The sequence below is a fragment of the Streptococcus downii genome, assembly GCF_004353325.1.
In the GTDB taxonomy this organism is placed as follows: domain Bacteria; phylum Bacillota; class Bacilli; order Lactobacillales; family Streptococcaceae; genus Streptococcus; species Streptococcus downii.
In genome coordinates, this window is the sequence record NZ_MZNX01000006.1 from 88495 (window position 1) to 145123 (window position 56629).

The 56629-nt window shown below is 41.3% G+C and carries 62 protein-coding genes, 1 tRNA gene and 1 riboswitch (1 of these 64 cut by a window edge); of the genes, 14 read left to right on the top strand and 49 right to left on the bottom strand.

All coding sequences use genetic code 11. The annotated features are described in order from the left end of the window. A partial coding sequence (locus E2R31_RS09945) for an LPXTG cell wall anchor domain-containing protein (protein WP_243701283.1) occupies positions 1 to 393 on the top strand: 393 nt, incomplete at its 5' end. 144 nt (positions 394 to 537) lie between these two features. On the opposite strand, the gene E2R31_RS02220 is transcribed toward E2R31_RS09945, so the two are convergent. The 9 genes from E2R31_RS02220 to E2R31_RS02260 form a co-directional block, all read right to left on the bottom strand. Then, complete coding sequence (locus E2R31_RS02220) at positions 538 to 693, bottom strand: hypothetical protein (RefSeq protein WP_042902011.1); 156 nt, start codon at positions 691 to 693, stop codon at positions 538 to 540. Positions 694 to 754: 61 nt separating this feature from the next. Continuing rightward, positions 755 to 1048: a DUF5960 family protein gene (locus E2R31_RS02225; RefSeq protein WP_000196987.1), complete on the bottom strand. Its 294-nt coding sequence runs from the start codon at positions 1046 to 1048 to the stop codon at positions 755 to 757. Continuing rightward, positions 1041 to 1403: a hypothetical protein gene (locus E2R31_RS02230; protein ID WP_000567207.1), complete on the bottom strand. Its 363-nt coding sequence runs from the start codon at positions 1401 to 1403 to the stop codon at positions 1041 to 1043. Before E2R31_RS02230 ends, E2R31_RS02225 begins: the two co-directional genes overlap by 8 nt. Further along, the gene (locus tag E2R31_RS02235; RefSeq protein WP_132972625.1) at positions 1400 to 2815 is read right to left on the bottom strand and encodes a Y-family DNA polymerase; all 1416 of its coding nucleotides are present in this window, start codon (positions 2813 to 2815) and stop codon (positions 1400 to 1402) included. The genes E2R31_RS02230 and E2R31_RS02235 overlap by 4 nt, the downstream gene beginning before the upstream one ends. A gap of 3 nt (positions 2816 to 2818) precedes the next feature. Next, positions 2819 to 3505: a LexA family transcriptional regulator gene (locus E2R31_RS02240; RefSeq protein WP_084944884.1), complete on the bottom strand. Its 687-nt coding sequence runs from the start codon at positions 3503 to 3505 to the stop codon at positions 2819 to 2821. Between the two features lie 261 nt (positions 3506 to 3766). Beyond that, on the bottom strand, positions 3767 to 4279 hold the full coding sequence (locus E2R31_RS02245) for a GNAT family N-acetyltransferase (RefSeq protein ID WP_084944053.1): 513 nt from the start codon (positions 4277 to 4279) through the stop codon (positions 3767 to 3769). A gap of 62 nt (positions 4280 to 4341) precedes the next feature. After that, on the bottom strand, positions 4342 to 5307 hold the full coding sequence (locus E2R31_RS02250) for a hypothetical protein (protein ID WP_042902005.1): 966 nt from the start codon (positions 5305 to 5307) through the stop codon (positions 4342 to 4344). Positions 5308 to 5812: 505 nt separating this feature from the next. Then, a complete protein-coding gene (locus E2R31_RS02255) occupies positions 5813 to 5971 on the bottom strand; it encodes an LPXTG cell wall anchor domain-containing protein (RefSeq protein ID WP_243701284.1) in 159 nt (52 codons plus the stop codon). A 2-nt stretch (positions 5972 to 5973) separates the two neighbouring features. Further along, positions 5974 to 6540 (bottom strand): hypothetical protein, encoded by a 567-nt coding sequence (locus E2R31_RS02260; protein WP_132972627.1) that lies wholly within the window; start codon positions 6538 to 6540, stop codon positions 5974 to 5976. A 248-nt stretch (positions 6541 to 6788) separates the two neighbouring features. Here E2R31_RS02260 and E2R31_RS02265 point away from each other — a divergent pair, with 248 nt between their 5' ends. The 7 genes from E2R31_RS02265 (at position 6789) to E2R31_RS09820 (ending at position 11356) form a co-directional block, all read left to right on the top strand. Continuing rightward, complete coding sequence (locus tag E2R31_RS02265; RefSeq protein ID WP_132972629.1) at positions 6789 to 7124, top strand: hypothetical protein; 336 nt, start codon at positions 6789 to 6791, stop codon at positions 7122 to 7124. Positions 7125 to 7137: 13 nt separating this feature from the next. After that, the gene (locus E2R31_RS02270) at positions 7138 to 7455 is read left to right on the top strand and encodes a hypothetical protein (protein WP_132972631.1); all 318 of its coding nucleotides are present in this window, start codon (positions 7138 to 7140) and stop codon (positions 7453 to 7455) included. Positions 7456 to 7508: 53 nt separating this feature from the next. Next, complete coding sequence (locus E2R31_RS02275; protein ID WP_132972633.1) at positions 7509 to 8081, top strand: hypothetical protein; 573 nt, start codon at positions 7509 to 7511, stop codon at positions 8079 to 8081. 1 nt (position 8082) lies between these two features. Next, positions 8083 to 8805: a P-loop NTPase family protein gene (locus E2R31_RS02280; protein WP_132972635.1), complete on the top strand. Its 723-nt coding sequence runs from the start codon at positions 8083 to 8085 to the stop codon at positions 8803 to 8805. A 330-nt stretch (positions 8806 to 9135) separates the two neighbouring features. Next, positions 9136 to 9798 (top strand): replication protein, encoded by a 663-nt coding sequence (locus E2R31_RS02285; RefSeq protein ID WP_132972637.1) that lies wholly within the window; start codon positions 9136 to 9138, stop codon positions 9796 to 9798. 10 nt (positions 9799 to 9808) lie between these two features. Next, positions 9809 to 10072, top strand: a complete 264-nt coding sequence (locus tag E2R31_RS02290; protein ID WP_132972639.1) for a helix-turn-helix domain-containing protein — start codon at positions 9809 to 9811, stop codon at positions 10070 to 10072. 69 nt (positions 10073 to 10141) lie between these two features. Next, on the top strand, positions 10142 to 11356 hold the full coding sequence (locus tag E2R31_RS09820) for a site-specific integrase (RefSeq protein WP_165941779.1): 1215 nt from the start codon (positions 10142 to 10144) through the stop codon (positions 11354 to 11356). A gap of 109 nt (positions 11357 to 11465) precedes the next feature. Here E2R31_RS09820 and rpsI read toward each other — a convergent pair whose 3' ends face one another. From rpsI to E2R31_RS02350, 10 genes are all read right to left on the bottom strand, one after another. After that, positions 11466 to 11858 (bottom strand): 30S ribosomal protein S9, encoded by a 393-nt coding sequence (gene rpsI, locus E2R31_RS02305; RefSeq protein ID WP_000075969.1) that lies wholly within the window; start codon positions 11856 to 11858, stop codon positions 11466 to 11468. Positions 11859 to 11876: 18 nt separating this feature from the next. Further along, positions 11877 to 12323, bottom strand: coding sequence for a 50S ribosomal protein L13 (rplM, locus tag E2R31_RS02310; RefSeq protein WP_050234169.1), 447 nt, complete (start codon positions 12321 to 12323; stop codon positions 11877 to 11879). A gap of 210 nt (positions 12324 to 12533) precedes the next feature. Then, on the bottom strand, positions 12534 to 13733 hold the full coding sequence (locus E2R31_RS02315) for an ABC transporter permease (RefSeq protein WP_132972641.1): 1200 nt from the start codon (positions 13731 to 13733) through the stop codon (positions 12534 to 12536). Beyond that, a complete protein-coding gene (locus E2R31_RS02320) occupies positions 13730 to 14623 on the bottom strand; it encodes an ABC transporter ATP-binding protein (protein WP_132972643.1) in 894 nt (297 codons plus the stop codon). Before E2R31_RS02320 ends, E2R31_RS02315 begins: the two co-directional genes overlap by 4 nt. A gap of 249 nt (positions 14624 to 14872) precedes the next feature. Beyond that, on the bottom strand, positions 14873 to 17278 hold the full coding sequence (gene pheT / locus E2R31_RS02325) for a phenylalanine--tRNA ligase subunit beta (RefSeq protein ID WP_132972645.1): 2406 nt from the start codon (positions 17276 to 17278) through the stop codon (positions 14873 to 14875). 231 nt (positions 17279 to 17509) lie between these two features. Further along, the gene (locus tag E2R31_RS02330) at positions 17510 to 18190 is read right to left on the bottom strand and encodes a hypothetical protein (RefSeq protein WP_000622617.1); all 681 of its coding nucleotides are present in this window, start codon (positions 18188 to 18190) and stop codon (positions 17510 to 17512) included. Between the two features lie 22 nt (positions 18191 to 18212). Next, a complete protein-coding gene (pheS, locus tag E2R31_RS02335; protein ID WP_000103735.1) occupies positions 18213 to 19259 on the bottom strand; it encodes a phenylalanine--tRNA ligase subunit alpha in 1047 nt (348 codons plus the stop codon). Positions 19260 to 19532: 273 nt separating this feature from the next. Beyond that, positions 19533 to 20183, bottom strand: a complete 651-nt coding sequence (locus E2R31_RS02340) for a phosphatase PAP2 family protein (protein WP_132972647.1) — start codon at positions 20181 to 20183, stop codon at positions 19533 to 19535. Further along, positions 20173 to 20736: an ECF transporter S component gene (locus E2R31_RS02345; protein WP_132972649.1), complete on the bottom strand. Its 564-nt coding sequence runs from the start codon at positions 20734 to 20736 to the stop codon at positions 20173 to 20175. The genes E2R31_RS02340 and E2R31_RS02345 overlap by 11 nt, the downstream gene beginning before the upstream one ends. A 153-nt stretch (positions 20737 to 20889) precedes the next feature. Then, positions 20890 to 21108: riboswitch (FMN riboswitch) on the bottom strand. A 40-nt stretch (positions 21109 to 21148) separates the two neighbouring features. After that, positions 21149 to 21652, bottom strand: a complete 504-nt coding sequence (locus tag E2R31_RS02350) for a tRNA (cytidine(34)-2'-O)-methyltransferase (RefSeq protein WP_132972651.1) — start codon at positions 21650 to 21652, stop codon at positions 21149 to 21151. A 401-nt stretch (positions 21653 to 22053) separates the two neighbouring features. On the opposite strand from E2R31_RS02350, the gene trkA reads away from it, so the two are divergent. Further along, positions 22054 to 23403 carry a Trk system potassium transporter TrkA gene (gene trkA / locus E2R31_RS02360; protein ID WP_132972653.1) on the top strand — a complete coding sequence of 450 codons (1350 nt, stop codon included), beginning with the start codon at positions 22054 to 22056 and terminating at the stop codon, positions 23401 to 23403. A 3-nt stretch (positions 23404 to 23406) separates the two neighbouring features. Beyond that, positions 23407 to 24846 (top strand): TrkH family potassium uptake protein, encoded by a 1440-nt coding sequence (locus E2R31_RS02365; protein WP_132972655.1) that lies wholly within the window; start codon positions 23407 to 23409, stop codon positions 24844 to 24846. A gap of 89 nt (positions 24847 to 24935) precedes the next feature. On the opposite strand, the gene E2R31_RS02370 is transcribed toward E2R31_RS02365, so the two are convergent. The 5 genes from E2R31_RS02370 to E2R31_RS02390 form a co-directional block, all read right to left on the bottom strand. Continuing rightward, positions 24936 to 25865: an ATP-binding cassette domain-containing protein gene (locus E2R31_RS02370; RefSeq protein ID WP_001291315.1), complete on the bottom strand. Its 930-nt coding sequence runs from the start codon at positions 25863 to 25865 to the stop codon at positions 24936 to 24938. Between the two features lie 10 nt (positions 25866 to 25875). Continuing rightward, the gene (locus E2R31_RS02375; RefSeq protein ID WP_132972657.1) at positions 25876 to 26943 is read right to left on the bottom strand and encodes an ABC transporter ATP-binding protein; all 1068 of its coding nucleotides are present in this window, start codon (positions 26941 to 26943) and stop codon (positions 25876 to 25878) included. A gap of 8 nt (positions 26944 to 26951) precedes the next feature. After that, a complete protein-coding gene (gene oppC, locus E2R31_RS02380; protein ID WP_045593584.1) occupies positions 26952 to 27878 on the bottom strand; it encodes an oligopeptide ABC transporter permease OppC in 927 nt (308 codons plus the stop codon). Continuing rightward, positions 27878 to 29374, bottom strand: coding sequence for an ABC transporter permease (locus E2R31_RS02385; protein WP_132972659.1), 1497 nt, complete (start codon positions 29372 to 29374; stop codon positions 27878 to 27880). Before E2R31_RS02385 ends, oppC begins: the two co-directional genes overlap by 1 nt. A 66-nt stretch (positions 29375 to 29440) precedes the next feature. Then, entirely contained in the window at positions 29441 to 31420 is a 1980-nt protein-coding gene (locus E2R31_RS02390) for a peptide ABC transporter substrate-binding protein (protein WP_132972662.1), read from the bottom strand. A gap of 308 nt (positions 31421 to 31728) precedes the next feature. Between E2R31_RS02390 and E2R31_RS02395 the strand changes: the two genes are divergently transcribed. Beyond that, a tRNA-Cys gene (locus E2R31_RS02395) sits at positions 31729 to 31799 on the top strand. 79 nt (positions 31800 to 31878) lie between these two features. Here the strand turns inward: E2R31_RS02395 and E2R31_RS02400 are convergent. The 11 genes from E2R31_RS02400 to E2R31_RS02450 all read right to left on the bottom strand — a co-directional run bounded on the left by E2R31_RS02400 (position 31879) and on the right by E2R31_RS02450 (position 40672). Next, on the bottom strand, positions 31879 to 33210 hold the full coding sequence (locus tag E2R31_RS02400; RefSeq protein ID WP_129326393.1) for a hemolysin family protein: 1332 nt from the start codon (positions 33208 to 33210) through the stop codon (positions 31879 to 31881). A gap of 141 nt (positions 33211 to 33351) precedes the next feature. Continuing rightward, positions 33352 to 34176 (bottom strand): DNA/RNA non-specific endonuclease, encoded by an 825-nt coding sequence (locus E2R31_RS02405; RefSeq protein WP_129326392.1) that lies wholly within the window; start codon positions 34174 to 34176, stop codon positions 33352 to 33354. A 40-nt stretch (positions 34177 to 34216) separates the two neighbouring features. Beyond that, on the bottom strand, positions 34217 to 34411 hold the full coding sequence (locus tag E2R31_RS02410; protein ID WP_000977280.1) for a DNA-directed RNA polymerase subunit beta: 195 nt from the start codon (positions 34409 to 34411) through the stop codon (positions 34217 to 34219). Next, on the bottom strand, positions 34398 to 35678 hold the full coding sequence (gene murA, locus E2R31_RS02415) for a UDP-N-acetylglucosamine 1-carboxyvinyltransferase (RefSeq protein ID WP_132972664.1): 1281 nt from the start codon (positions 35676 to 35678) through the stop codon (positions 34398 to 34400). Before murA ends, E2R31_RS02410 begins: the two co-directional genes overlap by 14 nt. 23 nt (positions 35679 to 35701) lie before the next feature. After that, on the bottom strand, positions 35702 to 35932 hold the full coding sequence (locus tag E2R31_RS02420) for a DUF1146 family protein (RefSeq protein ID WP_125827896.1): 231 nt from the start codon (positions 35930 to 35932) through the stop codon (positions 35702 to 35704). A gap of 55 nt (positions 35933 to 35987) precedes the next feature. Further along, a complete protein-coding gene (locus E2R31_RS02425; protein ID WP_125827897.1) occupies positions 35988 to 37025 on the bottom strand; it encodes a SepM family pheromone-processing serine protease in 1038 nt (345 codons plus the stop codon). After that, on the bottom strand, positions 37009 to 37497 hold the full coding sequence (gene coaD, locus E2R31_RS02430) for a pantetheine-phosphate adenylyltransferase (protein WP_129326390.1): 489 nt from the start codon (positions 37495 to 37497) through the stop codon (positions 37009 to 37011). The genes E2R31_RS02425 and coaD overlap by 17 nt, the downstream gene beginning before the upstream one ends. Beyond that, the gene (gene rsmD, locus E2R31_RS02435) at positions 37487 to 38026 is read right to left on the bottom strand and encodes a 16S rRNA (guanine(966)-N(2))-methyltransferase RsmD (protein ID WP_125827898.1); all 540 of its coding nucleotides are present in this window, start codon (positions 38024 to 38026) and stop codon (positions 37487 to 37489) included. The genes coaD and rsmD overlap by 11 nt, the downstream gene beginning before the upstream one ends. A 64-nt stretch (positions 38027 to 38090) precedes the next feature. Next, entirely contained in the window at positions 38091 to 39083 is a 993-nt protein-coding gene (asnA, locus tag E2R31_RS02440; RefSeq protein ID WP_129326389.1) for an aspartate--ammonia ligase, read from the bottom strand. A gap of 110 nt (positions 39084 to 39193) precedes the next feature. Continuing rightward, positions 39194 to 39877, bottom strand: coding sequence for a Bax inhibitor-1/YccA family protein (locus tag E2R31_RS02445; RefSeq protein ID WP_129326388.1), 684 nt, complete (start codon positions 39875 to 39877; stop codon positions 39194 to 39196). Positions 39878 to 39931: 54 nt separating this feature from the next. Then, entirely contained in the window at positions 39932 to 40672 is a 741-nt protein-coding gene (locus tag E2R31_RS02450) for a TrmH family RNA methyltransferase (protein WP_132972666.1), read from the bottom strand. 33 nt (positions 40673 to 40705) lie between these two features. On the opposite strand from E2R31_RS02450, the gene E2R31_RS02455 reads away from it, so the two are divergent. Together E2R31_RS02455 and yidC are read left to right on the top strand one after the other, a co-directional pair. Beyond that, complete coding sequence (locus E2R31_RS02455) at positions 40706 to 40984, top strand: acylphosphatase (protein ID WP_001174610.1); 279 nt, start codon at positions 40706 to 40708, stop codon at positions 40982 to 40984. Positions 40985 to 41061: 77 nt separating this feature from the next. Further along, positions 41062 to 41985 (top strand): membrane protein insertase YidC, encoded by a 924-nt coding sequence (gene yidC, locus E2R31_RS02460; RefSeq protein WP_129326420.1) that lies wholly within the window; start codon positions 41062 to 41064, stop codon positions 41983 to 41985. A gap of 71 nt (positions 41986 to 42056) precedes the next feature. Here yidC and pflA read toward each other — a convergent pair whose 3' ends face one another. The 13 genes from pflA to E2R31_RS02525 form a co-directional block, all read right to left on the bottom strand. After that, entirely contained in the window at positions 42057 to 42851 is a 795-nt protein-coding gene (gene pflA / locus E2R31_RS02465; RefSeq protein WP_132972668.1) for a pyruvate formate-lyase-activating protein, read from the bottom strand. A gap of 117 nt (positions 42852 to 42968) precedes the next feature. Beyond that, positions 42969 to 44225, bottom strand: coding sequence for a diaminopimelate decarboxylase (locus E2R31_RS02470; RefSeq protein ID WP_132972670.1), 1257 nt, complete (start codon positions 44223 to 44225; stop codon positions 42969 to 42971). 66 nt (positions 44226 to 44291) lie between these two features. Further along, complete coding sequence (gene purR / locus E2R31_RS02475; RefSeq protein WP_002874197.1) at positions 44292 to 45119, bottom strand: pur operon repressor; 828 nt, start codon at positions 45117 to 45119, stop codon at positions 44292 to 44294. A gap of 104 nt (positions 45120 to 45223) precedes the next feature. Next, complete coding sequence (locus E2R31_RS02480) at positions 45224 to 46165, bottom strand: 3'-5' exoribonuclease YhaM family protein (RefSeq protein ID WP_132972672.1); 942 nt, start codon at positions 46163 to 46165, stop codon at positions 45224 to 45226. Beyond that, a complete protein-coding gene (locus E2R31_RS02485; RefSeq protein WP_000450915.1) occupies positions 46155 to 47411 on the bottom strand; it encodes a DNA recombination protein RmuC in 1257 nt (418 codons plus the stop codon). Before E2R31_RS02485 ends, E2R31_RS02480 begins: the two co-directional genes overlap by 11 nt. Position 47412: 1 nt before the next feature. After that, complete coding sequence (locus E2R31_RS02490) at positions 47413 to 48075, bottom strand: thiamine diphosphokinase (protein WP_001001248.1); 663 nt, start codon at positions 48073 to 48075, stop codon at positions 47413 to 47415. Next, on the bottom strand, positions 48038 to 48694 hold the full coding sequence (rpe, locus tag E2R31_RS02495) for a ribulose-phosphate 3-epimerase (RefSeq protein ID WP_000084982.1): 657 nt from the start codon (positions 48692 to 48694) through the stop codon (positions 48038 to 48040). The genes E2R31_RS02490 and rpe overlap by 38 nt, the downstream gene beginning before the upstream one ends. Positions 48695 to 48704: 10 nt before the next feature. Beyond that, the gene (gene rsgA / locus E2R31_RS02500; RefSeq protein ID WP_001161970.1) at positions 48705 to 49583 is read right to left on the bottom strand and encodes a ribosome small subunit-dependent GTPase A; all 879 of its coding nucleotides are present in this window, start codon (positions 49581 to 49583) and stop codon (positions 48705 to 48707) included. A gap of 1 nt (position 49584) precedes the next feature. Continuing rightward, on the bottom strand, positions 49585 to 50457 hold the full coding sequence (gene rsmA / locus E2R31_RS02505; RefSeq protein WP_001216862.1) for a 16S rRNA (adenine(1518)-N(6)/adenine(1519)-N(6))-dimethyltransferase RsmA: 873 nt from the start codon (positions 50455 to 50457) through the stop codon (positions 49585 to 49587). 19 nt (positions 50458 to 50476) lie between these two features. Further along, positions 50477 to 51190 (bottom strand): dimethyladenosine transferase, encoded by a 714-nt coding sequence (locus E2R31_RS02510; RefSeq protein ID WP_132972674.1) that lies wholly within the window; start codon positions 51188 to 51190, stop codon positions 50477 to 50479. A 191-nt stretch (positions 51191 to 51381) separates the two neighbouring features. Continuing rightward, positions 51382 to 51717: a hypothetical protein gene (locus E2R31_RS02515; protein WP_084948415.1), complete on the bottom strand. Its 336-nt coding sequence runs from the start codon at positions 51715 to 51717 to the stop codon at positions 51382 to 51384. Positions 51718 to 51809: 92 nt separating this feature from the next. Next, positions 51810 to 52376, bottom strand: coding sequence for a ribonuclease M5 (gene rnmV, locus E2R31_RS02520; protein WP_132972676.1), 567 nt, complete (start codon positions 52374 to 52376; stop codon positions 51810 to 51812). Then, on the bottom strand, positions 52373 to 53149 hold the full coding sequence (locus E2R31_RS02525; RefSeq protein ID WP_132972952.1) for a TatD family hydrolase: 777 nt from the start codon (positions 53147 to 53149) through the stop codon (positions 52373 to 52375). Before E2R31_RS02525 ends, rnmV begins: the two co-directional genes overlap by 4 nt. Before the next feature lie 149 nt (positions 53150 to 53298). On the opposite strand from E2R31_RS02525, the gene E2R31_RS02530 reads away from it, so the two are divergent. Next, the gene (locus E2R31_RS02530) at positions 53299 to 55143 is read left to right on the top strand and encodes an APC family permease (protein WP_132972678.1); all 1845 of its coding nucleotides are present in this window, start codon (positions 53299 to 53301) and stop codon (positions 55141 to 55143) included. A 91-nt stretch (positions 55144 to 55234) separates the two neighbouring features. On the opposite strand, the gene E2R31_RS02535 is transcribed toward E2R31_RS02530, so the two are convergent. Next, positions 55235 to 56629, bottom strand: partial view of a peptide ABC transporter substrate-binding protein gene (locus E2R31_RS02535; RefSeq protein ID WP_132972680.1) — the 3' portion only. Its footprint extends 567 nt past the window's final position; 1395 of the gene's 1962 nt are visible here — the last part of the coding sequence; its start codon lies beyond the right edge, outside the window; its stop codon occupies positions 55235 to 55237.

Below are 56629 nucleotides of genomic sequence, written 5' to 3' on the forward strand. Positions count from 1 at the left end.
GAGCAAGTTCTATCAGAAGGTAAGGACGGTCTGCTAGTCGAGTATGTTGAAGTGGACGGTGACAATCGCAAGGTTCTCCAAACAGAAGCAACACCAGCTCAAGATCGAGTGATTGAGGTAGGTAGCAAACAAAGCTCAGTTGGAACAGAGGCGCCACCAGTTGTGACTCTTCCTGAGTATGTTCTACCAAGAGAGACTGAAAAACCTGCGCCAGTCGTAACAGATAATTCATCATCAAAAGATGAAAAAGCTCCTGTTACAGCTACAGTCAAAGAAGACAAGGAAAGACTACTCCCTGCAACTGGGGAACAAGAAGCAAGTGCCTTCCTCTTCTTGGCAGCCATTACTTCTATCTTGTCTCTCCTCATCTTCCAAAAGAATTTCAAAGACTAATAACCCTCTTTGATTGATTCTTTTCCATTATTTCAGTTCCCCCGTTGAGAAGACCATTTGGTCTTCTCTTTTTCTATCTGTAAAATTAAAAAACATCCACAAATATACATGGATATTTTGGTATGACTCTGTAAAGTAAGATGATCATTGAAGATAGCTGTTCTCAAATCCAACCACGTTTTCAAATAAACGCTCATCTAAAAAAGAGAGTGCCCCTTGCCTTATCTCATCAGAACATCCATCATAAGTTTCTGCAAGAACTCCACAGACAAAAGATGGTGTTTCGAATTCCAATACCATGAAATCTTCTGACGTTCACAAGCTATCTCCCCTAGATCAGACTTCCCTCTCCCACACCTAGTCACTGACTACTATTTTTGAGTCCAGCATATGCATAGGTTCGATTTCTGGGACACTCTTTTTCCGTCACCACCCTAAAATAAAAGCGATGCTCCCGCCCATCCTTGGCGTTTTCCTTGTTTAAAACAAAGTAGTTTTTCTGATTCATCGCCATAGTGCGTAGGATGTCATCGATCAAAAAAGTCAGTGGTACATTCATAGCAGAGTATTTTTGAAAATCCTCTTCAAAGCGGATATAACTATCTGAAAAATAATCCATCTGCAGTTTGTTTTCATACAAGTCTTTTCTAGTCATACACTCCCCCCTCCCACAGTCGAATTTCTAGGACATCTACTACCTCTACCAGCCTATAGCCCTCATTGGTCCTAATAGATAGAGTTTGAGGTGATAATTCGCTTACCTCACCAATGATCGTGGTTTTCTGCTTCTTTTCCTTGACCACAAAGCATCCCTTCAGTTGCCCGACATAAAGTTGCGAAAGCAAGAGTAACTTCTCAACGGGATTCAGACTCGTCGAGAAAGCTACCCGATTTTTCTCTTCACCGAGTGAACTAGTATGCTCTGAGAGGAAAAAGCCCATCCACTTCTGCATCCCTGGATCTTGATAGTCACGCGCAGATTGAAAGGGTAAATAAGAACGATCAATCATTTTAAACCATCTAATCCTCCAGCAGAATGCCCCCCAATCAGCTTGCTTCTGGCAAGACTCCTAGAGGCTTCTTCCAGTGCATTGGCCTTTAAGAGGGAGGTAAAACCAAATTGTTCCCGAATGGCATCAATAGCCGTCTGGAGCCTTTCTTCTTTTTCTAACTTGTCAACATCATCAAAGAGGGAGATCAAGCCAAAGGACTCGTCCACAAATCCTGAATAGTTGACTCCGACACTTCTGACCGCTCCAGAAGTGTATTTGTTATGAAATAGCTTCAAAACGTGGTCTGTTAAAATAGCTGTATTATTGGTCGGTTCGACCTTCATTTGTGTGTGAATAGACGGCCTGACCTCCTGCTTAGAGAAACCAACATAGATAGAGACAAGGGTTGTTTTCTTGCCCGCCCTTCTCAGCCTAATAGCCACCTGCTCCGCCATTTCTCGGAGAATAATTTCAATATCCCGTAGCTTCACGTAGTCTCTCGGCAAGATTTGAGAATTTCCTAACCCTTGGGACTTGGCTTTATAGGGCCTGTGAACATTGCTCTCATCAATCCCGTTAGCATGAAACCACAAACGCAGGCCAGCCTGACCAAGTGTTTTCTGTAGCTGGTCTGGATTACTGGTGGCCAATTCTCTGATGGAAAAAATCCCCAGAGCATGCAAGCGTTTCTCCATCCGCCTGCCAATCCCCCAAAAGTCCGTCATCTTGGGAATAGCCCAGACCTTCTCTTCCACATCCTTGTAAGACCAGTTGGCCCTCATGGTCGGAGTGTGCTTGGCCTCATTATCCAGAGCCAACTTGGCCAGTAAGGGATTGGCATTGGACATACCCACCGTAGAGTAGATCCCTGTCTGCCTCCAAATATCCCTCTGGATACGAGCAGAAAGCAGATCCAGCTTGTCTTTGCGAGAGAGACTCTTGTCTGGGATAAAATAGTTGAGCGAACTAGTCAGATCGATAAAGCCCTCATCGATAGAGTAGGGATAAATATCATCTGGACTACCATAGTTTTGAAAGATTCGCTGGATTTCCATATTGACCGCTATGTACTCATCCATCCTAGGTGGCACAATCAAAGTCACTTGAGCCCAATCTTCGATGTAGCGAACATAGTCTGAGTCAGTAGGCAAGCCTTGCTTTCGAGCATTGTAATAGGAAAATTTGCGCGTTTTGATATCAAAAGACAGATCATAGGCCCGGCCAACATTAGACTTACCAAAAATCTTCTTAAACATGGGAGAGGAAGCTAAGATAAGACCAGTAGAATTATCCGCGCGACTCATGACACAAAGCGAGGTCTTCAGCGGATGCAAGCCCCGTTTCACACACTCAACGCTGGCATAAAAGGATTTCATATCGACAAAGGCAATGTCACTTTTGGGCTCTCTGGAATAATCAAAGTAGCCCATAGGCTAACCCTCCATCGGCACAAAGTTCCCAACGATAATCCCCACAATCCGAGGATCTTCCTCATAGGAGATGAAAATGTCCTTGTATTTAGGATTGATAGAAACCAGACGCAAACCATCTTCCTCCCGATAGACCCGTTTGATATAGGTCTGGTTGTTACAGACCACTGCATAAACTGCCCCATCATAGTCAAATCCTGTCTCCCGAATCAGAGCCACCGAACCATTTTGATATTTAGGTTCCATAGAGTCCCCAGCCACCCAAGATGCAAAATCATGGGCCAACTCCTCGTTAAAGTAGATCGTATCAAAATTCTGATCATCATAGACCGAAGCCCCGATCCCTGCTGACATGCGTTCATAGACACGGTACTCGTAGAGGCGCTCTGGCATGGTCGTCACCTTCTGTGTTTGTTCCTCTTGAGCTAGGTTGCGAGCATAGAGCACAACCTTGTCCTTCCCTTGCTTGGAGAGGCTATTGTAGAGACGAACAATCTCGATCTGAGTGAAATATCCCTTTGCCACCTTTAAAATATTTTCTAGCTGAGCAACCTTCTCCTTGGATGGTTCCTTAATTCCCCGTTCCCAAGCCGAGTAAGCCTGAAAACTAATCCCTAATTCCTCTGCAATTTCCTTCTGTGTCAATTTTAACTCTTTTCTCCGAGCCTTGAGTTTTTCTGGTTGGTACATGATTCACCCCCTAGTGTGATGTTTTATTGAGAATATCTCTCTTAGAAAAACAAATCGACGGTTGAGCTTACATCTCTAAAATTCAACCAATTCGGTTTAGTTTTATTATATAAAAAAAGTGGACGATTGTCCACTGGGAAAATCAAATTTTAACAGGCACAACTGGAAATTATGAACAAAAAAACATCCAAGAAAACATTCTTGAATGTCTGGACAGATTATAACTCCATTAACCTTGTCAGTAGACTGGAAATGATGATATTATGACCTCCTTATCTCAAATATTGCTGTATGAACCCACTCATTATGAATGTATAAGTCATTTTCTATCATTCTACTAAAGGTGAAACCATTTTTTAAAAGCACCCTCTGAGAGGCTAGATTACCCGTTGCCGTTCCTGCAATGATTCTATTGAAACCATAAGTATGAAACGCCTTGTCTAAAACAAGTCTAACCGCTTCGCTAGCATAGCCTAAGTTGCTAACATTTTCCCCAATCCTATACCCAAGCTCTGCTGTTGTTCGATCATTCTCTAAAACACTTAAATTGATTCTTCCGATCATAACACCTTGTGAATCTCTGATAAGATGCATGTAGATATCCCGATTCGTTTGTTCCGTTAACAATTCCCTCGTGATTTCTTTGAAACCTTCTAAATCAAAATAGTTAGCTGGTCTAGGAGGTAGATTTCGTTCAAAATACTCCCGATTTTCTTTTTCAAAAGAATAAACGTCTAGACTATTTTCCTCAGACAACAGCTCTAAACTAATCATTACAAAACTTCCCTTCTCTTCTTAGTAAAAATATTGTGAGACTTACCTAGCCCTAACAACTCCTACTCTAATTTTTGCAACAGCTTTACAACTTGACGATTTTCAATCCTCACATAGTATACACCACTATCACTGACAAGTTTATCCTCTTTATATTTAGCAATTTTGACAGCATAAAGACCGCGTGGTAGGGGTTGGTTGGCAAAAAATTCCTTCATGAGCGCTTCAAGCTCTTTTAGATAGTCATCATACAAGAGATCTCTTTTTTCTTTTGGAACGAAATACTGAAATTCAAATGTTGGTATAAAAATCTCTTTTTGGAACAGATATTGAGCATCCATTGGATACATTCCTTGCAGAGCTTGGCCCTTGCTTTGATTTTCCTCTAATATTTCATTATAAAGATAGATATTATCAGATTGGTTATTAAATTCAAAATCAATACCTTGATACTTCAAATCAGGAAGTTTAGGATCTTTGATTGAACTGTCCAGTGTTTTTAAAAACTCGCTGGTGCCTGGACTAACCTCAATCCCTAAATAGGCTAATTCTGGGAAAACATCATAAATTTTTTTACCATTTTTGTAATCAACCTCTGCATCTGTCTTTCCATATGTTTCACTTTTTGAAAAGCGAGTATAGTATTTAAATCGAGTTTTAACCTGATAGGTTTTTCCAGCTATATTTTCACTATAGGTACCATGGATTATAAATCCTCCCACACTTGTATAGTTTTTCTCGTATTTTTCTAACTCAAACTGTCCTGTAAGACCGTAATCTTGATAAGAACGATGCACAGCTTGCTCAATCTCAGTTCGACTTGCATGGGCAAACAGCCCCCACATATCCATTAGAGAAAAAATCGGACTGAACACTGTGAAGATTACCATTGGGATCACTATGGATAAGCAACCTATTAATAGCCAATTTCTTTTCTTGGCATTTCCTTCAGATTTTTTAGCAGTTTTCTGTTTCCTTTTTAAGATTAGAATGAGCAAAACCAAAATCCCTAATACTAATAAAACCAATCTACAATCTCCTTTTATCGTGGATAGCTGTTAACAGGTGTATAGGAGGCTGACAGAAATACTCTTCTCACCTGCTAACTTATCCTGAAATCCATAAACTCGTCTGAAACGAGGAACAATCCTTATCCCATTATACCACATGGGCAATGCCGTGAGAAGATGAGAAAAGAAAAAAACACCCCATGGTGTGAACCATGAAGTGCTTTGAAACGTTGATGTAATCGTATTGATTAACGTTTTGAGAATTGTGATGCTTTACGAGCTTTTTTCAAGCCTGGTTGGGGCACCACTTATTTCATCTAATTTCAAAGTTCTTTAAAATCAACGTTTTCATAAGTTTTTAAAAAATAAAATTTCAACTAATTTCAATCAGTTTGATTAAAATAAGGTAAACTTTCATTAAAAATAAGATAAAATCGAACCAGAATATCAAAAGTTTACCCTGTACAAAATTTATATATACCAGAACAACAACATAGAAAAGAGAGCTAGGCACTCTCTTTTTTTATCTATATTTTCGTTTTCCTGCCAATGCAAGGAGGCCAGTGCTTGCTCCAATTAGAGCTAGGAGGCCTGATTCTTTCTCTCCTGTATTTTGATAGTTATTTCTTAGATTCAGCTTTTGCGTTGGTAACTTTTGCAGGCACTTGATATACTTTATCAATTTTAATCATTATAAATATCATGTCGTGTTAGTCTATCTTCATAAATTACTTCTGCCATTAATTCACCAGATAAGTTCTTTTTTGCGTTAGAAACTAGCCAATCAAGAAGATATTCTTTGGTATAATTTCTACCAAACGCTTTGTTATACATATACATTGCATGTAAATTGTCTGAAGATTTTTCAATACAATCAAGCAATCCAAGTTCATTTAGATTTTGTGCTAAAATAATTGAATCTTTTTTTAGTAAATCCATGTAGACTTTTTTTCTATATATCTCATTGGTAATTGATTCCATTTTTTCTAAAACAATATCCAATACTATACTATTTTTCTTAGGTATTGTATTTATTTGATTATTTTTGAATTCTTTTTCATATCGTTTTAATTGTGATAATGATAACGAACCTGTCTTCTTTGTGTAAATATTATAATCGAAATATCTTTTCAAAAATTCTTCCATGCTAATTTTATCTTTTTTTCTCTGTTCATATAGAATTTCTGCCAAATTTTTTGAAATAAACTCTCGTTGCTTTTCTTCCTTTAAATCTCGAAAATAAAAATACATTAGCTTATCCTCTTATTCTTTTATATATTTCTAGTATAAAACATTTTTAAAAAAGTGTCAAAAGTTTCTAATTAAATGAACCTGGATTATGAATAAATGCCGTTTACAAAAGTATTCACTTATGGAATAATAGGCTCATAAGTTGGCCGACTTATAAATTAGTAGTTGCTGTCACTATTGCACTATCAACAGACAGTTTAGGCTTATCTGCCTATGTTGATGCTTATAGAAGCCATGGAGGTAATAATATGGCAATTCCAAGTTGGAAAAGAACTCTTGAAGAAGTTCTAAAACATAAAACACAAGCTACAATAATGAGTAGCGAGAAAACTGGAAACAAATATACAGTTGATGTAATTCCAGTTCTACAAGTAGTTTCAACTGGCTCCGTTGCAAACGTTGATGGAAAATTTAAATATTCAATCGTTGATACCAAAAACAATCTAGAATATACTATTAAAACAACAAATGCAGTTGATGTTAAATTTGGTACCATTCTTCATTTTAGAAATGTTCGAGGCGGTACTACATCAGGCGAACATGGTTGGTATGCTGCTGATTCCGTCACAATTGTTGAAAAATAAAGGGGAAATTAATATGGAAATTCACGAACTTATGAGAGCATTATTGCTACATAATCTTCATGCAAATGGTGTCTTACCCACCCTGGATATTTCACACAGAGAATACGACTTAAATTCTAATTCGTTTTTGCATATATTTACTGGGGAAGTTCTTGTTAGCGGAAGTAACCTACTTGAAATTTTGTCATCTAGCTGGTTTGATACCCACAAATTAACGGAAGCAATTTTACGGGATTTCGAAAAATATGAACCAGCTAAAAACCTACAAGTAAGTGCTGAACTCAATGATTCTCAGGTAGTTATCAGTTACTACATTACTGTGAGCATTTAATTTTTTGAGCAGCTGGTGTATATTTCAGCTGCTCTTCACTTTGAGGAGGAAAAATGTTTTACTTTTTATTCAATATTTTATTAGTATTTTTTCTTTGGTATGCTCTGATTTATTCATTTATTTTCTTAAAAAGACGAGCTGATTTTTTTACTGGTAAAGTAGTAAAAACAAAAAATTTAAAGGTAGTTTCTTTACAAATCTTACTATACCAGGTTGAAACGATTTTTCACTTGGCTAAATCTATATTTAATAAATTCCAAATCTACTTCGAAGAAAAAAATACTCATAAGAGAAAAATAATAGTTCTCCAAAATGTAGTGTACCATTTAAACCAGAATTTAAACAGAGATCTTGAAATCAAGACTGTTTCTCCTTCAACTAGTAACGGAGTCGGTGTTTGGATTTATCTAGTGAACAATTTAAATGATGATGAAAAATTCTCACTAGAAAACTACTTCATAGGAGTTATTTCTAAATACACTAGTGAGTTTGCATTGGATGTATTAACTGTTGAACAGGTCATAGGCGCTGGTTGGGTTGCTATATTCGATGTCAAAACAATCGAAGAGGCAACATACAATCGTATGGCAAGACAGACTGAAATCAATCAAGAAGAAGACTTCTAAGATGATTAAAAACGTTTTTGAAGTCAACAACAGAGGTCAACCCACTCCTGTTTCTATTGATATAGACAGACACTATGCCTGGGTCGTTGCTGGACCATCAGGAGTAGGCAAGTCTACGTTTTTACGCAGGCTCATAGGATTGATTTCCTTTTATGACGAAACTGCTGAAGCATATTTCATGGATTTTAAAGCTGATGAAGATATGTTTTCAATGACTGGAAATCATGTTGCTAGAAGTTTTGAATGCCTCGACTTGTTTGAGACTGTTTATAATCGTTTTAAAGCCAGACTTAATAAGCAAGAAGAAAACTCTCATAATCTTTACCTGATTTTCGATGAGTGGCAAGCTTTCCTAGCTTATCTAGAACAGACTGATAAGAAGAAACATAAAGATATTTTATCAAAAATGTTGATGATGAATAGCATGGGTAGAAGTCTAGGTTTACGAATTATTCTGTCTAGTCAGCGGTTCTTAATGGTAGATTTACCAGGTCGGTATAACTTCAACTGTATAATTTCATTATCTACTAGTTTTCTCATGTCTACGAATAACAGGCAACTCCTTTTTCCTGATATGGAAAAAGATGAAGTTGTAGTAAAACCTAGAGGATATGGCTATTTTCAGCTAGAAGGGGAACCTGTTAAGATGTTTCGCACTATTCAAGTAAGAGACGAAGAACGGTTAAACCAGCGGATACAAGAGCTATTTTCAAGATATAGCTAGCGATTTTTCTGCTACACTTGTTTGATGCGACACTGCCCTTGCAAATGGTTTCATCGGTATAGGTGTCGGCACGACCTCATTAGCAGAAAAATGCCTATTTGCAAGGGCTTGAGGGGTGGAGATTTTTTAAGCGCAACGATGCCAAAGGCAGGGAGTGAAGCGCCAAAAAATACTACCCCGTCCCTTGTTGAATTGGCAAGCGTTCTCGGTTCGATGGGGTTTCATCGGGCAGGAGAGGCTGGGGGTTGGGCAAAGCCCCTAGATAAGATTTATTGGGGTTACTACGACCCCCAATAAATCAATATTCAATAATCATAGAAAGAAGAAAAAATGGCAAAAAAACAACGTTCTAATAAATGGGCTTTTCTCATCTATAAAGAAAGTGCTCCAGAAAATTATTTAGATATTTTCGAAGAGTTACACATTCCATTTATTCTTAGTCCTTGGCACGACAAGGATATAAACAAAGAAACGGGAGAATTTAAGAAAGCACATAAGCATGGAGCATTCTACTTTGATTCTCTCAAAAGCTACTCTCAGGTGTCAGAGTTTATCCAAGATAAACTAAACGGTCCTAGCCATGTGGAACCTGTCATGTCACCAAAAGGTATGTACGATTATTTCATACATGCAGAGAACCCTGAAAAAACTTTATACAGCATAGAGGATATTGAATCAGGTTGTGGATTCGAACTTGATAAGTTCTTGATAGAGCAAAATTCAAATTTATTTTTGGAAACTGTTATCGATGTAATTACCGATAACAATTTTACCGAGTTCGAAGACTTAGTTCACTACGCTAGGAACAAAGATATTTCACTACTGGGATTAATAATTGAACGAACCTACTTTTTTACAAAATTTTTAGATTCTAGACGTTATAATCCCCAAAACAATAAAAAAACCTCATCAGAAGATACTTTGGCGAGCAATTCTGATGAAGTAGGTACAGAAGATTATAAATCTCCTGATACTTCAATTGTAGCACAATAGGGAGGATATTATGCAAGTTATTTTACCAGATGAGCAAATTAATCAGATTCAGCACCTAATTTCTGAACTAATCAAGAAAGAAATTGAAATTAGGTTAAACAATAATAATCTTAACAGTCCGTTTTTAAATAAACAACAGGCTTGCCAATATTTGGGTATCTCAAACAATACTCTTGATAGTTGGATTAAACAAGGACTGCCTACAATAAAAATAGGCAAGACTATACGATTTAATAAAGAGGCCATTAATTCATGGCTTTACTCACAAAACTAGAAATATCTATATTTTTGTTTTATAATAGTCATGATATTTTCTGGTTCGATACACAACAAGGAGAATATCATGACTATCAGTAAGACAAAAAACGGAACTTATCGCTTAAAAGTCTATATCCCAATTGAAGCACGAATGCCACTTGGAATTGTCAATAGCAATTATTACGATAAGAGATTCAAAACGAGAAAGGAGGCAAGGCAAGCTGAGATAGACTTGCTTACCAAGTTAAATCAAATAGAGGATAATGAGTTTTCAGGACTAGCAAAAGGAGATATTCTTTTCTCAAACTTCTATAACAATATCTGGTGGGACTCTTATAAAGCAGGACAAACTACATCCACTTCTAAGCCACCAAGCAAGTCAACAATTGCTAATACCAAAACATGTTTTGAAAAGCATATACTACCACTTCTTGGCAACTATACGATTCAATTTTTAAACCAAAATAAACAGGTTATTCTAAATTTGATGACGGCAAAAGCTAACGAATATGCAAACTTCAAAACTTTACGAAGTTACGTTATTTCTATTTTTGATTGGGCGGAAGAACTTGAGTATATTGAATCAAATAGAGTTGCAAAAACTTTAAGACGAATTAAGGCTGTAAAAAAAATTCAACTTGCAGAATCAAAACGTGATGAAGATTTATATTTAACTCATGAGCAACTCCAAGAGTGGTTTTCAGCCTTTAAAGAGGATTTAGAGAATGATAAAATATCACTCAAAGATTACGTCCTTTTCTATCTCACTTTTTTCCTCGGAGATAGAAAATCAGAAACATATGCTCTCCAGTGGAAACATATCGACTTTTCAAAATCTCAGATTCAGTTAATTCAGGCTTTAGATAGATACGGACAAGTAAAATCTACCAAAGGAAATAAAAAAACAATCTTTTCTATTTCTAGTGACTTACTTCAACTTCTGACTTCATGGAAAAAACAACAAAAATATGAACTGGCAAAGTTTGGTATCATCAGTAATCCAGAACAATTCATCTTTACTTACATAGATACCAAAGGTAATATCAATAAACCTTTACATTCTGACTATCTCAATAATAAGATGAAAACTATCAGAAAGCGACACCCAGAGCTTACACACGCTACGCCACACAAACTACGTCATACGGGAGCAACGCTCGCTAAACAAGCAGGAATGAGCTTAGAAGCCATTTCTGAAGCTCTAACTCATAGCGACACAGGTACAACACAGATTTATGTCAATACTTCTAATGTAGTCCCTATGGCCGTCGGTGAATTTGCCTTACAGTCTCTAAAATAATAAGGTGAAAATAAGGTAAACTTTGAGGTGAACTTTTTCAAAAAACATAAAAAAAGCACCCATGAGGTAAACTCTTGAGTGCTTTGAAACGTTGATATAATCGTATTGATTAACGTTTTGAGAATTGTGATGCTTTACGAGCTTTCTTAAGACCTGGTTTCTTACGTTCAACTTTACGTGAGTCACGTGTAAGAAGTCCTGCGCGTTTCAATGAATCGCGGAAGTCTGGGTCTACTTGAAGAAGGGCACGAGCGATACCGTGACGGATAGCTCCTGCTTGACCAGCGTATCCACCACCTACAACGTTAACGAAAACGTCGTATGAACCTACAGTTGAAGTAACTGCGAATGGTTGGTTGATAACAAGACGAAGGTCAGCGTGTGGGATGTACTCTTCAACATCTTTTTTATTAACAGTGATTTTACCAGTTCCTGGAACAAGGCGAACGCGTGCAACAGCGTTTTTACGACGTCCAGTACCTGCATATTGTGCTTGTGACATACTTTATTGTTCCTTTCCTTAGATAAGTCCTGAAATATCAAGAACTTCTGGTTGTTGTGCAGTGTGAGTGTGCTCAGCTCCAACAAATACTTTCAACTTCATACCTTGAGCGCGGCCAAGAGTATTGTGTGGAAGCATACCTTTAACTGATTTCTCGATCAAACGTACTGCATTTTTAGAACGAAGTTCACCAGCAGAGATTTGTTTCAATCCACCTGGGTGGTTTGAGTGAGTGTAATAGATCTTATCAGTTGCTTTTTTACCAGTCAATTTAACTTTTTCAGCATTGATAACGATTACGAAGTCACCTGTATCAGTGTGTGGTGTGAATGTTGGTTTGTTTTTTCCGCGAAGTACGCTAGCAACAACTGCTGAAAGGCGTCCAAGAGGTACATCAGTTGCGTCAACAACGTACCATTTGCGTTCTACTTGGCCTGGTTTAGCCATGAATGTAGTTTTGTTCATGATTTCTCCTATATGAATATCGTTTTTGTTTACAGGGCGGATGTTCCGGTCCGCAGGGTATTTGAAAGGTTCCGGGGCCTTACAAATGGGGTAAACAATACCGTCTACTATCATACCAAATTTTACTACTAAAAGTCAATAGATATGAAAAATATTTTTACCGATTTCGGTGTTTAACATCTAGAAAAACCTCGCTTTTGCGAGGCTCTCCTATTTGTAAGCTAAGGCACGTTTAAAGGTTTTCCAGATTCCCAAATCATCTGTCTGAAGGACTAGGCTGGCATACATACGTCCGATAAAGGCTGTTGCAGTTACTGCAAAAACAACCGTTATGGCAAGTGAAATCCAAGCTTCTAGACCACTTGCATACCCATTAATAGCTCTAAATGGCATAAAGAAGGTCGAGATGAAAGGAATATAGGAACCAATTTTCAGAACTAAATTGTCTCCTGCAGCACCTAGAGCGGTCACTCCAACGAATCCTGCGATAATCAAGATCATCAGTGGCGACAAGGCCTTTCCTGAATCCTCAGGGCGAGAAACCATAGAACCTAGGAAGGCTGCCAAAACAACGTACATAAAGAGACTAACCAATACAAACAATAAGGTATTGAGCGAGAAGGCATCTCCTAGATGATTTAAAATACCAGATTGAGCCAAGATTGGTAGGTCTTTAAAGAGAAGAATGGCAGCCAGCCCACCCACGACGTAAATGCCAATATGGGTCAAAATCACAAGAAGCAGAGCTAGCATGCGAGCATAGAAATAATGACTAGCTCGGATACTAGAGAAGACCACCTCCATAATTTTGGTTCCTTTCTCGCTAGCCACTTCCTGAGCAGTGACACTAGCATAGGTAATCAAAATCATATAAAGGAAGAAACCGAGACCTGCAGCCGCAATGGTTTGAACAATTTTTTTGTTTTCCTTAGATTCATCAATCTTCTCAGTAAAGTCAACAGTCTGAGCCAGGAGTTTTTCCTGCTCTTGGGACAAATTAGCCGCCGAGCGATTGAGTTGGTATTGAAGTTCATTTAACTTGTTGGTCACCGCTAACTTGATACCTGTTTCAAGCGAAGTTTCACCATGATAGACGGCCTTGATGACGCTGTCCTCTTGAACAATAGTTAGATAACCCTTGATTTTTTCATCCTTGATGGCGGCTTGGGCACTGGCTTCATCCTGATAGTCAAAGTTAATCCCATTGGTACCCTTGAGCCCTCCTGTTACAGATGGTACAGTTGTCACCACTGCTACCTTGCTATTTTTAGCCATCGAAGAATTTTGGAGATATCCGATTCCTACAGACAAACCTAAAAAGAGGAACGGCGAAATCACCATAAAGAAGAAACTCCAGGACTTGACATGTCGCAGATAAGTTTCTTTAATAACTACCCACATATTTCTCATACTTCCACCCCTGATTCTAGTTTAAAGATTTCATCGATTGTTGGAGCTTGTTGGTCAAAGGTCGCGATGTATTGACCTTGAGTGAGGATTGGGAAGAGTTCCCTTCCAGCGCTCTCATCATCGAGGATCAATTTCCAACTGCCTTGCTTGGTCAAGCTCACCTGTTTGACATGAGGAAGACTTTCCAGTTCTTCCTTGCTTCGTTCACTTGAAACAAAGAGACGCGTTTTACCGTATTGATTGCGAACTTCTTGGACTGGTCCATGCAAGACCACACGCCCATCTCGAATCATGAGAATATCATCGCAAAGCTCCTCGACATTGGTCATGACATGGTCAGAAAAGATAATGGTCGCCCCACGCTCTTTTTCTTTTAAGATAACCTGCTTGAGCAACTCGGTATTGACTGGATCCAGACCACTAAAGGGCTCATCCAGGATAATCAAGTCTGGCTCATGGATGAGGGTGATAATCAACTGGATTTTCTGCTGATTTCCTTTTGAGAGGCTCTTGATTTTGTCAGTCAATTTCCCCTTCACTTCCAGTTTTTCCATCCATTGAGGGAGTTTTTCCTTGACTTCCTTAGCATCCATACCTTTTAGAGTCGCCAAGTAGCGAACTTGTTCAAGGACTGTCAACTTGGGCATAAGACTGCGTTCCTCAGGCAGATAACCAATCCGTGCATAGGTTTCCTGACGAATCTCCTGCCCATCCAGACTGATCTCTCCTTGATATTCTAAAAATTTCAACATACTGTGGAAAATCGTTGTTTTCCCAGCACCATTCTTCCCGACCAAGCCCAGAATCCTTCCTGGACTTGCCTGAAAATCGACACCAAACAAGACTTGCTTGGGACCGAAACTTTTCTCTAGATTTCTTACTTCTAACATTTTCCACCTCCGAGATATGTTGCACTTATTATACTCCTTTTTGATAGCCTTTACAAGGATTTATGTCCATTTTATCGGATTATAAGTAGCAAAAGTATCCTATCTCTAATAAATTTTAAGTGCTTCAGTGATAGCTTTAGTATAACTCATTAAAGACTTTCTGAGATGGCTTCCTCCTCAACTATCGCTTTTCTCTTCTGAACTGTCCTTTTGAAACTAAAAATCCACCCCGAAGGATGGATTGATGAGTTAACGTACTTCTGCATTCACTTTTTCTTCGAGTGATGCTTGGATTTTTTCCATATAGCGTGCGACTTCTTCGTCTGTCAAGCTATCTTCTGGATTTTGGAAGGTCAAGCTATAGGCCATTGACTTCATGCCAACTCCCAGTTTTTCGCCTGAGAAGACGTCAAAGAGTTTGATATCTGTCAAACGTTTCACGCCGGCAGCTCGGATAGCATCTACAACTTCTTGGTGAGTGACTTCTGCCTTGAGGAGTAGAGCCACGTCACGACTGACTGCTGGGAATTTGGTGATTTCCACAAATGGAGCAGCTGGTTGAAGGGCAGCTTCGATAGCTGAAAGATTGAGCTCCGCTACATACGTTTCTGGAATATCATAAGCCTTGGCAGTGACTGGATGCACTTGGCCAAGGAAACCAAGAACTTGGTCGCCAAGTGAAATCACGGCCGTACGTCCTGGATGTAGACTTGCAATCTCAGCTGTTGCTGTATAAGTCACTTCTAGTCCCAAGCGAGTAAAGAGCGCTTCAAGGATTCCCTTAGCATAGAAGAAATCAACTGGAACCGCTGCCGTTTGGAAATCTTTTTCTGCAACCAAGCCTGTCAAGGCAAAGGCAAAACTGTTGATTTCATTTGGTAAATCTTCTTTTGGATTGCCTGTTTGTTCAAAGACTTTTCCAATCTCGTAAAGAGCCAAGTTTTTGTTCTTACGAGCCACGTTATAGGCTACCGTATCAAGGATACCAGAAATCATATTTTGACGAAGGACAGAACGGTCCACTGTCATTGGCCACATGAGTTCAGTAAGGTTACTTGGTTGAGCTGTGAACTCAACTGCTTTTTCAGGCGTTGTCAGAGCGTAGGTAATGATTTCTGTCAAACCTGCTCCTTCAGCGATGGTACGAACTTGACGGCGCAATTTTTGTGTCGCAGTCAATTCACCAGCTGTACCGTCATCTTTTGGAAGACTAGTTGGCAAGCGATCATAACCATAGATACGGGCGATTTCTTCAAAGAGGTCAGCTTCAATAGTGATATCCCAACGACGACGGGGTACGCTGACTGTAAAGCTTTCTGCATTGCCAGAAAGGCCAAAGCCAAGACGACGGAAGACATCTTCCACATCAGCATAGGAAAGTTCTGTACCAAGGACGCGGTTGACGTCAGCCAGAGTCGAAGAAACTTCCACATCAGAAGTATCAAGCTCTCCTGCTGAAACGATGCCCTTACGCACTGTCGCACCTGCAAGATCAGCAATCATGCTAGCCGCCGCATCAAGGGCTTCATTGACTGTTGCCATATTAATGCCTTTTTCAAAGCGAGAAGACGACTCAGAACGAAGGTTGAGGCGTCCACTAGTCTTGCGGATGGATTTACCATTGAAAACAGCCGCTTCAAGGACAACACGACTAGAATTTTCAGAGATTTCTGTTGCTTGACCACCCATAACACCTGCAAGGGCTACTGGCTTGTCTGCGACAGTGATGACTAGGTCATTTGTTTCCAAGTCACGTTCTTCACCATCTAAGGTCACCAATTTTTCACCAGCACGCGCTTCACGCACACGGATGTCAGTCCCTTCAAAGGTATCCAAGTCAAAGGCATGCATAGGTTGACCAAAGTAAAGCAAGATATAGTTGGTTACGTCCACTACGTTGTTGATTGGACGGATACCTTCGTTCATAAGAAGGTTTTGCAACCATTGTGGACTTGGTGCGATAGTCACATTGTCCAAGATACGAGCTGCATAGTAGGGTGCCTTGTCTGTCTCAATACCTACAGAAATAGCATCTGCTGCACTTTCATTTGTTTCTGTTAAACTGAATTCCTTAAAGCTAACTGCCTTGTCATAGATGGCTGCCACTTCGTGCGCTACTCCACGCATAGATAGAGCATCTGCACGGTTTGGTGTGATAGAAAGTTCGATGATTTCATCATCCAAGTCTAGGTAAGAAAAGACTTCGTCCCCAGGAACAGCATCTTGAGGCAAGATTTGAATGCCATCTGCAAATTCCTTTGGCACAACGGAGTCAGAAATCCCTAATTCACCAAGTGAACAGATCATTCCAAGTGACTCAAGTCCACGAATTTTTCCTTTTTTAATCTTGTAGTTGTCAGCGATACGAGCTCCTGGAAGTGCCACCATGACCTTGATACCAGCACGCACATTTGGAGCGCCACAGACGATTTGACGGGCTTCTTCTTCACCGACGTTAACCTGACAAACATGGAGGTGAGTTTCTGGCACATCTTCGCAAGACAAGACCTCACCGACGACAATTTTTGAGAGACCAGCAGCAGGTGATTCGACACCTTCTACCTCGATCCCTGTGGTTGACATTTTTTCAGTCAACTCTTGTGATGGCACATCAATGTCCACCAATTCTTTTAACCATTTATAACTAACTAACATATGTAAGATACCAAGGGCTATGCTGAAATCTAGATGACTTTCCTAGATTTCTTTTGGCCCTCGTTTAGATCCTTTCATTTTGTGTTTTCCAGCCCGAGGCTGTCTTAGGAAGAGCTCTTATCTCTTACCATCTCTATAGAATAAAAGTTTTTAGCCACAACTCTGTGAACAAACTCTTTCTATAAAGTTACATTTAAATAGTAAAACTTAACTTCCCAATTAAGAACTATTTCATTCAACCTTCATAGAATGCTTAACTATTTTTTCACAACCACCTTGAATTAATTTTTTTAAATTTTGATAACCAGGATGATAAACAGCATAAAAACTAAGTTCAATATTTAAATCTGAGTTTTCTGAAATTTCTTCTATTAATTCTTCTATAAAAAAAATAAAATCTTTACGCTTACTCTTCGACAAAGCACCACAAACATATATATTTAACTTTTCTTCTTTTGAATCCTGGGACAATATTTCTAATTGTTCGATTAATTTTTTATACGATTGTTTTCTGTAGTCCTTTTTATTATCATCCTTTACTGCCGAAATTAAATTATCCATTACAGATTCGACAACATCAGAAAATAGATCAGTTACATATGATCCGTATAGATTCCTCCAAAATGTACTTGTTTTCATAGTTAAGAATCTTAAATGACGATCATTAATATTTGAATGATGAAATGAAGAAAAATTACTATCAGGGGATTGTTCTCTTTTAGCAGAGGGGTTTACCATAAGTATTATATTAGAAGGATTTATGTAGTCTTTTTGATGATTTTCAATAGCTTCTTCATAGGATATATTTTCAGATGTTGCTTTATCATTATTTTTAGATTCTTTATAAATCGCAAATGAAGATATATCACCAAACTTCTCTAAAAGTTTGTTATAGTTTTGTTCCGAAATCATAAAATATCCTCGCGTTTCAATCTTATTTAAACTGTTCTGAGAAGCGGATATCTCCTTGGTAGAATCCACGGATATCGTTGATTCCGTAACGGAGCATAGCTACACGCTCTTGACCAAGACCAAAGGCAAAGCCAGAGTAAACAGTCGCATCGATTCCGCTCATTTCAAGGACACGTGGGTGAACCATACCGGCACCCATAATCTCGATCCAACCTGTTTTCTTACATACGTTACAGCCTTCTCCACCACACTTGAAGCAGGAAACATCCACTTCAACAGATGGCTCTGTGAATGGGAAATAAGATGGACGCAGACGGATCTGGCGCTCTTCCCCGAACATTTTTTGCACAATCAACTGAAGGGTTCCTTGAAGGTCTGCCATAGAGATGTTTTTCCCAACAACCAAGCCTTCGATTTGGTGGAATTGGTGACTGTGGGTTGCATCGTCCGTATCACGACGGAACACACGTCCTGGTGAGATCATTTTCAAAGGACCTTTAGAAAAGTCATGAGCATCCATGGCACGCGCTTGAACAGGAGACGTGTGAGTACGAAGCAAGATTTCTTCTGTGATGTAGAAAGTGTCCTGCATATCACGGGCTGGGTGATCTTTTGGAAGATTCATACGCTCGAAGTTATAGTAGTCTTGCTCCACTTCAAAACCATCCACAACTTGGTACCCCATACCGATGAAAATATCTTCGATTTCTTCACTTGTTTGTGTGAGAACATGACGGTGACCAGTCGCAACTGGACGACCTGGAAGTGTCACATCGATGCTCTCGCTAGCAAGTTGAGCCGCGACTTTCTTTTCTTCCAAAAGCTTAGCTGTTTCTTCAAATGCTGCAGTCAAGACATCACGAGCTTCATTGACATGTTTCCCAATGATTGGACGCATCTCAGCAGAGACATCTTTCATCCCTTTGAGGATTTCAGTAAGCGAACCTTTTTTACCAAGGACAGAAACACGCAAATCTTGCATCTCTTTTTCATTTTCAGCAGAAATCTGCTTCAAGCTAGCCAGCGTTTCTTCGCGAAGCGCTTTTAATTGTTCTTCAATAGTTGACATAATTCCTCCATCAGTCACTTATCAGATAAAAAGAAAACCACATGCCAAAAACTCCACTCGGAGCGTTGACACGCGGTACCATCCGTTTTCATCTGACAAGTCAGACCTTCATTTCTAAATCCATACGCAAGTGAATTCACCCAGCTTTCATATAGAGAGCTTGCAGTCACGGCTCTCCTCCCTGATATACTTCCCTTGGGCTACTAGTCTTGCGGATTCCTATTCAATTACTACTTAGTTTATCAGATTTTTACCATTCTTGCAAGACCTATCTCACTTCTGCTTGCCTTTAAATCGCCATTGGAAGCGGAGTTTGTCATAGAAGGGAAATTCGATAAATAGGGCTCCCAAGCCTACACTGAGACTAGCAAGGACGTCTGATGGGTAGTGAACTCCCAGATAGACTCTTGACACTAGGACACTGACTAGGTAGAAACCAAGGACAATTTGTACGATTTTTCTCCAGACTGGATCTTTCATCCGTTGACTGAGAATGACAATCAGAGTGCCGACCATCAAGGTTACAGCCAGAGAATGCCCGCTTGGGAAGGAAAATCCCTTCTCCTCGACTAGGTGTAAGATAGCCGGTCGTGGGCGCTGGTAAATATGTTTAAAGGTCACAATCAAAAGACCTGCTAAGGCTAGATTGCCCGCCATGAAGTAGCTTTCTATCTTCCACTGCTTACGATAAAAGATAAAGGCTGCAATGGCAACCCAGGTGATAATCACTGGGATATCGATCAGGCGTGTAAGGGAACGGAACAGAACTGTCAAATAATCTGGTAACTCCCCACGAATAGCAGTCTGAATCGGTTGATCAAAACCGACCAGCGTTTCAGGGTAAAACTTGACCATATAGCCAAGAAGGACGAAAAGTAAAAGGGCAAAACTGCCCTTCATTAAAAATGTTTGTTTATCTCTCATAATGTTTTAAGGTTGATTTCAAGAGGACGTATAACAACCAGAATGAAACGGCAAAGATTACACCTTCAATCAAGTTAAAAGGTAATACCATGGTCATTAGGTAGTTGGAAAGTCCCAAAATTTTTCCAATATCAAAGTTAGCAAACCGCGCGTACAAAGGAACAGCATAGACATAGTTGAGAACCAACATCGCTGAAGTCAATCCTATAGTTCCCACTAGAGATGCTAGTAGGAAACGAAGGGTGCTACGTTCCTTTTTCCAAATCAAACCAAAAGCGATAACAAAAACTCCCAAAGCTATGATATTCATTGGCAAGCCAATGTAGGTATTCACTCCCTGGCTATTCAGAAGCAATTTCAAGAGTGATCGCAACAAGAGAATCCCTAGAGCAGCAGGCAAGTCCATCACCACCAAGCCCACAAGGACTGGCAAGATACTAAATTCGATCTTGAGGAAGGTCGCCGCTGGCAACAGTGGAAAGTCAAAGTACATCAGCACAAATGAAATGGCTGATAAAATCGCAATGGTCGAAAGTCGACGTGTGTTTGTCATAACAGGTTCCTCCAATTTTCTATAAAATCAGAAGAAGTTGGAAAGGATCCCTCTATCTATTCTCACTTTTTATATCCCAAAAGTTCCCCCTCACTCTTTTGAGCAAGCGGTTGCAATTTATCTATAAACTCATCAGAACAGACAAAGCTATTCTTTCGTCTTCTCCCATCCAGACTATACTGTCGGTTGTGGAATCGCACCACATCAGCTTGCGCTCGCGGACTTATTTGGCTAAGATATTTTAGATCTATCTAGGCGTCGCAGTCAAAGATAATACTTAAAGTATATCGAGACAAGACAACGACGAGAAAGCTAAAATAGCCAGTCAAATTTACCGCCGGTCGGGAATCTCACCCTGCCCTGAAGACCTTTTTATCATAACAAAAAACGCTTGCAAGTGCAAGCGTTTTGTTTATTTCAATTTATCCGCTTCATAGGTGTGAACGAGCTCTAATCCAGCAAAATGTTGCTGACGAAGAGCCTCGTAGACAATCATGCATACCGTATTAGACACATTGAGGCTGCGAACATGCTCATCATTCATAGGGATACGGAGAGCCTTCTCAGGATGTTCTCTCATAAAGTCCTCTGGTAAGCCCTTATCTTCACGCCCAAAGAGAAAATAATGATCCTCACCGCCTGCCAAATTCGCCTCAGAATAAACCTTTTCTGCGAATTTCGAAATCAGGTAGACTTGCCCTTTCATCTGAGACATGAAATCTTCCAAACTGTCATAAAAATAAATCTCAAGCTTATCCCAGTAATCCAAGCCAGCTCGCTTCATTTTGCGGTCATCAATAGGAAAGCCCATCGGTTTGATGATGTGGAGGGGAGAATTGGTCGCAGCGCAAGTACGCGCAATGTTACCTGTATTTTGTGGAATCTGAGGTTCAAATAATACAATGTGATTTGTCATGACGGGCTTCCTTTTATCATTGCAAAAAAATAGCCACACTGCCCGGAGTCAAGCTCAGCAAACAGCGTGGTTAAGGCATCGTTAACTTACCTCACAACAGGTTTGAAGTAAATCAGCGAAACTACTTTCTTAGTATAACACTTTCAGAATCAATGTCAATAGAAACGACTTGATTTTTTTACTTTTTTTGATGATATTTTCATGTTTGGTCATTCCATTTCTGAAAAGGAGTAGTAAAAGAGTAAAATCACTTCAAATCAGAGACATTGTTATAGAAGTTAAGCAAATTTATCTTCAGAAACTTGAAAAAGTCCTTTCTTCCCCTAAAAATCGGCTTGGCAAGTGCATTTTTTGCTAAAAAAGGGTATGATAGTTACATCATGAAAAAGTAGGTTTTTTATATGAAAATTGTCCTTGTTGGTGGAGGGAAAGTCGGTTTTGCCCTCTGTCGTTCACTAGTAGCGGAAAACCATGACGTTGTCCTCATCGAGCAAAATGAAGCTGTACTGAACCATATTGTCAGCCGCTTTGATATCATGGGCCTCCTTGGAAATGGTGCTGACTTTGCCATCTTGGAACAAGCCGGCGTCCAAGAGTGCGATATCTTTATCGCTCTAACTGAATACGATGAAGTGAATATGATTTCAGCGGTACTTGCTAAAAAAATGGGCGCTAAAGAAACCATCGTTCGAGTGCGAAATCCTGAATACTCTAATACCTATTTTAAAGAGAAAAATATTCTTGGATTTTCACTTATCGTTAACCCAGAACTCTTAGCAGCGCGTGCGATCTCAAATATCATTGATTTCCCTAATGCCCTATCTGTCGAACGATTTGCTGGAGGTCGGGTCAGTCTCATGGAGTTTGTTGTCAAGGATTCTAGCGATCTTTGTCAAATGCCAATCTCAGACTTCCGTAAAAAATTTGGTAATGTTATCGTCTGTGCTATGGAGAGAGATCATCAACTGATGATTCCAAGCGGTGATGTTACTATCCAAGACAAGGATAGGATTTTTGTTACGGGAAATCGTGTAGATATGATGCTTTTCCATAACTATTTTAAATCTCGTGCAGTGAAGAGCTTACTTATCGTTGGAGCTGGAAAGATCGCTTATTATCTACTCGGCATTTTAAAAGACAGTCGCATTGATACCAAGGTCATCGAGATCAATCCTGAAAGAGCTCGTTTCTTCAGCGAAAAGTTCCCCAATCTCTATATTGTCCAAGGGGATGGAACTGCAAAAGACATTTTGCTGGAAGAAAGTGCTCCCCACTATGATGCAGTCGCAACCTTGACTGGAGTTGATGAGGAAAATATCATCACCTCTATGTATCTTGACCGAGTTGGCGTCCATAAAAATATCACCAAGGTCAACCGAACAAGCCTTTTAGAGATTATCCACGCGCCTGATTTTTCAAGTATCATTACACCAAAAAGCATCGCGGTAGATGCCATTATGCACTTTATCCGTGGTCGAGTAAACGCTCAGTATTCAGATCTTCAAGCCATGCACCATCTCGCAAACGGTCAAATTGAAACTCTCCAATTCCAAATCAAGGAAGCTAATAAAATGACTGCCAAACCTCTTTCACAGCTAAAATTGAAGAAAGGGGTTCTCATTGCAGCCATTATCCGAAAAGGAAAAACAATTTTCCCTACTGGAGAGGATATGCTTGAGGTGGGAGACAAGTTACTCGTGACGACCTTATTGCCAAACATCACCAAAATCTATGATTTGATTGAGAGGTAAAAAATGAATAAAAGTATGATTCGTTACCTCCTCTCAAAACTTCTCTTGATTGAGGCTGTTCTCCTCCTAGTTCCTGTTAGTGTAGCGATCTATTACCAAGAATCCAGTCAAGTATTTACAGCACTCTTTACTACGATTGGAATTTTAGTCCTTCTCGGTGGTCTAGGCGTTTTACGGAAACCGAAAAATCAACGGATTTATGCCAAGGAGGGAGTCTTAATTGTTGCCCTCTGCTGGATTCTCTGGTCTTTCTTTGGCGGCCTCCCCTTTGTCTTTTCAGGACAAATCCCCAGCATTATCGATGCCTTCTTTGAAATCAGTTCTGGATTTACAACTACAGGAGCAACTATTCTGAACGATGTTTCCGTCCTCAGTCGTTCCCTCCTCTTCTGGCGAAGTTTCACCCACTTGATCGGAGGGATGGGGGTGCTCGTCTTTGCGCTTGCTATTATGGACAATGCCAAGAATAGCCACTTGGAGGTGATGAAGGCTGAGGTCCCTGGACCCGTCTTTGGCAAGGTCGTATCCAAGCTAAAAAACACTGCCCAGATTCTCTATCTGCTTTATCTGGCTCTCTTCTCCCTTTTTGTGATTATCTACTACCTAGCAGGTATGCCTCTCTATGATAGCTTTGTCATCGCTATGGGAACAGCTGGTACAGGAGGATTCACCGTCTACAACGATGGAATTGCCCACTATGGTAGCTCACTCATCACCTATCTAGTTAGTATCGGAGTTCTGGTTTTTGGGGTTAACTTTAATCTCTACTACTACCTCATGCTCCGTCGGGTCAAGGCCTTCTTTGGAGATGAAGAACTGCGGGCTTATGTCATTATTGTCCTCGTGTCTACAGGTTTGATTACTCTCAATACCCTCCACCTTTACCAAGGTGTCTCTAAGAGTCTTGAGATGGCTCTCTTCCAGGTTTCCAATATCATCACGACAACAGGTTTTGGTTACGGAGATATTACCAACTGGCCCCTCTTCTCCCAATTTATCCTCCTCTTCCTCATGGGAATCGGTGGATCAGCTGGTTCAACTGCTGGTGGTCTCAAAATTATCCGTGGGCTCATCCTCACAAAAATTGCCAAAAATCAGATTTTATCTATTTTATCCCCTCACCGTGTCTTGACTCTACATGTCAATAAAACCGTGATTGATAAGGATACCCAGCACAAGATTCTTAAATATTTTGCCATCTACGTGATGATTATACTCTCTCTCATCTTTATCGTCAGTCTTGATAGCAATGATTTTCTAGTCGTGACCAGTGCTGTCTTCAGCTGTTTTAACAATATCGGACCTATTCTAGGTACAACCTCTAGTTTTGCCATCTTTAGTCCCGTCTCTAAAATCCTCCTCTCCTTTGCAATGATTGCAGGTCGTTTAGAGATATACCCAATTTTGCTACTCTTTATGAAACGTACCTGGTCTAAACGTTAATTATAATTACAATTCCCCTTTTACAAGATAGTAAAAGGGGGATTTTTTTATTAAAAATGAGAAGACCATTCGGTCCTCTCCTAGTCTGTTTATTTTTTAAGAGCTTCTTTGTATCGAGCAACTTCCGCTTGGTTAGCCCAAACATAGTGACCTGGACGAATTTCTACCATAGATGGCTTATCTGTCTCATAGTCATGTTGGTCAGGATCGTAAACTTTCAAGACCTTCTTGCGTTCCAAGATTGGATCTGGAATCGGTACAGCAGATAGAAGTGCTTGAGTGTATGGGTGGACAGGATTGTTAAACAATTCCTCTGTCTCCGCCACTTCGACGATAACTCCCTTATAGATAACCGCGATACGATCTGAGATAAAGCGAACAACTGACAAGTCATGCGCGATAAAGAGATAGGTCAAGCCCAACTCTTTTTGGAACTTCTTGAGCAAGTTCAAGACTTGCGCACGCACTGATACGTCCAAGGCTGAAATTGGCTCATCTGCAATAACAAAATCAGGTTCCATCACAAGGGCACGGGCAATCCCGATACGCTGACGTTGACCACCAGAAAACTCGTGTGGATAACGGGTCAAGTGTTCTTTCAAAAGTCCAACTTCATGGATCATCTTTTGAACTTTTTCTTTTCGATCTTCTTCATCTTTAAACAAGTGGTAGTTGTAAAGACCTTCGGAGATGATATAGTCAACTGTCGCACGCTCATTCAAGCTTGCTGCAGGGTCCTGGAAAATCATCTGGATACGACGGATTAAGTCTGCTGATTCCTTATGAGATTTTTTCCCATTGATTTTCTGGCCATCAAAGATAATCTCACCTTTACTAGTGTTATTTAAACCAATAATGGCACGACCAATCGTTGTTTTCCCACTACCAGACTCACCAACAAGAGAGAAGGTTTCTCCCTTATTGATAAAGAAGTTGGCGTTTTTAACTGCCACAAACTTCTTACTTCCTTCACCGAAGGAAATTTCTAAATCTTTAATTTCTACTAATTTTTCAGACATTTCCTTCCTCCTAGTCTTCTAGATGAGCAAAGCCCATTTTATCACGAATTTTGTCATGCAAATCTGCAATGACCCCAGGTTTTTCAACTTTAGGAGCATTCTCATGAAGCAACCAAGTCTTAGCCCAGTGAGTATCAGAGACTGAAAACTTAGGAGCTTTCTCTTCAAAGTCAATTTGCATAGCATAATCTGAACGAAGGGCAAAGGCATCACCTTTCAACTCAGTATAAAGAGACGGTGGTGTTCCTGGGATAGAGTACAATTCCCCTTTATCATCAGCAAGCTGAGGCAAGCTAGACAAGAGACTCCAAGTATATGGATGGCGTGGGTCGTAGAAGACTTCCTCAACAGTTCCGTATTCTACAATTTCCCCAGCATACATAACTGCTACCTTATCCGCAATACTTGCTACCACACCAAGGTCATGGGTAATAAAGATAATGGTAAAATGGTACTCATTTTGCAAGGTTTTAAGCAAATCAATGATTTGCGCTTGAATGGTTACATCAAGAGCCGTTGTTGGCTCGTCACAGATCAAGATATCTGGACGACACGCAAGGGCAATCGCAATAACGATACGTTGGCGCATCCCTCCAGAATATTGGAAAGGATACTCGTCAAAACGTTTTTCAGCATCTGGAATTCCGACCTTGTTCATATAGTCGATTGCCATCTCTTTGGCTTCCTTAGCTGTTTTCCCTTGGTGTTTAACGATAACTTCAGTGATTTGGCTACCGATTGTATTGATTGGATCCAAACTTGTCATTGGATCTTGGAAGATGGTCGCAATTTTAGCACCACGGATTTTCTCCCATTCTTTGTTCGAAGTCAAGGCTGTCAAGTCTTGGCCACGATAGTCGATACTTCCTTGGGCAATACGTCCATTGTCTTCTAACATCCCTGTAAAGGTTTTTGTTAAAACAGATTTACCAGAACCTGACTCACCTACCAAGGCAAGAACTTCCCCTTCAATCAGATCCAGAGAAACTCCTCGGATAGCCGTCAGAACTTTGTCACGAACGTCAAATTCCACGACAATATCGCGAGCAGTCAAAATTACATTACTTTCTTTTGTCATGTCTACTCCTATCTATGTGTACGTGGATCACTAGCGTCCGCTAGGTTTTGACCAACAACGAAAAGAGATAGGGATACCAAGATCAAGGTTGTCAACGGAATCCAGAACAAGTAAGCGTTGGTCGTAACGTTTTGTGAGTAATCTGAGATCAAACGTCCCAAACTTGGCACTGTTACAGGTAATCCCAATCCAAAGAAGGAAAGGAAGGCTTCATAAGAGATGAAGCTTGGTAACATCAAGGTCATCGTAGAAACAATAACAGATACCAATTGCGGCATGATGTTTTTAACGATAATCTTAAAGGTTGGTGTTCCAAGTGTTTGAGAAGCAAGGTTGTATTCCAAATCACGGTAACGCATGATTTGGATACGAATCATATAAGCAATCCCAATCCAAGTTGTCACACTCATGGCAAAAATCAGATTCCAGAAACCAGCACCGATTGAGTAAGTCAAGACAATGACAATCAAGAGAGATGGAATGTTTGAAATAATGTTATAAACTTCCATCATGATGCGGTCTACAGATTTTGAAATTCCCCAGATTCCACCAACAATAACCCCAATTACAAGGTTGATAAAAGTTGCAATTACAGAGATGAGGATAGAGTTACGCGCACCAAACCAAACCCCATCAAACAAGGATTTACCATTGCTATCTGTACCAAACCAATGTTCAGCATTGGGCTTGATAAAACGAGCAGAAAAGTCATTGACCTTACTTACATCGTTAAAGTCAAAATCTGAGAACATTGGATAAATAAAGCTCATCAAGATAATGGCAACCAAAATCCCCAACATAATGACTGTTGATTTTTTCTTTAGAAATTGTCTAAATACAGAACCCCAGTATGAATAGGCAGGGGCGTCAATTGTTTCAGAGGCAAAATCGTCACGTTTTACGAACTGAAATTTTTCTTTTCCGATTGTTGACATTATTTGCCTCCTTTCTCTGTCAATTTAATACGTGGATCAAGCATCGTCATCCAGATATCTCCTACAAAGAGTGAGAAGATAGAAATACATGTGAAGATGAAGACGAGACCAACTACCATTGAGTTGTTGGATGCCTTAACAGAGTCGATCAACATTTTACCCATACCTGGGAAGGCGAAGACTGTTTCTGTCAATGTTGCACCACCAATAACTCCAATTACGGCACCAGGAATACCCGAAACCAAAGGAACCATGGCATTTTTAAAGATGTGTTTATTTGAAATTTCTTTTTCAGACAGTCCTTTTGCACGAGCAAATCGAACGAAATCTTGAGATTGCAAGTCGATCATGTAACGACGAATCCAGATAGCTGTACTTGGCGCTCCCAACAAACCTAGAATGACTGCAGGCAAGACATAGGAACGCCAATCCCCAGCACCCAAGATAGGGAATGAGTCTGGCAGACCGATAGATGATCCAATCAAGCGCACGATGTAAACCAAAGCGATCGTTGGAAGGGCAAGCAAGAAGGTTAGAGCACCTGTAGAGAAACTATCAATCCAAGTATTCTTGTGGCGAGCCATAGCAGATCCAAGAGGAATTGCGATAGCATAAGAAATAATCAAACCGATCAAACCAGCAACAGCTGAGCTTGCAATCATTGATGGATATTGATAATTGCTTTCTGTAGCTGTATATGGATCGTCTTTACCATAGTTAGCTACCTCACGCGCATCTGCTTGACTTGGTGACTTGTAGGTACGAGAGTAAATATCTACAGAGGAAGTCTTTTTACCCGTAGGGAATTGAACTTCTGATGTCTTGGTTTGTCCCTGACCCTGTGTGATAACTTGAAGCACTGGTGTGTTTGCATAAGTTGGGTAAGAGTCTCCCAAGTTAATGTTCACAAAGTTTTGGTGTACAAATGGGAATTGGTTATTGAAATACAAAAGGTATTTATGTTTTGTACCTGAACCAACCAATGACCAACCAATAGCAGGGTCATTTTCAAAACGAAGATAGCGTTCCAAGTTTGGATTTTCAGGGTCTTGAATCTTGTTTGTATGATCAATGTCGAGCAAGTTCGAGTAGAATTTGAAAACACGTTCAAAAATTGGAATTTCACGCGTAGCATAGAATTGACCACTTTCTGAGAATACACCGAGTGTCCAACCATTCCCTAGTTGGTTGATGTATTTTTCGTAGATTGCCTTATTAGTATCATTGGCATCAACTGTTACAGATGAGTCCATTGTGCTCGCTTTTTCTTGCAACTCCTTGGTATCGTAGTACTCGATATAGCCCATCCGCTCATAAACGGTATTTTCATAATTGTCCCGTTTATCTGGCGTCGTTGCAATCTTGTTATAGTTGGTATCCTGCTTGAAAATCAAGTTCCGAGGAACCATCGTATAGATAATTGTGTAGGTCAAGGTTGTCACCAAGAAAATAGACAACAATGAACGCAATACACGCATAAAAATATATTTCTTCATATCGTTTCCTTTTAAAATCCCAAAAGAACCTTCTCCTCATGGAGAGAAAGTTCTCTTGAGAGTTATTTATTTAACGTGATTAGCCAATTCTTTTTGAACTTTTTCGTTTGATTCTTTTTTCTCTTTGAGCCATTTTTCACGAGCTTGTTCATAGTCAGCTTTAGTTACAACCTTGTCTTGTAACTGAATATACTTGAAGTATACATCTGAGCCTTTATCTCCAGATTGAGTGAATGAAGCTGAGAATGGTACAACACGAGAAATGATAGGTGCAGCACCACTTGATGCCATAGCTGGCAAGAAGAGTGAGCTGTCTGTCAACCAAGCTTGGGCAGCTGCATATTTTTCATAACGAACATTCAAGTCGCTAGTTTCTTTCCCTGCTTCATCAACTAATTTATCATATTCTTTCAAACCTACTTGGGCAGCTGCAGCATTATCTGCGCCTTCGTAACCCATGTATGTTTTTGTTTGTTTAGCATTAGTTGTTTTCAAGATATCAAGGTAAGTTGATGGATCCTCGTAGTCTGGGTTCCATCCAACTGCCCCTGAGAGATCCCAATCTTCTGCCGCAGCATTTGCAGCATAGTAAGAGATATTATTAAACTCATCTTTAGAAACTTGTTGGATATCGATGACTACATTGTCTTCACCAAGTACTGTTTCAACTGATTGTTTGAAAGATTGGATACGTGCAATGTAGTTCTTAGCTGTTTGATCTACTGGAATATCCAAGTGGATAGGGAATTTCACACCTTCTGCTTCTAAAGCAGTTTTAGCTTTGGCAAATTCAGCTTTGGCTTTATCGGCATTGAAGAGACCATCTTGACCATCAGCAAAGTTTACGTTCTTCCATTCATCACCATAAGCAGCCATCTTTTCAGTTACCAAGTCACCGAAAGTTTTTTCACCTGCAGAGACAAACCCTGGTTTCACAAAGAGGTTACGAACAGCAAGGGGAGCTCCTTCTTTACCATTTATTTGTGCTGAATAAGAAGTACGGTCAAAGGCAAAGTTCAAGGCTTGACGGAAGTCCTTGTTAAGAAGAGCTTTCTTGGTAGAAGTCTTCTCTTCATCAGTTGTCTTCGAAGTGTATTTGTAGCCTTGACGGTCAATATTCACACCCAAACCACCAATACCAGGGCCAGCTGGTGTGTAGTAGATATTGTCCTTGTATGTTTCTTCTACTTTAGAGTAGTTTGAACTTGTTGGGTAAAGACGAGCATAGCTATAAGCTCCACTTGTAAAGTTACGTTCTATTGATTCTTGATCTGACCCATCATAGAAAGCAAGGGTTACTTTATCAATATGAACATTGTCTTTATCCCAATATTGTTCATTCTTAGCAAACTCGATAGAAGACTTAGCAGTCAACCCTTTCAGCAAGAATGGTCCATTGTAAAGCAATGATGTAGGGTCAGTTGCTTTAGCAAAGTCAGATCCTTTTGATTTTTCAAATTCTTCGTTCAATGGCCAGAAGATTGAATAAGCCATCTTAGAGTTCCAGTATGGCTCTGGTTGATTCAAGGTATACTCAAGAGTATAATCATCAACTGCTTTCACACCTACTGAAGAAAAGTCTTTTGTATTACCTGCCAAATAATCAGACAAACCTTTAACAGAATTTTCTGCTAGGTAAAGCGCTTCTGACTTGTTATCAGCTGCGTGTTTCAAACCATTTACAAAGTCTTTCGCTTTTACTTCAGCATACTCTTCGCCATCTGATGTAAACCATTTGACACCTTTACGAATTTTGTAGGTATAAGTCAAACCGTCTTTTGAAACTGACCAGTCTTCTGCAACTGCAGGAGTCAAATTCCCATATTTATCATTTGTAAAAAGACCATCAATACCATTTGAAGTGGCAACTTTAGTACTTTGTTTTCCTGAAATCAAGTAATCCAATGTTTCTGGGTCAGCTGAATAAACATAACCATAATTTTTTGGCGCTGTTGAATCAGATGATTTTGAAGAACCGCAAGCAGCTAAAACGCCAGTTGCCAATAGGGCAATTCCTGCTGCAACAAATACTCTACTTTTTTTCATATTGTTAACTCCTCTTAAAAAAATTTAGGTTTGTCATCAATTATATCATATATTATCTAAAAAGTAAACGAATTTTCAGAATATTTAGGCGTATACTCTCAAAAAACTTTCATCTGTCAAATTTCTACACTCTTTGTTTGCTATCTGGGTGATTAGAATGGCAAATTTACGGCCCGTAAAGACTGATTTTCAGACTTTCTCTCTCGGTTTTAAAGTCTGTCATAAAAAGGGAAAGTTTCCTAAATTGGATTTTCGTTTAAGAAACTATTGACGTAGAATCATTTTCAAGGTATAATAATAAACGTTGAGGCGGTATAGCCAAGTGGTAAGGCACGGCTCTGCAAAAGCTTGATCGTCGGTTCAAATCCGTCTACCGCCTTATAGTAAACCAAAAGACTCCCCGTGAGTCTTTTTTTTATAAATGGGAGCTTGGGCACCTGATGGTGTCTTAAGCTCCTTTATTCTGTTTCTTCTTCATTTTCTATTTCAGTGATTTGAACTTTCACCTTGGTAACACGTCCATTTTTCACCTTATCATTGGTCAGGACAATCTGCTTGTTTTGGCTAACCAGTTGGTAACTGATTTTCTCAGTTGTTGGAATCGTTCCAACACCCGTCAAATAATAACCGGCGATGGTATCCACATCATCGCTTTCTAGTTCGACACCAAAGTAGTTATTGAAGTCGTTAAGATTCATGGTTCCCTGTGCAATATAGGTGTCCTCACCGATTTGATGGACTTCGATTTCTGCTCGGTCTGTCTCGTCGTCAATTTCTCCGACAATCTCCTCCAGCAGGTCTTCCAGTGTGACCAGACCAGCCATACCACCATATTCATCGAGCAAAATGGCCATTTGTCTTTGGGTATTTCGAAGCTCTTTAAGGAGGTCATCCACAAAAATGGTTTCAGGGACAAAGAGTGGATCTTGTAAGATTCTCTTCCAGGCAATATTATCAAAACCGTCCACAAAGGCTGCCTTAAGAAGACTCTTGGTGTGAATAATCCCAATCACATTGTCCTTATCCCCATCATAAACTGGGATACGGGAAAAATTTTGTTTTAAAATACTTTGGATAATGGTTTGACTATCATCCTGAATATCCACCATAAAGGCATCTGTCCGAGGAACCATGACTTCTCTCGCCATCAGTTCATCTAGAGAGAAAATCCCTTGTAACATCTCGATTTCATCTGCATCCAAGGTCTCCTCACTCTTGGTCAACATATACTCAATTTCATCTCGAGTCATTTTTTCATCCGCATCATCAAAGGTCATTGGTGTTAAACGACTCAACAAATTGGTTGAAGCAGATAACAACCAGACAAAGGGACTGACAATCTTCCCAAGACCAATAATAATCGGAACAGAGCGAATAGCTAAGGCATCTTTTAGATTGAGGGCAATCCGTTTAGGATAGAGCTCACCAAAAACAATAGAGATGTAGGTCAAGAATGCCAAAGAGAGGAAACTTGCAATGGCATAAGCTGTTTCTCCGTTCCCCATCCAAGAGGCAATTACTTGTCCAAGTGTATCTGCCAGTTTTGCCCCTGACAAGATCGTGATCAAGGTAATACCGACTTGAATGGTTGATAAAAAGTGGTTAGGATTTTCAAGTACTTTTAACAAACGGACGTAACGTTTGTCTCCCTCTTCTGCCTTTTGCTCTACTCGGGAACGGTTTAATGACACCATAGCCATTTCTGTAGCTGAGAAAAAGGCATTTAAAAAGGTCAATACAACTAAAAGTACAAATTGCAGTAACAAATCCTGACTGCTCGGGTCTTCCATGGTCTTTCTCCTAAAATAGTATCTTGTGTTCCATTATATCATAAATCGGCCTAGGAATCACATTATTTTCTAATTTATACAATCGCTCCCTTATCACTAACGGACAAGGGAGCAATTTTTATTCCTTTAAATAGATTGGTTCTAGTTTGTCACCGTGACCTGACCTGTTCGATAATCAAGCTGGATGCCCTTTTGAACATTTGGAATCAGGACGTTGAACTCCAATTCGCCATCCGAAGACTTGGCTTCAATTTGTGAAGCAGATGGAACCAAATCCTCATTTGTAGCATAGTGGAGAGTTACCCGATAACGGACTCTCTTATTCTGGTCTAAGGCTTTCCTAACCAAACTCTCATAGTAGTTCTGCCCTGTCGAATCTTCAGCCTGAGCTTGATTAGCCCAAGCCGTCTGAACTGCAATGTTCTTGGGATTGCTAGTAGAAGCATCAAAGCCATCTAATCCACCTATCAAGGCATAACCCAACAAGTGCCCCCTATCTACTGCGTGCGTATAGGTTCCCTTTAGATTTTTAACCTGATGCCATCCCGGCGGAGTCCAAGAGGTTGAGCCATTGCCTGTTTCTTCACGATTTTTGTACTGACGAGTCGCTTTGGATAAGAGAGCATTGGCAACCGTTGGGACGGTCTCTTTCCCGACTGGTTTTGTTTTATTATCCGCGTAAGGTTTGCTAGAAACTTTGGCATCTAGATTGGTTTTATTGCCGTTGACGACAAAGGCACCTGCCCCATTCCACTCAAGACCACCCTTAATTTGGTTTTTGATTGACTCAGTTAAGACACTTTCAGCCAACTCCTGACTAGGAGCCTCTGAAGCTTGTTTTTTCTGACTAACTTTGGTTTTGGGGGTATTTGGTGCCAGCTGCATCTGCTTGATATAGTAGCTTCCAGCAGCCAAGAGTAAGAATATAAGTAATCCTATTAGAGCCTGTCTTGTTTTTTTGTTCATATCTCTCCTTATATCTCTAGAAAAAGACTGGTCTCCCAGTCTAATTTCCTGTAAATTTGCTAATCAATTCCTGCCACTTTGCTGGAGACAAGATAGCCCATGGATCCTGTCCCTTTCCAAGGATGCCATAGCCAACCATCAAGCCGATTCCTAAAGCAAGAAAGCCTAGCAATAGTACGATAAAAATCAACAGTAAGCGACGGAGTACATAGCGTAAGTTTTTATTCTTCATCATTTACCTCGATTCGCTGAATCTTCGCTCCTAGCTGAGCTAACTTTTCATGGAAACGGTAGTAACCTCTGTCAAGGTGGACTAATTTACCAACAACTGTCTCACCTTGCGCTACCAAACCTGTCAGAATTAAGGCCGCACTGGCACGAAGGTCCGTTGAGAGAACTTCTGCCCCCTGTAAAGCCTGTCCCCCAACAATACGAGCTGTGTCACGGATAATCTCTGAGTGCAAGCCCATACGGCGCATTTCCTCCAAGTGTTGGAAGCGATTCTCAAACACAGTTTCCACCATGGTGGATTCCCCTTTTGCGACTGTCATCAGAGCTGTAAATTGAGCCTGCATATCTGTCGGGAATCCTGGGTGTGGTAAAGTTTTTACATGAACAGCCTTGAGAGTTTCAAGTTGAGAACGGACACGGATGCCTTCTGACTCCTCTGTCACTTCAACTCCCATTTCAAGGAGTTTAGCAATCAAGGGACGATTATGTTCCCAAACTGCATCTCGAATGAGGATATCTCCACCTGTCATAGCTGCAGCCACCATAAAGGTTCCAGCTTCGATACGGTCCTGTACGACACTGTGAGTCGTACCATGGAGTTCCTCGACACCAGTTACTGTGATTGTTTCAGTACCAGCTCCCTTGACCTTGGCTCCCATTTCATTGAGGAGAATAGCTAAGTCAACGATTTCTGGCTCACGCGCAGCATTTTCAATGACAGTCATACCGTCAGCTAGAGTTGCTGCCATCATAAGGTTTTGTGTTGCACCGACACTAGGGAAGTCCATGTAGATATGAGCGCCATGCAAGCGTTCTGCCTTGGCTTCGATGTAACCAGCTGTCTGGCTAATCTTAGCTCCCATAGCTTCCAAGCCCTTGAGGTGGAGATCGATTGGACGACTCCCAATGGTGCAACCACCTGGCATGGATACCTTAGCATGACCTACACGAGCAAGGATTGGTCCCAAAACAACGATTGATGCCCGCATCTTGCTGACATATTTGTAAGGAGCCTCCTCCGTGATGTCACCAGTCGCATCGACCTCGATGATATGGGCTTCCTCATCAAAATCAACCTTGGCATTCAGACCACGAACCACTTGATTCATGGTGAAAACATCTGACAAGATCGGGACATTCTGCAAGACTGTCTTACCCTTGCTTGCTAGAATAGTCGCTGCCAACAAGGGCAAGACTGCATTCTTTGCTCCCTCGATCGTCACACTCCCGACCAGACGATTATCCCCGCCTTGAACCACAATTTTTTCCATAGTTGTTTCCTTTACTTTTGATTTTATAATAGTCCTCTAAGCGCTTCTTGCCACAGTTGGTACAAACTGATAAAGAATGAACTTAAGATGTAGCCCATTACAATACTAAAGAAACCTACCAACAAACGAACTTTTTTTGCGTTAGCAGCAGTTACTTTTAACACCTTTTCCCATCTCACAAGATCCTTCAAAAGGTAAAAACTCAAATAAATAAAGAGTATATGACTACTTAGGGTGAATAATAATTGAACCATTTGACTATTATACCATCTTATCCGCTTGCGCGCTAGTTTTCGATTTTTCTACGGATTAGGGATTGTTTTTAAGGTAATCAATCGCATCCTGCAAGGTTTTAACAGGAACGATTTTCATCTCTGTCTTGATTGTTTTAGCAGCTTCTAGGGCTGTTTCATAGTTGCTTTTCGCATTGGGATCTGCTTTTTTCGCTTCCTCGGTGACTGGATTGTCAGGAGCAAAAAAGACGTTCGCTCCCTGACGAGAGGCTGCAACTACTTTTTTGTCAATTCCACCAATGTCGCCAACATTTCCGTCCCGATCAATAGTTCCCGTTCCCGCAACGATACGACCATTACGAAGGCCTGGATCTGCTATCTGGGTGTAGATAGCTAGACTAAACATGAGACCTGCACTCGGCCCGCCAATACCAGCTGTGGAGAAACGAATTGGAACATCACTTGTCACTTCCGTACGGTCAATCAAGCCAATCCCAATCCCGTTTTTCCCGTTTTCGAGAGTGATAATTTTACCTTCAGCAGTCTTAACTTTTCCGTCTTCTTCGTAGGTTACCTTGACTGGATCTCCTAATTTTTGAGAGTTGACATAATCAACTAAGTCTTTGGAACTATCAAAGGTCTTATCATTAACAGCCGTCACGGTATCCGCAATGTTCAGAATACCCTTAAAAGTTGAATTGTCCGTCACGGTTAAGACATAAACTCCCAGGTACTTGAGTTCGATATCCTTACCAGCCGTCTTCAAACCTTGATACTTAGCCATGTTTTGGGATGTTTGCATATAGAACTGATTGATCCGCATAAACTCTGCATCCGTAGAACCACCCGTTGTCTCCTTGGCACTTCTAATATCCGTAAATGGTGTTAACCAAGCATAGACAAGATGCGACAGGGTCGCATGTCGAATACCGACTGTTACAAACTGGTAAGCTCCTGCTTCTGTATCTTCTGTTTCATTGACTTTTAAAACTTGGCGAATATCTTCCGCTCCACCTGGAACTTCTATGTAGTAAGGTAAAGGTACTACAAAGGCTAAAAAAGTCAATACTAGTGCTAGGATGACATATAAGGGCCATCTAGTTTTTTTCTTCATGTTCTAATTCCTCCACAACACTGTTTGGGACATATTGCTGAATCTCCTGACCAAACTTCAGAAGTTCTCTCATAGCTGAAGAGCTAATATAAAGATGCTCTGGGCGACTATATAGGTAAATGGTTTCGATTTCTGGAGCCAGTTGATGATTGTAGTAATCAAAACTAGACTCGTATTGTAAGTCGGTTGCATTCCGCAAGCCACGGACAAGAGTTTTAGCTCCCAGTTTTCTTGCAACATCAACAACTAATTGGTCGTGAGAAGCTAGGACCTCTACATTTTCTAAATGCGCTACGGCTTTTTCAACTGCTCGTTTGCGATTTTCAACAGGGAGAAAACCTTGTTTGTGGGGATTGTAGAAAACCCCAACATAGAGCTTATCAAAGAGTTTACTGGCACGTTCAATGATATCCAGATGTCCATTTGTCATCGGATCAAATGAACCTGTAAATAATCCAATTTTATCTGACATAGACTGTCACCTTACTAATCCCATATATTTTTTCCTTCCAGATGCCTAAGCAGGCAATTTCTTCTGGAAGTTCTACAGACTTATCGGTTTCGCAGACAACCATGATCTCTTGGGAGAAGAGATTTCTTTCTGCCATTTTTTCGATATCTGCAACGATTTGTTCTTTTGCATAGGGAGGGTCTAAAAAGACCAGATCAAATGTCCCTCCGACTTGTTCTAGAGCACGGTCAGCTTCCATCTTTAAGAGCTGAAATTTGGAAATTTCCTTAGTCATATTGATATTTTCAGCGATAACTGCTTGGGCCTTTCGATCCCGTTCCACTAAGACAGCACTGGACATCCCTCTTGACACAGCTTCAATAGACAGACCGCCGCTGCCAGCATAGAGATCCAAGACACGACCACCCTCAAAATAAGGACCAATCATGTTAAAGACAGCTCCTCTCACCTTATCAGATGTCGGCCTCGTCGTCTTTCCTTCTAGCGTCTTGAGAGGACGCCCCCCATAGATTCCTGATACGATTTTCATATCGTTTATTATACCAAATTATAGACAAAAAGAGAAAGAAAACCGAACCTTACGGTTCGATTCTCTACAAAATATTTTCGTACGTATCGCGAACTTCTTGAGGCCAGACACTGGTCTGAACCTCTCCGATGTGTTTCTTACGAAGAAGGAACATGGCCATACGAGACTGTCCGATACCCCCACCGATTGTCAGTGGGAAAAGGCCGTTAAGCAGAGCTTTATGCCATTCCAACTCCAGACGATCTTCGTCTCCTGTAAGAGCCACTTGGCGACGGAGGGTATCCTCATCTACCCGAATCCCCATTGATGAAAGTTCAAAGGCACAACCAAGAGATTCGTTCCAAACGAGAATATCGCCATTCAACCCCTTGTAACCATTTTCAGACTCTGTTGTCCAGTCATCGTAGTCAGGCGCACGGCCATCATGAGGTTTGCCATCAGGCAACTCGCCACCGATACCAATCAAGAAGACTGCACCAAACTCTTTACAGATTTCATTTTCACGCTCTTTTGGTGTCAAGTCTGGGTAACGTTCTACCAACTCTTCTGTATGGATAAAGGTGATTTGTTTTGGCAAGATCGATTCGATATCATAGCGAGCTTCTACTGCTAGCTCTGTCAGACGAATAGCCTTGTAAATCTTTTCAACCGTTTCTTTAAGATAAGCGATATTGCGTTGTCCGTTTGGAATCACTTTTTCCCAGTCCCACTGGTCTACATAAACAGAGTGGGTCGCATCAAGTGAATCTTCGTCTGGACGAAGGGCCTTCATGTGAACAAATAGACCCTCACCCTCACCGAAACTAAAACGAGCCAAGGTATGGCGTTTCCATTTAGCAAGTGAATGAACGACCTCGTAGGTTTCATCTGGAATTTGCAAGACCTTCACAGTTACTGCATTTTCAACACCTGAAAGGTTATCCTGCATCCCATCGCCGACCCTACTCAAGATAGGACCTTGAACTTCGACAACTTCTAACTTATCTTTCAAATACTGGGTAAAGGTGTTTTTGACAAAGGAAATTTCTTCTTGTTGCTGGATAAAACTTTTCTTCATAAGCTACTCCTCAAAAAATTAATTAAAAGCATTATACACCTATTTCCAAGAAAAGAAAAGAATAAATAAGAAAAAGTCAGTGCTCTTTCGAACACTGACTCTATAGATTTTTAATCGTTCCGACCAAAGATTCGTAAAATGCTAAGGAAGAGGTTGATAAAGTCTAGGTAAATGCTGAGTGCCATTGAGATGATCCAACCTGTCGCTACTTGTCCTCGTGACTGCTCATAAACATAGCGAATCTTTTGATTATCCCAAGCAATCAAACCAGAGAAAACCAAGACCATGGCAATACTAATCATGTAGTCAAAGAAGCTATTGGCTAAAAATAGATTCACAACCATGGCAATGATGAGACCAACAAGCGCCGCCATCAAAGCTCGTCCCATTCCACTCAAATCCTTCTTGGTGAAAATCCCGATTGCCGCCATGACAAAGAAGAGAAGAGCGCTGGATACAAAGGCTGACAAAACTGTTCCCGGTGTATAGAAGGCTACGACAAAGCTAAGGGTGAAGCCATTCAGTAGGGAGTATACTAGAAATACTGGCAGAGCTGCTGGGCTATTTTTTGCAGCCATGCTACTTGCAACAAATACCAGAGCAAGTTCTGCAAAAGTTGCAATCATCAACCAGAGACGGCCATGCATTAAAAAGTAAGTCAATTGAGTCTGAAAGACTGTCAACATCAAAGCTGACACCAGAGCTGATAGTCCAATTCCAATCCCTACAAAGGCATAAACCTTAGCGTAAAATTGATTGAGACCTGAACGTTCTTGAATAATTGTTTGATTCATTCTGATTCTCCTTTTTCTATAACTATATCTTGATTATAACAAAGTTTTTTTAAATTAGCTGAAATAAAACATCAAAATGCCTGCGGCAACTGCCACATTGAGACTCTCTGCTCGACCTTTCATACCAATATGGACCAGCTGATTGGCACTTTCAGCCATGATAGGACTAATCCCCTGTCCTTCATTCCCCATGACTAAAGCAAAGTCTTCTAGGGGAGAAAGCTCACGATAATCCTTGGAATCTCTCGATAAGGTCGTTGCCAGAATGGGCATAGCAGTCTTCTTAGTCTCTTCTATAAAGGAAGCAAGAGACATACGATAGATGGGCAAGTGAAAATGACTTGCTTGCATGGAACGCAGGGTCTTAAGACTGTAGATATCTGCTGACTTGTCTGAAACAATGACCCCTGTAAAACCTGCAGCATCCGCAGTCCGAATCATGGTACCCACATTACCAGGATCTTGGACATCTTCTAAAAATAGAAACTTACCCTGACTAAAATCAGGCAGCCCCACTTCTTCTTTTTGAATAACTGCGACAATGCCTTGAGGGGTTTGCGTATCTGCTAAATCCAGCAAAATCTCCTCTGAAACCCAGATAGTTTGAGGAAAGGCAGCTAGCTGATCTCGGTAACTTTCTAGGGCAAAGATCTTTTCAATCGTCACTCCAGCTTGAACAGCTTCTTCAAATAAGTGCCAACCTTCAATCAAATAGGCAGACTTTCGATATTTTTTTTGATGCAATTTCTTGGCATTTTTTACCACTGAATTGGCTTTTGAGGTTATAATAGTCATAGAAATATTATAACACAATCAAAGGGGTTTAGTATGCAAAAGGTTAGAATGATTGCCCAAGGCAGGGTGCAGGGTGTTGGTTTCCGTTGGGGTGTTGTTACTCTAGCGCTTGAAATCGGTGGCATCACTGGTCGTGTCTGGAATAACGACGATGGTACAGTAGAAATTCTCGCTCAGGCAGAGTCCTCCGCCACTATGGCAAAATTTATCCAAGAAATCCGTAAAGGACCAACGCCTTTTTCAAAAGTTACCTATCTAGATGTGCAAATGAGCAACTTTTCATCCTATTCAGACTTCAAAGTCGCAAATTAGGTCTCCAGAACTATTGTATATTTTACAAAAAAACAGTAGAATAGAAAGGTATAATTTTTAAAGAAGGAATGAAAACATTGAAATCTATTAAACGTTTTGCCCTCTCTGCTATGGGAGTGGCTATGCTACTCGTCTTGACAGGCTGTGTCCAAGTAGACAAAGCAACAGGACAACCCACAGGATTGATTTGGAATACCATCGGAGCACCTATGGCTGAGGCTATCAAGTACTTTGCCAACGACCAGGGTCTTGGTTTTGGTGTCGCTATTATCATCGTAACCATTATTGTGCGTTTGATTATCTTGCCACTTGGTATCTACCAATCATGGAAGGCAACGCTTCACTCTGAAAAGATGAATGCTCTCAAACATGTGCTCGAACCACATCAAACACGCCTTAAAGAGGCAACAACTCAGGAAGAAAAACTAGAAGCACAACAGGCTCTCTTTGCTGCTCAGAAAGAACACGGCATCAGCATGTTCGGTGGTGTAGGTTGTTTCCCTATCCTCATTCAAATGCCTTTCTTCTCTGCTATCTACTTTGCAGCCCAGTATACTGATGGGGTAGCTAGTTCTACCTTCTTGGGTATCAATCTTGGTTCACCAAGTCTGCTCCTTGTCGCCTTCGCTGGTATCCTCTACTATCTCCAATCACTCCTTTCACTTCACGGAGTAGAAGACGAGATGCAAAGAGATCAACTCAAGAAAATGATTTACATGAGCCCACTCATGATTGTCGTCTTCTCCCTCTTCGCACCAGCCAGTGTGACACTTTACTGGGTTGTCGGTGGTTTCATGATGATTCTTCAACAGTTTATCGTCAACTATGTCGTTCGCCCAAAACTTCGTCAAAAAGTACGTGAAGAATACGAAAAGAACCCTCCGAAAGTCAGCCCTTCTGCAGGTACAAGAAAAGATGTAACTCCTAAGCAGCCTCAGGCTATCACAACCAATAAGAAGCATAAAAAACGCAATGCTGGAAAACAACATTCTAGAAAATAAGAAAAAGGCTTAGCTGAAAGGCTAAGTCCTTTTGCATCACAAAAGCCCGATGTTCCCATCAGGCTTCTTTTTTATCCATGAACACGTTTCATGTAGTCTTGGTAACTTTCTGTATCCATCAATTCCTTGGCATTCTTGACACGGTCTGCTGTTGGAGGTTTGACCCCTTCGAGCGAATAAGGAATACCAAGTTCACGCCACTTGAATTCTCCCATAGTGTGATAAGGTAGGATTTCAAACTTGTCAACATTTTTGAGGGTCTTGACAAACTTACCGAGTTCGATCAAGTCCTCATCTCTGTCTGTCAAACCTGGAACCAGCACGTGGCGAATCCAAACAGGCTTCCCAATATCTGATAGGTACTGGGCACAGGCCAAAATGTTCTTATTGGTTTGGCTGGTTACAATCTTGTGCTGTTCTTCGTTGATTTCCTTGATATCCAAGAGAACCAAATCTGTCACAGCCATGAGTTTATTAAACTTTTCGAGATAACGTGGTGTGTTACGGAAAGGAAGGGCACAGGTGTCCAAGGTGCAGTGGATTCCTTTTTCCTTAGCCTTGGTAAAAAAGGCAATCAAGAAATCAATCTGCAAGAGAGCCTCTCCACCACTGACAGTAATTCCTCCCTTGTCTCCCCAGAAGCCACGATAGCGAAGGGCTTCGGTCAAAACATCGTCTACTGTCCGTTCGCGTGATTTATTGGTCTCCATAGCCCATGTATCAGGGTTATGGCAGTACTGGCAACGCATGTGACAGCCCTGCAAAAAGACAATAAAACGAATCCCAGGGCCATCTACCGCCCCAAAACTCTCTGTCGAATGCACCATTCCTGTCACTTGTCCATAGTCAATTGTTTCTTCAGACATATCGTCACCTTCCTTGAAACCGTTTTATAGTTTTATTATATCACGACTTGAGGGAAAAACAAGATTTTTGTCTATTTTTTAGAAAGCAATCTGTTTTTCACTTTCATTTTCATTTTTTTAATGATCGGGTTCAAAATCAAAACCATACAAGGTTGCAAAATAGTCCTCAGGGCGCTCTGCACGGCGGATTTGGCGGGCTTTTCCTTCTTCGGTATAGAGAATTTCTGCCGAGCGTAGTTTGGCATTGTACTGGTAACCCATGGAGAATCCATGTGCACCTGTATCATGAATCACCAGTAAATCACCGATTTCTGTATGAGGTAGTTCGCGGTTCACTGCAAATTTATCATTGTTTTCACAGAGTGAACCGACCACGTCTACCACCTCAACAGGTTCATCTGGATGAGTCAGATTGCTTATATGATGATAGGCACCGTACATGGCTGGGCGCATAAGATTGACTGCCGAGGCATCCACACCCAGATAGGTACGGTAGGTTTTCTTTTTATGAGTTACTTTGGTGACGAGAACTCCATGCGGTGCCAGCATAAAACGGCCCAATTCAGTGAAAATCTTGACCTGACCAAGACCTGCAGGTGTGAGGACTTCTTCATAAACCTCACGGACACCCTCACCAATCATAGCGATGTCATTTGGCTCCTGGTCTGGGCGGTAATTGACTCCGATTCCGCCGGAAAGATTGATAAAGTCTAGTGAAATACCCAACTTTTCCTTGATTTCAACGGCTAATTCAAAAAGCTGACGCGCCAACTCTGGGTAGTAGAGATGGGTGACGGTATTGGATGCTAGGAAGGAGTGAATCCCAAATGTCTTGGCTCCTTTTTCCTTCAAAATAGCAAAGGCTTCAAAAAGCTGAGCCTTGGTCATACCAAACTTGGCTTCCCCAGGATTGTCCATGATGTCTGTTCCCAATTCAAAGACTCCGCCTGGATTGTAACGACAAGAAATGATTTCTGGGATACCTGCAGCTCGCTCCAGATGTTCAATGTCTTCAAAGGCATCCAAGTTAATGGTCGCACCCAATTCACGCGCATAAGCATATTCCTTGTCTGGCGTGTTGTTCGATGAGAACATGATTTCAGAACCGGGAAAATCCAGTTTATGGCTCATCAAGAGCTCTACATAACTAGAGCAATCCACACCACAACCTTCCTCTTTGAGAATTTTCAAGATGGCTGGGGTTGGAGTAGCCTTGACGGCAAAATATTCCTTAAAGCCCTTGTTCCAAGAAAAGGCCTTGTTGACTGCTCGCGCTTTTTCGCGAATTCCCTTCTCATCATATAAGTGAAAGGGAGTTGGGAACTCTGCAACAATTGTTTCTAAATCTTCACGGCTGATAAATGGTGTTTTCATAAGCTTCCCTCTATTCTGTTTGCAAAGAAAGGCTGGGACAATCGTTCCAACCTTTAGTTCTATCTCTTATTTGTCTTCGTCAAAGATATTTCCAATCTCAACATCGATGGATTGGTTCTTAACATCAATATTGGTTACTTTCAAGAGTGACTTGTAATCGAACTGCTTTTCACGTTCTTCTTGGGCATTGTCTGCAAAGACTGCGACACCAGCTAGTTCAGAATCGAACTCACGCAAGAGACTGATCATCCCGTTGACAGTTCCGCCGCCTTTCAAGAAGTCATCCACAATCAAGACACGACTGCCAGCCTTGAGGCTACGTTTCGAAAGGAACATTTTCTCAATGCGGTCACCGCTGGAACCTGATACATAGTTGACGCTGACCGTTGAACCTTCGGTAATTTTCAAGTCACGGCGCACAATGACAAATGGAACATTGAGGACATTGGCAACTGCATTTGCGAGTGGCACACCTTTTGTTGCTACTGTCATAACGGCATCGATTTTTTGGTCCATAAAGCTCTTGGCAATGATGCGCCCAATATTTTTCAAAATGGCAGGCGTACTGAGCAAATCAGACAGGTAGATGTAGCCACCTGGCAAGATACGGTCGCTTTCTGAAAGTTTGTCACGCAAGTCTGCGATCATTTCTTTGGCTTCATGACTCGAGATTGATGGTGTAAAGATAACGCCACCACCTGCTCCAGTCACAGTCTGAATATGGCCGATTTCAATTTCCTCAAAGGCACGCTTGATAATCACAATGTCCTCTGAAATCGATGATTTAGCAGATTCGTACTTTTCTGCAAAGGTGTTGAGACTTGTTAGTTTGTATGGATTATTAATCAAATAGTTGGAAATGACAACCATCCGATCACTTCTTCTTAATTTCATTTTTATTTACCATTCCATTTAATTTTGATATTTTATCTATTATACCACATTCACATAAAAAAACGAACATTATTGCGTAAAAAATGCTCGTTTTTCTTAAATTATTAATCTAAATCTGGTTTATAGAAGGAACGATTGTCCATAGCGAAAATTTTATTAGTCATCTCTCCTTTGTCCACCAAAGCCAAAGCTGTTGACATCATCATCATGCTGGCATCTAGATTGTCAATCATATGAATAATCTCTGCCTCCATAACGCGTGGACGGACTGGACTTCCATACTCAAGTAAGCCGTGGTGACTGAGGATGACATGGCGCAGTAGCACCACTTCTTCTCTAGTATCATCGATGCCAAGTTCCATGACTGTCTTGGTGATTTCGCTATCGATGAGAGCTATATGGCCGATGAGATTGCCTCGCACTGTGTACTCCGTCTGATTCGGACCACTGAGTTCTAAAACCTTGGCCAAGTCGTGCAGCATAATCCCCGCATAGAGGAGGCTCTTGTTGAGCTGAGGGTAGATGTCGCTAATGGCATCTGCCAAACGCACCATGGTTGCTGTATGATAGGCCAAACCCGTCTCAAAGGCATGGTGGTTGGTCTTGGCAGCTGGATAGGAGTAGAATTCCTTATCGTACTTGGTGTAAAGACTACGAACGATACGCTGCCAGACAGGATTTTCAATCTTGAAAATCATTTGCGACATGTAGTCACGGATTTCCTTGACATCAACTGGCGACTTGACCTTGAAATCAGCTGGATCATTGGGTTCCCCAGGTTGAGGCAGGCGGAGAGTGATTTGATTGACTTGAGGAGTGTTGTTGTAGACTTCTCGACGTCCCTGCATGTGGACGACTTTCCCTGCGGTAAAGGCCTCAACGTTATGAGGTTGGGCATCCCAGAGTTTTCCTTCAATCTCGCCACTATCGTCTTGGAAGGTAAAGGCTAGGTAGTTTTTCCCAGCACGCGTCTGTCTCAGGTCAGCTGACTTGATCAGGTAAAAGCCTTCAAACAGCTCATCTTTTTTCATGTGACTAATCTTCATATTCTTCCTCATCTTCTTGGAAATGGAGTAGATCAAGCGCAGGCTCACCTTCTGATAACTCAATGTGACGGAGCGTCCGCTCGATAGCTGTAGTACGACGGTTTAATAATTCATCAATATTGCCAGAGGCATGTTGGAGATGTTTTTGTGCCTTGACCAGAATGCCTCCGAACTTGCCAAACTCGGTCTTGACACTAGCTAGGGTCTTGCTGATATGGTCAGCACTCTTTTGGATATTGAGAGTTTTGAAGCCAACTGATAGAGAGTTAAGCAGAGCTGATAGGGTACTTGGACCTGCGACAATAATCTGCTCCTCCCGTCTCAAGTCATCAAAGAAGACCGGATTGCGGACGATTTCTGAGTAGAGTCCCTCTGTCGGAACAAACAAAACTCCAAAATTGGTCGTCCGAGGTGGCGCTAGATACTTGCTCTTGATATCCTTGGCAAAGCGCTTGACGCTAGCTAGGAGTGACTTGCGACAACGTTCGATTTCGTCCTTATCGCCTGCTTCATAGGCTTCTTCTAGGCGATAATAATCCGCCAGTGGAAACTTGGAGTCAATCGGTAGGTAGACATATTCTTGGTCGCCTTGGCCAGGTAACTTGATGGCGTACTCTACTCGCTCGCTAGAGTTTTCAACCGTTGCGTATTCTCGTTCGTACTGGGCAGGAGTCATGATGTCTTCGATGATTTGCCCCAGTTGCAATTCGCCCAGAATCCCTCGCGTCTTGGTCCCAGAGAGAACCTTGTTGAGAGCTCCGACATCACGGGCAACTGTCTGCATTTCTCCAAGGCCACGATTGACAGACTCCAGTTGCTTGGAAACTGTCTCGAAGGATGCTTGCAAGCGGGTCTGTAAGGTCTTTTCTAGTTTTTCCTCGACTGTCTGGCGCATTTGTTCTAAACGTTGCTCATTTGATTCCTGCAGGGCTTGGAGGCGTTGGTCGGTCTTATCTCTGGTTTGGAGGAGATTCTCGTTCATCTCCTGTCTAACTTGCGTCAAGCCTTGGTGCAACTCCATTCGCACTTCTTGCAAACGGTCGCTGACAGCCACTTCCAAGTCTTTTTGGTCTAACTGGCTGGCTTGTCTGGCTTGGTCAAAACGATAATCTAACTGATCTGACAAGTGATCTGCCTGATCCTCCAAACTCTTACTTAGATGTTTTTCATGCTTATCCTGCCTTTGCCAAATCAGAAAGAGTCCAGCTAGGTTGACAATTAATAATAGTAATAATACAGTCTCCATCCTACCTCCTGTCCTTGCTATGTAGCACGACGACATAACCATCTGGGCAAGTCACCGAAACTTCCCTATCTATATATTCGTTAGAAGCGTACACTTTTTTAAAGAAAAAAATTTCCTCTGTCAATTCGTACTTGGCTCCGATAATGGTCAGCTGGCTATCCCGAACTGGCATAAAGGCTAGATAATCGTAGTCCGAACGCGGTTCAAGTTGACTGGTCCCTTCTGGACAATAGGCAATCAAGTTTTGCCCATCCTCAATCGCTATCTGGCGCATATAGGGTGCCAACTTTGGATTGCTAGGCAGAAAGACATTAGCCAGCATATGGTCAATTCGACCACCCAAAGCCCCAAAAATAGTCACCTGAGCCTGAGGATTTTGCTCAAAGATGGTCAAGAGAGCCAATTCCAGATCTGTATCATCTTTTTCTGGTCGGGCTTGGATAAAATGCTGGGCACGTTTTTGAATCAACTGACGTTCGTCTGCGGTTACCGAATCAAAATCTCCAACTGCTAGAGTGAGGGGCAGGTCTTCTTCCAAGACCCAGAGCGATCCTCGATCCACACCGACAAAGCTATCAAAATCCGTCCGATAATGCCCACGATCTCCGCCGGCAAAAACGGCAACCCTAGTCCAGTTGTTTTCTGAGAGTTTGCACTCGTTCATTGACATCTCCCTTAAAGACATAGGATCCTGCTACAAAAACGGTCGCACCAGCTTCTTTGGCTTGAGCAATAGTCTGGTCATCAATACCGCCATCGACTTCAATCTCAAAGCTCAAACCTTTTTCCTGACGAAGGGCAACCAACTCACGAACCTTGTCCATGGTTTCAGGTAGAAATGCTTGCCCACCGAAGCCAGGGTTAACTGTCATAACCAAGACTTGGTCAACTAGATGAAGGATGTGCTTGATCGCCTCCACAGGTGTCCCAGGATTGATGACAACCGAAGGTTTGACACCGAGCGAACGAATCTTTTGGAGAGCGCCATGAATATGATGCGTTGCTTCTACATGGATACTGATGATGTCTGCACCTGCACGCGCAAAATCTTCTAAGTGGTGTTCAGGATTCGCCACCATCAAGTGGCAGTCAAAGACCATCTTGCTATGAGGCCGAAGAGCTTCAACCACACCTGCACCAAAACTGATTTGTGGTACAAAGTCCCCATCCATGATATCGATATGGGCATATTCTGCACCAGTTGCTTCTAGGCGCTTGATTTCACGTTCAAAGTTGGCATAATCTGCTGCCAGAATTGACGGAGCAATCTTGTATTGAGACATAGGTTTCTCCTTATTTTGGAATTTTTTTGCTGACTTTTTTATAGGTTTCTCTGCGATTTTCAATTTCGCTGAGGAATTGCAGGTAGTTGTCAAAACGGAAGGTTGCAATGATACCCTCTTCTACAGCTGGCTTGACCGCACAGGACGGCTCATGGGTATGGGTACAAGTACGGAACTTACAGTCTCGACTGACACTGGCAATCTCTGGAAAGGCCTGATTGAGGTCTTCAGCCGTTGACACTTCATAATCCAGCGATGAAAATCCTGGCGTGTCTGCGATTTTACCTCCATTGAGGTTGTAAAAACTAACAGCCCGAGTGGTATGACGACCGCGACCAAGACTGTCTGAGATTTCTCCTGTTTCAAGATTGAGGTCCGGTGCGATTTTATTGAGGAGGGTTGACTTCCCAACACCTGTCTGCCCCATAAAAACTGTCACTTTGCCTGTCAACAAAGGCAATAGCTCTTCCTTACTAGTCACAAAGTCGTAACCAATAGCACGATAGGTTTGTTGGTAAAAACTTAATTCTTCCCTATCTTCTAGCAAATCCATTTTAGAAATATAGACGATGGGATGGATACCCTTGTGCTCCAAAAGAACCAAGAAGCGATCCAGCAAATTGCTATTAAAATCCGGCTCCTTGACCGACATGATAACCACTGCTTGGTCAATATTAACAATAGGCGGACGGACCAGACTATTTTTCCGTTCGTGGATCTTGAGGATATAACCTTCGGAATTTTCCTCAGCAGAAAAATCTACCCAGTCTCCGACGTAGGGTGTGTGACCTTTTTTACGGAAATTCCCACGCGCACGTGTCTGATAGACTTGACCATCACTCTCTACATAGTAGAATCCTGCTAAGGCTTTAATGATTTGTCCCTGCATCTTAGAGTCCCTGTCCTTTAAGCGCATCTGCTAGGCTGGCAAACTCTTCTAAGCTGAGAGCTTCCCCACGCACAGATGGAGATAAGCCTGCCTGGTCCAAAGCCTTGGTCAGTTTGTCCTTGATTTCTTCGGTCTTCCCAAAGTAGCCTGTCAAATTGTTCCATAAGGTCTTGCGACGATGAGTGAAGCTAGCCTTGGAAACCTTAAAGAAAAACTGTTCATCTTCCACTGCTACGGCAGGGTCTGGACGGCGCACCATTTTCAAGATAGCTGAGTCCACGTTTGGTGCTGGTACAAAGACCGTACGAGGCACGATAAAGGCAACCTTTGCTGTCATGTAATATTGAACAGCAATCGACAAACTACCGTAAGCCTTGGTATTGGGCTGTGCTGAGATGCGATCCGCCACTTCTTTTTGCATCATGACGACAAATTCACTAAAAGGAATGCCACTCTCGATTAAATGCATGAGAATAGGCGTTGTGATATAGTAGGGCAAATTGGCAACTACCTTAATCGGCAATTCAGGATTTTTGAAATTCTGGATATGCTGCGCCAAATCGACCTTGAGAATGTCCTCGTTGACTACGGTCACATTATCAAAATCACGCAAGGTATCTGCTAGGATTGGCACTAATCGGTGGTCGATCTCAAAGGCCATGACTTGAGCCGCACGCTCAGCCAAAAATTCTGTCAAGGCACCAATCCCTGGACCGATTTCAATGACATTAACCTGGTCATCAATTTCAGCTGTATCCACGATTTTTTGAAGGATATTAGTATCCGTCAGGAAATTTTGCCCGAAGGACTTTTTAAAGGTAAAACCGTGACGCTCCAGCACTGCCTTGGTCACGCTATAATCTGCAATTCTCATTTATTCTCTTTTCTATTTATTAGCTAAAAATAATATATAAAACCCACATAATTACTAGTGCCAACAAAATCCAAAACACTAAAAGAACACGAGACTGGTTCCCTTTTGAATCAGCTCCAGTCGTACCTAGCACTTTCTTATCTTCTTGGGGGTTCATTTTCTTCAGTTCATCCTGATAGGCAACCGAATCTACAATATTGTCTTCTGGCAATAATTCTGAAGCATAATAATCAGGAAAGCCCATAGCAAGACCAATTAAGTTCTTTTCTGTCACAGAAAAATCTAAATCTTTGGGTTGATTTTCCCGAATAGCTCGTATATTTTTTAATAGTTTATCAGAAACAACAGACACTTGGTCCATAAAAACAACATCTAAAAGATCAAATCCGAGCACATCACCGTCTTTGACATTTGCAAGAATATAACGGACAAAGTCATCATATAGTTGCACGGATTGTGGGGCATTCTCTTCTAAAAAAGATCGGTTTTTGAGGGCATTCTGCTGGAATTTTTCAATAGAAAGTAAGATATCTACATTCTGCTCTTGGTAAAACTTTTCTGCTTCCTCTTCATCTTCTTCGAGTTTTTCTGCTGTTTCCCAGAGAGCAATAGGAGCTTTTAAATCTTCTTCATCCCAAAACAATTGCCAAAAATAGGGTATTGTGTAAATTCCCTCTGTTAGAATACGGGCTTCATCTCCGTTTTTTAAGTAAATATAACTTCTATTTGCCATATCATTTCCTTTCACAATCTTTGAAAAAGGTTAGTGGTTCAAGTAGGATGTAGATAAAACTATAAAGTTTCCAATTTTTCATGCCCAATCGAAAACCTAGACTTCATTTAAAAAGATGTTTCATAAAAGTACCAAGGGACGATAACAATACATGACCAGTTCAACCTCGGTCAGGATATCATCTGCAATTCTCATTTATTATCTTTACTAATGTAGTATGCTTCCGGGGTATAATGATAGATCAAAACAAATAAGGGTGTCTCCGTAATTCCTTCCAACATCTCTTTTAATACTCCATCTGGATTGATAATCTCTCCTGTTTTAGTGAAATAAACACCTTGTTCCCCATTTCGATTGCGGAGTTCCCAGGCCACATTGTTTCCTTGAACAGACGGCAAATAACGTTCCCTTTCTAGAAAGTCAAAAAATTCTTTCACTGTCATATCTTCAGGAATCTCAAATTCCGTCTCATGAGGCAATACATCATCCCCCATACACACAGACTCTCTGTCAACTCGGATTTTCATTCGCTCTGTCCTTATAAGTTTCTATTTTAACGCTATCAAAATAAATCTAAGTACCTCTATTGTAACACATTCCCTTTGTATTTTTGGACTATCTAGCTATTATCATAACTTTCCATAGTCTCTTCCACTTCTGCTAAGGTCACCCCAAACAACTCTAAGCGCTTGAGGAGTTGCTTGCCATTGGAATAACCGATGCGGAGCCGTTCGCCTAGATACTCTCGGCGTCTACGACTGTCTGCTCCCGCTAGGAAACCAAGACGAATCAAGTCGCTTCGACTGATATCAAACTCGTTCTCGTTTTCAAATTGCTCTGTCACCTGAGCGAGCGCTGTTTTCAGATCCTCATAGCTGGCGTGTTCAATTCCTAGGGAACGGCCCTTGGTCTTGGACTTGGGAACCGCTTCATCTCGCTTGAGAAAGGCATGCTGGACTGTTGGAATGGCCGTCATAATCATGCGACGAATCCGCTCCCCATTAAAATCTGGATCGGTAAAGACAATGACTCCATGCAGTTCATGCAGGCGTTGAATTCGCTCTATATCTTGATCATTAATGGCCGACCCCCGGGTCTCATAGGTTTCCACGTCAAAGTAACGTTTGAGATTGGCCGTGTCATCACGCCCTTCGACCACGATAACTTGGAAAATTTTTTCTTTCATGATTGTTTTTCCAATCCAAAAATACGCTCTGCATTGGCAGTCGTCACAGCAGCTAATTCTTCTGTCATCATCCCACGCAAATCGGCAATAAAGTCCGCCACATAGCGTGTGTAGGCTGTTTTGTTTTCATGGCCACGTTTAGGAACAGGAGCCAGGTAGGGCGCATCCGTCTCTACCAAAATCTTGTCTAAAGGAAGCTCTCTAGCAGCTTCTTGGATATCCGTTGCTTTCTTAAAAGTCACCACTCCTGAGAAAGAAATGGTCATACCAAGATCGACAAATTTCTCAGCCCACTCGAGAGAGCCTGAAAATGAATGCATGATCCCACCATGAGGACCAACGCCCTCACTCTTGATAATCTCATAAGTATCTTCCAGCGCATCACGAGTGTGGACCACAAAGGGCAAGTTCAAATCCTTAGACAGCTGAATCTGACGGCGAAAAACCTGCTCCTGCACTGCCTTAGGTGCTGTCATCCAATGGTAGTCCAGACCAATCTCACCTAAAGCAACAACCTTGTGATGTTTTAGTTTTTCAAGCAAGTAAGCTTCGACCTCATCTGTGTAAGTCCCTGCCTCCGTCGGATGCCAGCCAATAGTTGCGTAGAGCTGCTCATACTCATCTGCTAACTCTAGGGCTCGTTCAATGGTTAGCTTATCAAAACCAACAATATTCATCTGTGTCACACCCATCTCAGCAGCCAAGGCGAGTTCTTCTGCCTCGCGTCCTGCAAATTCTTCTACATTTAAATGTGTGTGCGTATCAAAAATCATCTCTTCTAACCTCATTCTTCCATCTATTATACCAAAAATAGCATCCCTCGGCTTGGAAAAATATCTAAAAACCAGTCATTCTCCCTTGACTGCCCTTTTTCAAAGCAGTATAATAACACTTATTGAAATTTTCAGTAAAGGAAAAGAAAATGTTTAGAAAATTAAAATATACCTTTATCGGTCGGCCACTCAAGTCTCTCACAGACGGCGAAGGGGGCTTATTAGGAAAAATGCAGGCACTTGCAATGTTATCCAGTGATGCCCTGTCTTCTATTGCCTATGGACCTGAACAAGTCATTCTCGTTTTAGTCAGTCTCTCTCCTCTCGCTATTTGGTGGAGCCTCCCTATCGGTATTTTTGTCCTCTTACTGCTCGCTAGTTTGACCATTTCCTATCGTCAAATCATTCATGCCTATCCTCAAGGTGGAGGGGCTTATATGGGCACTCGGGAAAATCTCTCCCCTGAACTGGGCTTGATTGCAGGAGGTAGTCTCCTTGTTGACTATATGCTGACAGTAGCCGTATCCGTTGCGTCTGGAGCTGATGCTATTACAGCAGCCATCCCTGCCCTCCATCCTTATAATCTTCATATCTCTATTTTCCTAGTCTGCCTGCTCATGCTCTTGAATTTAAGAGGATTGAAAGAATCTGCCGGTTCTCTGATGATTCCCGTCTACCTCTTTATCTTCAGTACCGTCTTTCTCTTGCTTTATGGGTTCTTTCAACTATTTACAGGTTCCCTAAACTATCAGGCGACTTCATCCATTGGGCAAACCGTTCCGAGCCTTTCCATCGTTCTCCTACTAAGAGCCTTTACCAGCGGCTCTGCCTCTCTGACAGGGGTTGAAGCTATTTCAAATGCGGTACCATTTTTCAAAACTCCGAAAGAAAAGAATGCTGCTCAGACTTTGACCATCATGTCACTCATTCTAGGTTTTCTTTTTGCAGGCATTACCTTCCTAAACTACTGGATGGGTATCACGCCTCAACACGGAGAAACCATCCTCTCGCAAATGGCCAAGGGCATTCTTGGTGATTCATTCTTTGGTCATGCTAGCTACTATCTCTTCCAGTTCTCGACAGCCTTGATTCTAGCCGTAGCTGCAAATACTGGCTTTTCAGCCTTCCCTATGCTGTCCTACAATATGGCCAAAAACAAGTACATGCCCCATCTCTTTATGGAAAAAGGGGATCGCCTTGGCTACTCCAACGGTATCTTAACTCTGGCTTTTGGAGCTATGATCCTTCTTCTCATTTTTAATGGGAATACTGAACGCTTGATTCCTCTTTATACTATCGGAGTCTTCGTTCCCTTTGCCCTTTCTCAGACTGGGATGATTCGCCATTGGAAAAAGGAAAAAGGAGCAAACTTCTTAAAATCTGCCTTCGCTAATATCCTTGGGGCCATCATTTGTTATGCCATTGTCCTCATTTTACTCCTCTTCAGACTGGGTGATATCTGGCCTTTCTTCCCAATTATCCTAGTTCTAACTTTCCTCTTTTTGTCCATTCACAGCCATTACCAAAAAGTGGCAAAACAGCTACGACTCTACGAAGGAATTGAAAAGCGCACTTATGACGGCAACCTTGTCCTTGTCCTAGTAGGAAATGTTACCAGAGTCAGTGTCGGAGCCATTAACTACGCTCAAAGTATCGGTGATGAAGTGTTAGCCATGCACATTTCTACTAAAGAAACGGCAGAAAAAGACCAAGAAATTCTTCAGGAATTTGCCGACTACTTCCCAAATATCACTCTGAAGAATATCAACACCAGTTACCGCGACATCATCACCCCTAGTGTTAAGTATGTCAAACGAATCGCCCAAGAAGCTAAGCAAAAAAACTACACCGTTACAGTCCTTGTACCACAGTTCATCCCTAACAAGCCTTGGCAAAATATCCTGCACAATCAAATGAGCCTCAAACTAAAATACGCTCTCAGATGGCACGAAGACGTCGTTGTCGCTAGCTACTCTTATCACTTAAAAGAATAAAGAAAAGGCCCTACCAGAACCAAAAAGCGTCTGGTGGGGCCTTTTTCTGAATCCAGCCACTATGCTTAACTAAAAAGCATGACTAGGAATATTATTGAATGTGGTTAGCTAAATCTTCTTGAGCTTTTTTGTTGGACTCAGTTTTTTCTTTTTGCCATTTTTCATAAAGTTCTTGGTACTGTTTCGCAGTCACGGGATCTTTTTGCAACTCAAGGTATTTGTAGTTGTCCGCATCCCCTTTGTGTCCAACGAATGAGAAGGCTCCTGTGAACGGTACAGTCTTACGGAAGATTGGATTAGCTCCTCCACTTTGAACTGGCAGAAAGAGAGCACTATCTGTTAGCCAAGCTTGAACTTCGGCAAATTTCTCATAGCGAACCTGAGTGTTTTCAACTTCTTTATCTGCCTCATCCAACAACTTCTTGTAGGTAGAGAGACCGATTTTTTCCTTAACATCATTGTCTTTTCCTGGAGTCAAGCCAAGATTTTTTAGCTGAGAACCAGAGTCTGGATCCAAGAGGTCAAGATAGGTCTTAGGATCAGAGTAATCTCCGCTCCAGCCTGAGATGTCGATGTCATAGTCCTTTTGTTCAGCTGTGTCAGCAAAGAAGGTTGCATTGTCTTTCTCGTCTGGAGAAAGTTGAATCACATCGATAACAATATTATCTGATCCAAGTGTCTCCTCAACCGTCTGCTTGAAAGAACTGGCTTGTTGTACATCCAACTTAGCAGTCTGATCCACCGGCATGTCTAAATGGATAGGGAAGGTCACACCTTCTGCCTGTAAGCTTTCTTTGGCTTTGGCAAATTCTGCCTTGGCTTTATCAGCATTCAAGAAGGCAGGCTGAGCGTCGTTTAGATTGACATTGGCCCACTCTGAACCATAGTTGACTATCTTTTCATTGACAGCATCTCCGAAGTTTTTCCCACCAATTTGAATAAAATTGCTTGGTGTGACTGTGTTTCGAAGGATACGGTCAGCTCCATCTTCTCCATTTGTCTGTGCGGCATAGGCATGACGATCAAAGGCAAAGTTAATCGCCTGACGGAAGTCCTTATTTTGCATAGCTGCACGAGAATCCGCCTTTTCTTTATCCGTCTGTTTCATGGTTTGATTGTAACTTTGACGGTTGACATTGAAGAGATAGTAGAAAGTCACAGCGTTTTGAGGAGTATAAGTAATCTTATCTTCATTCCCTTTTTTCAACTGGTCAAAGACAGAGCTTGTCGGGAAAATACGTCCATCTGTGTAGTTGCCTTCTAAGAATCCTCGAGCCAAACTATCTTGGTCTGAACCATCATAGAAGGAAAGTTTTACCTTCTCAATTTTCACATTGTCCTTATCCCAGTAATTAGGGTTCTTTTCAAACTCAATTAAAGATTTTGATGTGAAAGACTTGAACAAGTACGGCCCATTTGACAGGATACTAGATGGGGTAACACTCCCAAAGTCATCTCCCTTAGATTTCAAAAAGGCTTCATTGAC

What these genes read in the sequence shown, in the direction of transcription:
- E2R31_RS02320 (WP_132972643.1), bottom strand. Translation starts at nt 14,623, where the DNA reads ATGTTAGAAGTAAGAAATCTAGAGAAAAGTTTCGGTCCCAAGCAAGTC.
- purR (WP_002874197.1), bottom strand. Translation starts at nt 45,119, where the DNA reads ATGAAATTAAGAAGAAGTGATCGGATGGTTGTCATTTCCAACTATTTG.
- rsgA (WP_001161970.1), bottom strand. Translation starts at nt 49,583, where the DNA reads ATGCAGGGACAAATCATTAAAGCCTTAGCAGGATTCTACTATGTAGAG.
- E2R31_RS02330 (WP_000622617.1), bottom strand. Translation starts at nt 18,190, where the DNA reads ATGATTTCGGAACAAAACTATAACAAACTTTTAGAGAAGTTTGGTGAT.
- rplM (WP_050234169.1), bottom strand. Translation starts at nt 12,323, where the DNA reads ATGAACAAAACTACATTCATGGCTAAACCAGGCCAAGTAGAACGCAAA.
- E2R31_RS02450 (WP_132972666.1), bottom strand. Translation starts at nt 40,672, where the DNA reads ATGACTATTATAACCTCAAAAGCCAATTCAGTGGTAAAAAATGCCAAG.
- E2R31_RS02345 (WP_132972649.1), bottom strand. Translation starts at nt 20,736, where the DNA reads ATGACAAACACACGTCGACTTTCGACCATTGCGATTTTATCAGCCATT.
- E2R31_RS02420 (WP_125827896.1), bottom strand. Translation starts at nt 35,932, where the DNA reads ATGGTTCAATTATTATTCACCCTAAGTAGTCATATACTCTTTATTTAT.
- E2R31_RS02235 (WP_132972625.1), bottom strand. Translation starts at nt 2,815, where the DNA reads ATGGGCTACTTTGATTATTCCAGAGAGCCCAAAAGTGACATTGCCTTT.
- E2R31_RS02270 (WP_132972631.1), top strand. Translation starts at nt 7,138, where the DNA reads ATGGAAATTCACGAACTTATGAGAGCATTATTGCTACATAATCTTCAT.
- E2R31_RS02230 (WP_000567207.1), bottom strand. Translation starts at nt 1,403, where the DNA reads ATGATTGATCGTTCTTATTTACCCTTTCAATCTGCGCGTGACTATCAA.
- E2R31_RS02410 (WP_000977280.1), bottom strand. Translation starts at nt 34,411, where the DNA reads ATGATGAAGAATAAAAACTTACGCTATGTACTCCGTCGCTTACTGTTG.
- E2R31_RS02260 (WP_132972627.1), bottom strand. Translation starts at nt 6,540, where the DNA reads ATGTATTTTTATTTTCGAGATTTAAAGGAAGAAAAGCAACGAGAGTTT.
- E2R31_RS02285 (WP_132972637.1), top strand. Translation starts at nt 9,136, where the DNA reads ATGGCAAAAAAACAACGTTCTAATAAATGGGCTTTTCTCATCTATAAA.
- E2R31_RS02340 (WP_132972647.1), bottom strand. Translation starts at nt 20,183, where the DNA reads ATGAGAGATAAACAAACATTTTTAATGAAGGGCAGTTTTGCCCTTTTA.
- E2R31_RS02225 (WP_000196987.1), bottom strand. Translation starts at nt 1,048, where the DNA reads ATGACTAGAAAAGACTTGTATGAAAACAAACTGCAGATGGATTATTTT.
- rsmD (WP_125827898.1), bottom strand. Translation starts at nt 38,026, where the DNA reads ATGAAAATCGTATCAGGAATCTATGGGGGGCGTCCTCTCAAGACGCTA.
- E2R31_RS02490 (WP_001001248.1), bottom strand. Translation starts at nt 48,075, where the DNA reads ATGAACGAGTGCAAACTCTCAGAAAACAACTGGACTAGGGTTGCCGTT.
- E2R31_RS02515 (WP_084948415.1), bottom strand. Translation starts at nt 51,717, where the DNA reads ATGAAAATCCGAGTTGACAGAGAGTCTGTGTGTATGGGGGATGATGTA.
- pheS (WP_000103735.1), bottom strand. Translation starts at nt 19,259, where the DNA reads ATGTCAACTATTGAAGAACAATTAAAAGCGCTTCGCGAAGAAACGCTG.
- E2R31_RS02280 (WP_132972635.1), top strand. Translation starts at nt 8,083, where the DNA reads ATGATTAAAAACGTTTTTGAAGTCAACAACAGAGGTCAACCCACTCCT.
- E2R31_RS02425 (WP_125827897.1), bottom strand. Translation starts at nt 37,025, where the DNA reads ATGAAGAAAAAAACTAGATGGCCCTTATATGTCATCCTAGCACTAGTA.
- E2R31_RS02455 (WP_001174610.1), top strand. Translation starts at nt 40,706, where the DNA reads ATGCAAAAGGTTAGAATGATTGCCCAAGGCAGGGTGCAGGGTGTTGGT.
- E2R31_RS02375 (WP_132972657.1), bottom strand. Translation starts at nt 26,943, where the DNA reads ATGACAAAAGAAAGTAATGTAATTTTGACTGCTCGCGATATTGTCGTG.
- E2R31_RS02400 (WP_129326393.1), bottom strand. Translation starts at nt 33,210, where the DNA reads ATGGAAGACCCGAGCAGTCAGGATTTGTTACTGCAATTTGTACTTTTA.
- E2R31_RS02470 (WP_132972670.1), bottom strand. Translation starts at nt 44,225, where the DNA reads ATGAAAACACCATTTATCAGCCGTGAAGATTTAGAAACAATTGTTGCA.
- E2R31_RS02315 (WP_132972641.1), bottom strand. Translation starts at nt 13,733, where the DNA reads ATGAGAAATATGTGGGTAGTTATTAAAGAAACTTATCTGCGACATGTC.
- pflA (WP_132972668.1), bottom strand. Translation starts at nt 42,851, where the DNA reads ATGTCTGAAGAAACAATTGACTATGGACAAGTGACAGGAATGGTGCAT.
- E2R31_RS02405 (WP_129326392.1), bottom strand. Translation starts at nt 34,176, where the DNA reads ATGAACAAAAAAACAAGACAGGCTCTAATAGGATTACTTATATTCTTA.
- rpsI (WP_000075969.1), bottom strand. Translation starts at nt 11,858, where the DNA reads ATGTCACAAGCACAATATGCAGGTACTGGACGTCGTAAAAACGCTGTT.
- coaD (WP_129326390.1), bottom strand. Translation starts at nt 37,497, where the DNA reads ATGTCAGATAAAATTGGATTATTTACAGGTTCATTTGATCCGATGACA.
- E2R31_RS02275 (WP_132972633.1), top strand. Translation starts at nt 7,509, where the DNA reads ATGTTTTACTTTTTATTCAATATTTTATTAGTATTTTTTCTTTGGTAT.
- trkA (WP_132972653.1), top strand. Translation starts at nt 22,054, where the DNA reads ATGAAAATTGTCCTTGTTGGTGGAGGGAAAGTCGGTTTTGCCCTCTGT.
- E2R31_RS02525 (WP_132972952.1), bottom strand. Translation starts at nt 53,149, where the DNA reads ATGATTTTTGATACGCACACACATTTAAATGTAGAAGAATTTGCAGGA.
- E2R31_RS02390 (WP_132972662.1), bottom strand. Translation starts at nt 31,420, where the DNA reads ATGAAAAAAAGTAGAGTATTTGTTGCAGCAGGAATTGCCCTATTGGCA.
- E2R31_RS02265 (WP_132972629.1), top strand. Translation starts at nt 6,789, where the DNA reads ATGGCAATTCCAAGTTGGAAAAGAACTCTTGAAGAAGTTCTAAAACAT.
- E2R31_RS02445 (WP_129326388.1), bottom strand. Translation starts at nt 39,877, where the DNA reads ATGAATCAAACAATTATTCAAGAACGTTCAGGTCTCAATCAATTTTAC.
- pheT (WP_132972645.1), bottom strand. Translation starts at nt 17,278, where the DNA reads ATGTTAGTTAGTTATAAATGGTTAAAAGAATTGGTGGACATTGATGTG.
- E2R31_RS02385 (WP_132972659.1), bottom strand. Translation starts at nt 29,374, where the DNA reads ATGAAGAAATATATTTTTATGCGTGTATTGCGTTCATTGTTGTCTATT.
- rpe (WP_000084982.1), bottom strand. Translation starts at nt 48,694, where the DNA reads ATGTCTCAATACAAGATTGCTCCGTCAATTCTGGCAGCAGATTATGCC.
- E2R31_RS02485 (WP_000450915.1), bottom strand. Translation starts at nt 47,411, where the DNA reads ATGGAGACTGTATTATTACTATTATTAATTGTCAACCTAGCTGGACTC.
- E2R31_RS02220 (WP_042902011.1), bottom strand. Translation starts at nt 693, where the DNA reads ATGGTATTGGAATTCGAAACACCATCTTTTGTCTGTGGAGTTCTTGCA.
- murA (WP_132972664.1), bottom strand. Translation starts at nt 35,678, where the DNA reads ATGGAAAAAATTGTGGTTCAAGGCGGGGATAATCGTCTGGTCGGGAGT.
- E2R31_RS02240 (WP_084944884.1), bottom strand. Translation starts at nt 3,505, where the DNA reads ATGTACCAACCAGAAAAACTCAAGGCTCGGAGAAAAGAGTTAAAATTG.
- rsmA (WP_001216862.1), bottom strand. Translation starts at nt 50,457, where the DNA reads ATGAGAATTGCAGATTATAGCGTGACCAAGGCAGTGCTGGAGCGTCAC.
- rnmV (WP_132972676.1), bottom strand. Translation starts at nt 52,376, where the DNA reads ATGAAAGAAAAAATTTTCCAAGTTATCGTGGTCGAAGGGCGTGATGAC.
- E2R31_RS09820 (WP_165941779.1), top strand. Translation starts at nt 10,142, where the DNA reads ATGACTATCAGTAAGACAAAAAACGGAACTTATCGCTTAAAAGTCTAT.
- E2R31_RS02370 (WP_001291315.1), bottom strand. Translation starts at nt 25,865, where the DNA reads ATGTCTGAAAAATTAGTAGAAATTAAAGATTTAGAAATTTCCTTCGGT.
- E2R31_RS02245 (WP_084944053.1), bottom strand. Translation starts at nt 4,279, where the DNA reads ATGATTAGTTTAGAGCTGTTGTCTGAGGAAAATAGTCTAGACGTTTAT.
- E2R31_RS02480 (WP_132972672.1), bottom strand. Translation starts at nt 46,165, where the DNA reads ATGAAGATTAGTCACATGAAAAAAGATGAGCTGTTTGAAGGCTTTTAC.
- asnA (WP_129326389.1), bottom strand. Translation starts at nt 39,083, where the DNA reads ATGAAGAAAAGTTTTATCCAGCAACAAGAAGAAATTTCCTTTGTCAAA.
- E2R31_RS02365 (WP_132972655.1), top strand. Translation starts at nt 23,407, where the DNA reads ATGAATAAAAGTATGATTCGTTACCTCCTCTCAAAACTTCTCTTGATT.
- E2R31_RS02510 (WP_132972674.1), bottom strand. Translation starts at nt 51,190, where the DNA reads ATGGCAAATAGAAGTTATATTTACTTAAAAAACGGAGATGAAGCCCGT.
- oppC (WP_045593584.1), bottom strand. Translation starts at nt 27,878, where the DNA reads ATGTCAACAATCGGAAAAGAAAAATTTCAGTTCGTAAAACGTGACGAT.
- E2R31_RS02290 (WP_132972639.1), top strand. Translation starts at nt 9,809, where the DNA reads ATGCAAGTTATTTTACCAGATGAGCAAATTAATCAGATTCAGCACCTA.
- E2R31_RS02350 (WP_132972651.1), bottom strand. Translation starts at nt 21,652, where the DNA reads ATGACAAATCACATTGTATTATTTGAACCTCAGATTCCACAAAATACA.
- E2R31_RS02530 (WP_132972678.1), top strand. Translation starts at nt 53,299, where the DNA reads ATGTTTAGAAAATTAAAATATACCTTTATCGGTCGGCCACTCAAGTCT.